This is a genomic window from Holophagales bacterium (assembly GCA_016699405.1).
Taxonomy (GTDB): domain Bacteria; phylum Acidobacteriota; class Thermoanaerobaculia; order Multivoradales; family JAGPDF01; genus JAAYLR01.
This window is the reverse complement of record CP064972.1, coordinates 2,892,293-2,949,963: the sequence shown is the minus strand read 5'-3', so window position 1 is coordinate 2,949,963 and position 57,671 is coordinate 2,892,293. Positions and strand designations below refer to the sequence as shown.

Genomic DNA, 57,671 nt, shown 5'->3' with positions numbered 1-57,671 from the left:
GATCGCCGGCGACGCGCGAGGCGAGGTGCACGAGGATGAACTGGGCGAGCTCCCGCAGATCGTCGAGCGAGCGCACCAGGTCGCCGAGCGCCTCGCGCGGCTCGATGCCGACCCGGTAGAAGAGCATCTCGGCGCGCTTGAGCGGTGCCAGGCTCATGAAGTCGAAGAACACCGGTCCGGGCGCCGGCGGCAGGTGCTCCTTGCGCCACGCCCAGAAGGCGGCGAAGTACTCGTGTAGCCTCCGGTTCATCGGCCCGAGCTGCGCGAAGAGCGCCAGGAACGCCGGCAGGAAGCGCGGCTCCGGGTGCAGGTCGTTGACGAACGGGAAGACGTAGAAGGCGAAGTAGATCGTCAGCTCCCAAACGTAGCGCAGCGAGTACGTCTCGGGATCCGCCAGCACGGCGTAGGAGACCGCGTAGCTCGGCACGTAGGCGTCGTAGATGGCGCGCATCGCCCGCTCGTAGAGCGGCACGCGGCGCTCGAGCTCCGCCGCGTCGTCGAGCTCGATCGCCGCTCGCACGAGGGTGTTGTAGATCGAGATGAGATCGCCGCCCGGGCTGTAGAGCGGGTCGGAAAAACGCCCCGCCTCACCGACCACGGCCCAGCGCCGGGCCGAGAGGGTCTGCGCGCTGGTATGGCCGAAGTCGCGGTAGCCCCAGAAGTCGAGCACCTCGCGCTGCGGCAGATCGCGGGCGAAGAGCGGCAACTCGCGACAGATCCAGGCGACGAGCTTCTCCGCCGTCGAGACCGTCGTCGAGTCGAAGAGTGCGCGATCGTAGACCAGCCCGATCGAGGTCTTCCCCTGCAGAGGAATCACCCACACCCACCAACCCTCGCCCATGAAGTGATTCGTGGCGAGGAAGAACGGCAGGTGGCCGAGCGCGCGTCGCTCCGGAGCCAGGCGGATCTCCCGCGCGCTGCGCCCGGTGAGCTTCTCGATGTCGAGCAGGCCGTCGACCCAGAGGAACGACGAGCCGTGGCGGATCTCGCCGCGCTCGGCGAGCCCCAGCTTGGTGGCCAGCAGACGACCCCGACCCGAGGCGTCCACCACCCAGCGTGCGGCGGCCTCGCGCGGCTCGCCGTCGACCCGAAAGCGCAGGCGGTGCGGCTCGTCGTCCGCCGCCAGCTCGACCTGCACGTCGCTTGCCGGGTGGATCACCTGGCAGCGCGGGTCCTCGCGGTTGCGCCGCAGCAGCTCGGCCTCGATCTTGTTGCGGTCGAGCTGATAGCTCGCCACGTTCGAGAGCGGTCGCAGGTACGACTGGCTGAACTGCTCGAACGCATCGGCCGGGGTCCCCGCGCTCTTCCAGAGGAAACGCAGGTTGTACTTCATGTAGTGCTCGCGCAGCAGGTACTCCTCGAGCTCCAGCACCTTCGAGAAGTAGTAACCGCTCACCTGCACCGTCGCTTCGCCCACCTTCTGCCGGCGCGGCGGGAGCTCGGCGGCGCGGTCGAGCACGAGCACCGTACGGTCGGTCTGCAACAGCAATTGGCGGGCGAGCGAGAGACCGGCCAGGCCACCCCCCACGATCGCCACGTCGACATCGATTCGGCTCATCGTCGTTCCCTCTGGGGAGGTTCACGACGAATCGGTCCGCCGGAGGCCACCGACGGACCGGTGGAGCGTGCCGTGCTAGCTCACGCAGAGCGCCCGGCCGGTCGCCGCGCCAGCCTGCCGCAGCGCCGCGTCGCGCGTTCGAGGGCGTGCGCCGGCCTCCCAATGCTCACCCTCCTGCAGGGCGACGACCTCGACCGTGCTCCCGCTGGCGCGGAGCCGCCGCTCGAACGACGCCACGCTCTGTGCGTTGCGCAACAGCCAGGAGCGCGGCCGGAGACCCTGGTGGATCGGGATGACCGTCGCCGGGCGCAGGTCGCCGACCGCCGCGACCGCCCCTCGCTCCCCCATCGTCATCGGCAGGCGATAGGTCGTGACGGGCATCAACGCGACGTCGAGGCGAAATCGTCGGCCGATCTCCGCCATCCAAGGTCGCCGGTAGGTGTCGCCGGCGAAGTAGGCGCAGACGCCGTCCAGCTCGAGGACGAAGCCGCAGGTCCGCGCGAGATGGAGCGCCGGAACGGCGGTGATCGTCGCCTCGCCGACCTCCAGCCGATCCCACGCATGCATCGGCTGGAAGCGCCGCACCCCTCGCAGTCGCATCGCCCAGCCGGTGCCCGCCGGTCCGAGGACCGGCACGGAACGGTCGAGGGAGAGCAGAAACCGGCGGTCGGTGTGGTCCCAGTGGCCGTGCGAGAGCAGCACCCCGTCGACCCGCGGCACCTCCTCCCGCGTCAAGGCGGGCGGCCTCGGCCGGGCGTACGCGAGATTGCCGAAGGTGCCGAACCAGGGGTCGGTGAGCAGCCGCGTCGTCCCGCCCTCGAGGATCAGCGTGCTGTGCCCGACCATCGTCACCCGCACGGTCCGGCCTCCCTGCCGTCGAGCTGGCGACCACGCGCCCGCATCGCCAGGAGTTGGCAGCCGATGGCGGCGCCCAGCGCCAGGCCGGCCGTTCCATCGAGGGCGTCACCCCACGCTCCCCCGACCCAGCGCCGGAGAACGAAGTTGGCGAAGAAGAAGCCGAGCAGGCAGCACCACCCGATCCTGGCGATGGAGGTCGTGCGCTCGCTGCGAAGTTGGCGCTTCATCGAGATCTCCTTTCCGAGCTCATTCCGTCGCGAAATACCGGATCATCAGTGCGAGCTTGACCACGACCACGGTGACGGCGACCGCGAGAAGATCCCAGCTCCACAAGTGATCGACGTAGTAGCGGTAAGCGAAAAGGCCGATGGCGACGAGCCCACCGGCCACCCCGGCGACGCTGGTCGAGCGCCGCCGGTGGGCGAAGAACCGCTCGTCGATCTGCCAGCCCAGAATCGGAATCCTCATCGGTCGGTCTCCAGCGTGAAGATGTCGTCGGTGGAACAGGCGAAGAGCCGGGCGAACAGCAGGGCCAGCTGCAGGCTCGGCACATAGCGACCGCACTCGATCGAGTTGATGCTCTGCCGCGAGACGCCGACGGCCTCGGCGAGCTGCTGCTGGGTCCAGCCCTGCGCCAGGCGGAGCTCGCGAACCCGGTTGTGGATGGTCGTCGCCATGTCAAGTTCACTTTCCACGGAGATTCTCGACGCGACCCGACGAAATGTCAAGCGTGCTTTACTTGGCCGGTCGAACGACGAGCGCTCTCCCGAACCGCGGGAGGGCCGCGCCGGCAGCAAACGAGACGCTAGTCGAGCGGCGCGGCGAGTGTAGGTCGCGACGGCAAGGCCCGGACCACCACCGTGTCGACGGCATGGTCGTGGCCGAGACGCCCGTTCGGGTCGCGCCAGAGGTCGAGGAGACCGAGCCCGAGGGTACCGAAGACGCCGAAGTAGGCGCCGAAGCGCTCGATGCTCTCGACCAGCGTGAGGCGCCGACCGTCGAGCCGCACGACGCGCAGCCCGAACAGCCGCTTGCCGATCGTCGTCCCCCAACGCCAGGTGGCGAAGGCGAAGTAGATCGCCGGCACGAGGAACAGCGCCGCCGTGCGGATCCCGTCGGGGATCAGCCGTTCGAGCGCGAGGCGAACGGTGTTCGTCGCGAGGTTCTTGGGCTGGCCGCCGCCCACATCGAGCGAGACGAGCAGGTCGATCGTCGCGAGGCGATCGGCCGCCGCGTCGAGGTTGCCGTCCTCCACGTCGGCCTTCACCGCCGCGGACAGCCCGTCGGCGTCGATGCGGACGAGCACCGGCGCGAGGTCTCGCATCAGCGCGTGCTGTGCCTGCGGCTCCCGCGGCATGGCGAAGACCGCTGTCTTGACCGCCGCATAGCCGGTCGCATCGGTCAGCCGCAGCGCGAGAGCGGCGAAGGTGAGCGCCGCGGCCAGGGTGGGCAGCAGCAGGAGCGCATAGTCGAGGGCGAACGCCGCCAGCCGCCGCCGCGGCGAGGGCAGCGGCTGTCCGGAGAGCGCCGGGTCGAGGGTGAGCGCCTGGGGGTCGAAGCGACGATCGGGCATGGTGGCCTCGAGCCTACCTGGCGGCCGCTCCGGGTGCCGGCGGACGGTGGAAGAGCCGCGCCGCCGGGAGCGGGGCGAGCGGCTCTCCCGGGGCATCGGCGAGCAACTCGAGGCCGGCGACGAAGTCGCGCTGGAAGTAGCGCACCTCGATCCGGTGCAGGCCCTTCGCCAGCGCCACCTCGGCGTTGCGCCGCATGTAGTCGATGGTGTCGTGGCGGATCCGCGAAACGCCGTCGACGACGAGCTCGCTGCCGTCCTCCGAGCGCAACGAGAAGGTGGTCACGGCATCGGCCGGTACCGCCAGGAAGCCCTCGCAGACCAGCCCGAAGCGGTCCTTCGGGCGGTCGGCGGGCAGGGTGACCGTCGGCAGCGTCAGCGTTCGCACCGGCTGCAACGCCGTGAAGTCCGGGAGCTTCCGCCACTCGCCCTCGTAGAGCCGGCAGAAGAGGCCCGGAGAGAGATCGTTCGCCGGAGCTGCAGTAGCCGGCGCGGGCATCACCTTGGCATAGGACGCCGACGCGACGAAGCGGTCGTCGAGGCCAAGGGCGAAGGCGCGCGCCTTGACCGTTGCCGTCCGGTCGAGGACGAGCGGCTCCCGGTAGAGGGTCGAGGCCACGGTCGGAGCGCTTCCGTCGAGCGTGTAGCGGACGGTGGCACCCGGCGTCGGCGAGGTGATCGTCACCGTCATCCGGTCCACGAAGGTGCGCTTCGGCGCGCTGAGGTGAACGACGGTCGCGCGGTTCGGATCGGTGAGCTCTCGAGCCGCGCGCGCTTCGTCCGGTCCGTTCGCGGCGAGCGTCGCCGCGACGATCCGCACCTGCGAATCGTCGGGCAGCGTGATCGACCGTGCTCCCGCCGGCAGGTCGAGCTGCAGCCGGAAGAGGTGGGTGAAGACGTACGGCTCGTTGGCGCCGAACGGATCGTGGCGATGCGTGCCCACCCAGCCGAGCGGTACCTGCTTGGCATAGGCCGGAGCGATCCGGTCCGGGTCCTCTTGAAGCTCGCCGCCGACCATGCGGCTGTTCCACTGCCCCACCGGCTCGGCCCAGTCGGGAACGAGCAGCCTCGTCCGCACGCCGTCGATGCCGAAGTCGGCCTGCCGGTCACCCCCGACCGCCGCGGCGAGCAGATAGAGCCGGTCGTAACCACCCGCAGGGAGCTCCAGCCGCTGGCCGCGCGGCACCAGGACGTTCGCCTCTCCGGCACCGTGGGGCCCGATCCGGAACGGGATCCCCGCGGTGGAGACGGTCGGCGGCAGGAGCTCTGCGGCGAGGCTGTGCCCCTCGCCGTCGAAATCGCCGTCGCCCCGCCGCCCGTCGCGGCTCATGCCGTCGCGGTCGAACGGCAGGTCGAGGGGGAGCGTCGCGGCGACGGCGAGCTTTGCCGGCGGCTCGCCGAGACGCAGCGCCAGGCTGCGCGGGCGAAACGGCGCGAAGGCGAGCTCGACGACCCCGTCCCGCAGCACAGGCGGCTGTGGAGCCGCCGACATGCTGCTGGGAAGGGCGCCACCGACGGCCGCGCGGCCGCTCGGGCTCGTCGCGTCCGCCGGCTCCTCCGCCCCGTTGATCTCGCGAACCGAGACGACCGGCCGGGCGAACCGCAGCCGCACGCCCTCCTGCGGCCGCCCGGTGAGCTCCTGCAACCGCACCACGACCTCGTCGCTCTCCTCCGCCAGCTTGAGAGCGCGCACAGCCACCCGCGGCGCCGCGCCCTCCGCCGCGGGATCGCCCTCGATGCGCAGCAGCGAGAACGAGCGGCCGAGCGGTCCGGGGTGGGACGGCACCTGCCAGGCGGTCAAGGGCTGATTCAGCCGGTCGGCGCTCGTCGCGACGTCACCCGTCCGCCAATCCCCGGGGTGACCGGCGAGCGCCATCGTCACGCGGTGGTGCCCGAGGTCGTTCGAGCCCTGCTCGGCGAGCCAGCTCCAACTCGGCACGACGCGCGGCGTGTGGACGAGACTCAGCCGCAGCGTGCGATCGTCCGGCTTGTCCCAGCCGTGACGGCTGTCGTTGAGCACCGCGACGCCGAAGCTTCCCTCCGCCTCGGTGAGGTCGGCCCACTGCTGCGCCGGGACCTCGTAGAGGTTCGGTCGATTCGTCGTGCGTTCGACCACGCCGAGGCCGAGGTCGTAGGTCGCCGCACGATTCGTCGGGGCGAGCGGAAACGCCGCCTTGAGGAGGGTGCCCGGGGTTCGCCAGTCGATGTCGGTGAGCAACTCGACGCGATCGCCGGCGCCACCCGCGGCAAGGCGGATCGTCTGGGTGAAGATCGAGCCCGCCGCCCGCCGGGTGACCTCGACCGCCACCCGGGCCGGCCCGCGCTCGACGACGCGGACGGCCGCGGGTCCGCCGACCACCTCCCGCGGCGGCGCCGCGAGGGCCGAATACTCGACCTCCCAGGCCGACCACTTGCGTGGCTCGTCCTCGATTAGCTGCAATCGCGCGGGACCGGAAAGCAACTCGCGGCCCTGGAGCTTGTCGAAGACCGAGGCGACATCGCCCGCCGCATCGAGCCGGACGCGATAGCGCTCGTTCTCGAGCCCGCTCGTCGTCGCCGTGAGCGCACCCGGCCGCGGCGCGCTCGCCGCTGGCCGCACCGTGTACACCGAGAAGCTCACCGGAGCGACGCGTGCGACGAAGGCCACGGTCGCCGTGACCCCGTCTTGCGCCACGACCTGGGCCGGCACCTCGCCGCCGTCCGGTCCGCTCACTCGCACGGCGCGAGGTGCCCGGACCGGAAAGCGCACGGTCACCTCGACGACGTCCTCTCGCGACGTCGACAACGCGTTGTAGACGACGAGCGCCACGCCTTCGCCCCGCGTGTCGAGCCCGCGTGCCACGCGCCCCACGGCGCTTCCCAGGAGGTCGGCGAAGCGGTTCTGGGCGATCGCTTCGTCGTTCCACGAGAAGACGTAGGCCTCCGGGATGCTGGTCCCCGTGAGGTCGTCGTGGAACTGGTGCCAGAGAAAGCGCGTCCAGGCCTCGCGCAGCTCTTCGCGCGGGTAGGCGGCGGCACCCAGCCAGGTGGCGACGACGGAGGCGCGCTCGGCCGCGTCGGCGAGCCGCTGGTTCGTCCGGTTGTAGCGCTTCATCGCCGCCTGGGAGGTGTAGCAACCGGCGCCGTGCGAGGTGAGCAGGAATTCGCCGCGATAGCGCGGCAGACGGGAGACCGCGTCGTCGCCTCGTGCCAGCAGGTCCCGGGCGAGCTGGTCGGGGGCGACGCTGTGTACGGCGAGCGGTCCCGGTCCCTCGAGGCTCTTCTGCAACCAGGCGACCGAGGGATCGAGCGGCGCGATCCCCACGTCGCCGGTGCCGAAGTAGCGCATGGCGACCGGCAGCCCGGACGCCGCCGCCTGGCGGTCGATGATCGCGTAGACGTCCGGGTCGAGGGTCAGGTTCCCCTTGAGCTCCGAGGCGTAGTCGCCCGGGTTGATCGCCGCGATCAGCCGCGAGCCGTCGACCCCTTCCCAGAGCCCGAGGTCGAAGGGGATGCGGATCGACGAGCCCCAGGTCAGCTTCTGCGTCGAGAAGGCGGTGAGGCCGCAGTGCGCGGCCACCGACGGCAGCGCGAAGCCGAAACCGAAGCAATCGGGCAGGAAGACGTCGCGCGAGGTGACGCCGAGCTCGCGACGGAAGAAGCCGTTGCCGTAGAGCGCCTGACGGATCAGCGACTCGGGCGAGGGAACGTGGGTGTCGACCGCGTCGAGCCAGCTCCCCGCCACCTTCCAGCGCCCGGCGCGCACGTACGCCTTGAGCTTCTCGTACTCGGCCGGGTAGTACTCGCGCGCCAGCTGGTAGCGGAACGCCCCTTCGAAGCTGAAAACGTAGCCCGGGTACTTCTCGAAGAGCGCGAAGTTGTCGCGCAGCGTCGCCGGGAGGAAGTCCTCGATCGTCTCCTGAATCGTCCAGCGCCACTGCGTGTCGAGGTGCGAGGTGGCGACGACGTAGAGCTCGCGCCCGGCCGTCGGGTCAGGAGCTGTCGGGGCCGGCGCCGGGGCGCCGGCTCCCGGCGACTCCGCGAGCACGGGCAGCGCCGAGAGGGTGAGCACGAGCGCGGAGAGAGTCGTTGCGAGACGCATCACGGACCTCCTGCCGTCCTGCGGTTCGATTCGTTCGACGGTCGCCCGGCGCCGTCACGCGGCACCTCCGGGCTCCCGAGCAGCTCCACCACGTCGGCGCCGTCGCGCGCGCCGAACAGGCGGGCACGCAATTCCTCGTCCATCAGCCGGCGGGCGAGCGCCGCGATCGTGCGCAGGTGCTCGCCCCCTCCTCCCGCCGGCACGACGACGAGGATCGCCAGGCGCACCGGCGCCTCGTCGATGGCGCCCCAGTCGACCGGCTCGACGAAGCGGGCCACGGCGATCGCCGGAGAGCGCACCGCCGGCGACTGGCAGTGCGGAATCGCCAGACCGTCGCCGATCCCCGTGCCGCCGTTCTCCTCGCGCACCCAGACCGCCGCCTCCACCGCATCGGCGTCGTCGAGTCGGCCGGCGAACCGCAGCAGGTCGACGAGCTCGCGGATCGCCGTCTCCTTGGTGCGGCTCCCGGCGTCGAGCCGGACGCACTCGACGCCGAGCAGCCTGGCGTCGCGGTGCGCGTCGCCGAACTGCCGCAACAGCGCGGCCACCTCCTCCGGACCCGCCTGCTGCGTCGCCTCGTCGAGCAGCGCACGACACTCCGCCTCCCGGCACTCCCGCAGCGCCGCCTTCGCCGCCGCCACCTTCGTCGGGGCGACGCTGACCTCGTCGAAGCCACAGCCGACGAGCAGCGGCAGCGCAGCGAGCTCGCCGCCCAGCTCGCCACAGACGCCGACGCGGCGGCCATGGCCCCGCGCCTCCCGCGCGATCTGCCGCAACAGCCGGAGAAACGCCGGATGGTAGGGGTCGTAAAGGTGGGCGACGCGCACGCTGTCGCGGTCCACGGCGAGGAAGTACTGGAGCAGGTCGTTGGTGCCGACGCTGAAGAAGTCGACCTCGGGCGCGAGCCGATCGAGCGCGAAGGCGAGCGACGGGATCTCCACCATCACCCCGATCTCGATCGTCCGGTCGAACGCCACCCCGTCGCGCTCGAGCTCGGTCATGCACCGGGCGACGAACGAACGGAAGCTGCGGACCTCGGCGACGCAGCACGCCATCGGCAGCAGGAGCCGCACCGGGCCCGACGCCGACGCCCGGAGCGCCGCCCGCACCTGACAGGCGATCAGGTCCTGGTGCTCGGCGTAGATCCGCACCGCCCGGTAGCCGAGAAACGGGTTGGCCTCGGCGGGCAGCGCGAGGTACGGCAGCGGCTTGTCGCCGCCGACGTCGAGCGTCCGCACGACGACCGGCTGGCCCGCGGCGAGGCGCACCGCCTCGGCGTAGACGCGTGCCTGTTCCTCTTCGCCCGGCGGCTCGCTCCGGCTCATGAAGAGCATCTCGGTGCGAAAGACGCCGACGCCCTCGGCGCCGTTGGCGAAGGCCAGCCGGACCTCGTCGAGCGACGCGACGTTCGCCTCGACGGCGAAGGGCCGCCCCTCCGCCGTACAACCCGCGGCGGCGCGGAAACGCGCCACCCGCTCCCGCCTCTCGTCGAGCTGGCGCGCCTCTCCGGCGTAGAAGTCGACCACCGCCGGCGGCGGCGCGACGATCACCAGGCCGCGCTCGCCGTCGACGATCAGCTCGCCGCCCGTGGCGACCTCGCGGCGCACCCCGTCCACACCGGCCACCGCCGGAATGCCGAGGGCGCGAGCGAGGATCGCCGTGTGCGAGGTCGCTCCGCCGCGTTCGAGCACGAGCCCTCGCACCTGCGCTGGCCCGAGGGCGAGCAAGACGTCCGGCGAAAGCTCGTCGGCAACGACGACCGCGGCCTCGCGCAGCGCGGCGACCGGGGCCGTCGACCCCGCCGCAGCTTCCGCCCCGGTCGCCCCTTCGTCGCGCAGCGCCCGGAGGATCCGTGCGGCGACATCGCGAACATCGAGCACGCGCGCCGCCAGATAGGCACTCCCCGAGTCGCCGAGCAGCGCGGCGAAGCGCTCGGCCGCGGCGCGCACCGCCGCCGCCGCGTCGACACCGCGGGTGCGGATCTCCCCGTCGGCCTGTCGGGCGAGCTCGGGGTCTTCGACCAGGGCGAGGTGAGCGCCGAGGATCGCCCGCTCCGTCGAGTCCACGGCACGCGCGTGTCGCTCGCGCAGCGCCGCCGCGGCGCGACCGAGCGCCGCCTCCAGCCGCGCGATCTCGCGCTCCGGAGCACCCGGCGAGGGTGCGCGGTCCTCCCCGCCGGGCGGCTCGTCGACGCTCCGGACCGGGCCGCGCCCGACGCCACCGCTCACCGCGAGGCCGGCGAGGACTCGGGCTCCCGATCGGGACACGACCCGCGGCAAGGCGCGGGGTGCGGCGGCGATCGGCGGCGCCGGGAGCGCCTCCTCGTCGCACCGCGGAAGTGTCTCGGCAAGGAATCGACCGAGCGCCGCGGCCGCCTCGTCCTCGTCGGCGCCTTCGACGCGCAGCAGACAGGGATCGCCGGCGCGGGTGAGCGTCCCCACCAGCGCCAGGACGCTCCGGGCGTCGGCGACGGCGCTGCGGCGCCGGTTGGTCAGCGTGACGGTGGAGGCGAAGCGCTCCGTCGCCTCGCACAGCCGGGCCGCTGGACGGACGTGCAGTCCGTTGGGGAGCGGAAAGTCGAACTCGATCTCGCGGGCCACCGGCCGACCGCCGTCACGGGATCGCGGGGACCGACCCGACCGCCGCGGAGACCAGTCGCTCGGCGTCCTTGATCGCCTCCTGGACGGAGGCCTCGACGACCCGCAGGTGCTCGAACCGCTCGCGGCCACGCACCGGAATCCCCGCCGCCAGCAACACGACGACGGCCCGCTCGAGGTCGTCGGCGGTCAGCGCGTTCTCGATCCCCATCGCGCCCTGGGTCTCCACCCGAATGGTGTGGCCGAGCTTCTTCGCCGCCTTCTCCAGCCGCTCGGCGGCCATGTAGGTGTGGGCGATGCCGGTGGGACAGGCGGTAATCGCCACGAGGTGCATCGACGCCTCCTAGGTCGCGGATCGGGGGGACCGCGCCGCGAACCGTTTCCAACCGTTGAGAGTCAGCGCCACGAGGAGCGAGCCGACGGCGATCGCCAACAGGAAGGCGCCGCGGTGATCCACCACCGGGAGGACGATCGGTCCGCCGTGCGGCGCGTGGTCGCCGACCCCGCCGAGCATCGCGACGACCGCGGCGGCCGCCGAACCGGTCATGATCGCCGGGATGACCCGCACCGGGTCGGCGGCCGCGAACGGAATGGCCCCTTCGGTGATGCCGACCATCCCCATGGCGAGCGCCGCGTAACCGGCCTCCCGCTCCTCGTCGCTCCACAGGCGCCGCCCGAAAAGGGTCGCCAGCCCCAGGCCGATCGGCGGCACGCAGATCGCGGCGGCGCAGGCGCCCATCACCAGGAAGTTCCCTTCCTTGATCATCGCGGCGCCGAAGAAGAAGGCCACCTTGTTGACCGGCCCCCCCATGTCGAAGGCGATCATCGCCCCGAGGACGAGCGCCAGCACGACGCTCGACCCGGTGCTCATCACCCGGAGCCAGGCCGAGAGCAGGACCATCGTCTCGCGGATCGGACCGCCGAGCACGCGGAACATCAGCAGGCCGACGGCGAGCGACGAAACCACCGGGATGACCAGGATCGGCATCACCGGCCGCAGATAGACCGGCACCCGCAGCTTCTTGATCCAGTAGACGAGAGCGCCCGCCAGCAGGCCCGCCACCAGGCCGCCGAGAAAGCCGGCGCCGACCTGATTGGCGATGAAACCGCCGACGAATCCCGGCGTCAGACCGGGGCGGTCGGCGATCCCGAAGGCGATGTAGCCGGCGAGCACCGGCACCAGCAGCGAGAAGGCCGCGCTGCCGATGTCGAGCACCAGCTTCAGCCCCGGCGACGACGAGAAGTCCGGCCCTGCGGGCCCCATCGGGGCGAGGGCGATCGCCGCAGCGATCAGAATGCCGCCGCAGGCGACGAACGGGATGGCGTAGGAAACGCCGGAGAGCAGGTACTGCCGGGTTCTGGCGAGCGGAGACGACATCGTCTTGGTCGGGTGCCCCTCGGGTCGAGCGGACGGCGGATGCGTCCGCTCGAACTGTAGCACCGGGCCGGTCTCGACCGCGCTAGACCCGGCGCTGCCGAGCTCGTCAGCGACGGGGATCACGGCCTCGGCCGGGTCAATCGCCCGGAGACGGCAGGGTGAAGTAGAAGCTCGCTCCACCGCGCGGCATCGACTCGGCCCAGGCCCGACCGCCGTGCCGGTCGACGATCCGCTGGACCGTCGCCAGCCCGATTCCCGTGCCCGGGAACTCGTCGACGCCGTGGAGCCTCTGGAACGGCTTGAAGAGCTTGGTCGAATAGGCTGGATCGAAGCCGACGCCGTTGTCCCGGATGAAGAAGACCCATTCGCCGTCCCGCCGTCCGGAACCGACCTCGACGGTCGCGTCGACACGCCTGGCGGTGAACTTCAGCGCGTTGCTGATGAGGTTCTGGAGGACGACGCGCAAGAGCTGCGGGTCGGCAATCGCGCTCATGCCGTCGGCGATCCGCAGCTCGACCGTCCGCCCGCCTTCGAGGGCCCGTAGCTCCGCGGCGACGCTGCGGGCGAGCGCGCTCACGTCGACACGACCGCACGCCAGCTCGCGCCGCCCGAGACGGGAGAGATTCAACAGGGCGTCGATCAGCTCCGCCATGCGCTGCGCCGCCGCGCGGATCCGGTCGAGGTAGTGGCGGCCTTTGTCGCCGAGCTCGCTGGCGTACTCTTCGAGCAGCGTCGCGCTGAAGCCATCGAGGGCGCGCAGCGGCGCTCGCAGGTCGTGCGACACGCTGTAGGAGAAACTCTCCATCTCGCGCGTCGCCGCCTCGAGCTCGGCAGTGCGCACTCGCACCCGGTCCTCGAGATGCTCCCGGTGCGCCTCGAGCTCGAGCTCGGTGGCGATCCGCTCCGAGGCGTCGATGCAGAGGCCCGACATCCGCTTGGGCACACCCGCCTCGTCGTAAGCGGCTCGTCCGCGCGCTTCGATCCATCGCAGGCCGCCCGACGGGAGCACGATGCGGTAGAGGTTGACCAGCGGCGTCCGTTCGCGGACACTCGCGACGATCCGCTCTTCGGCGCTTGCGGCATCGTCCGGGTGAAGCACCCGGCGCCAGGTCTCGAAGCTCGCCGATTGGCTCGCGGGGTCGAGCCCGAAGAGGCGATAGAGCTCGGGCGACCAGGCGAGCTCGCCCGATCCCATGTCCCAGTCCCAGGTCCCCGAGCCGGAGGCCTCCTGCGCCAAGATCAGTCGATCCTCGAGCGCTTTCATCGCTCGGCGCGCCAGCACCTGGTCGGTCGTCTCGACGGCGGTGTTGAGCAGTCCCCAGTCGTCGCTGCCGGGGATCCTCGTGCGCGTGATCGACCACGAGAAGTAGGCGCGCTCGAGCGGCCCGTCCTCGGCGCGGCGGATCCTGGCTGGCGCGTCGAAGGCGTGGTGGCTCTTCCCCGTGGCGCGCACGGCGTCGAGGATCGGCCCGACGAAATCGTAGATCTCCGGCCAGATCTCCTGGACGGTGCGCCCGAGGACCTGCTTGCCGGGCACCATCTCGAGGTAGGCACGGTTCACCCATTCGACGCGGTGCTCGGGGCCGCGGAAGAAGAGCACGCCGACCGGCAGCGCCCCGACGACTGTCTCGAGGAGCCGGCGCTCGGCGGCGAGCAGCTCCGCCGTGGCGGCCCGCTCCTCTGCCGCTCGCGACTCCTCGGTGATGTCGAGCAGCGACGTCAGGAGGTACGTGCGGCCGCGGACCGGAACGGCGCGGATGGAGACCAGACAGCGACGAATCTCCCCGGACTTCAGGCGGACGCGGCAAGGACGGCCCTGGACGTAACCGTTCCGCTCGATCTCCTCGAGGAGCCGCGTCCGTTCCCCTGGGTCGACGAAGAAGCCGAGTTGCTCGGAGGTACGACCGATGACCTCGTCCCGACCGAACCCCGAGCCGCGTTCGAAGACCTCGTTGACGTCGAGATGGACGCCGTCGGCGGCCGAGCTCATCACCATCGCCACCGGGCTGCCGCGGAACGCCGCGGAGAAGCGCTCCTCGGACTCCGCCAAGTCCTCGGTGGCGCGGCGCCGCTCGGTGACGTCCTCGACGACGCCGGTCCAGAGCACCTCGCCGCTGTCGAGACGGCGCGGCAACGACTCGAGGCGGAGCCAGCGGGTCTCGCCACGGATGGTGGCACGCCCCTCCCAGTGCAACGGCCGGAGCGCGGCGGCGGCCTCGAGATTCTGCTCGACGAAGCTCGCCAACTCGTCGGGAGCCAGAACGGAGAGGACGGTGAGCGGATTGGCCGCGAGCTCCTCGCGCACCACGCCGACGATCTGGGCACACCGCTCGGAGACGTAATCGACCGAGAACGGGATCTCCGCCAGGGTCCGCCAACCCGAGGCGGCCGTCGGCCCGACGGCGGCCACCCGCAACCGATAGACACCACCCGGCAGCGCATCGACCAGGTCCTGGTAGAGCGCGTGATCGTCCACCGCCGCGCGGTCCGGACCGGGCGGGGATGGGGATGGCGTGGCGTGGCTGCGGCGGGCGTCCGACATCCTCGACTCTCGGCTCTGCGGGTCTCGCAAACGCGCTACTCCGACCTATTGTCCCATTGCTCTCGTGCGACGGGCCGAGGGGCGGAACGGTGGACACGGGCGGGCTCGCGCCGGTGCCTCTCCACCCCTTTTCTCCCCGGCCGGGATCGAAGTGCGGATCAGCTGGAGCGCCACGTCTCCCCGACCGCCAGCACCGGCCCCCGCGCGGGATCGACCCCCTCGCGGTCGAGCAGCTCGCGCCAGACGCGGGGCGCCAGGTCGACCGGCTCGTCGGTGAGGTCGAAACAGCCCCAGTGCATCGGCAGGGCGACGCGCGCTCCGAGATCGCGGAAGGCGAGCAGCGCGTCGGCGGGGTTCATGTGGACCGCCCCCATGAACCAGCGCGGCTCGTAGGCACCGATCGGCAACAGGGCGAGGTCCAGCCCGGGGAAGCGGCGGCCGATCTCGGCGAAGCCGTGGAAGTAGCCGGTGTCGCCGGCGAAATAGACGCGGGACACCCCGTTCTCGGCGACCCAACCGCACCACAGGGCCGTGTTCTCGCCGGCCCCGAGGCGCCGAGACCAGTGCTGCGCCGGGACGCAAGTGAAGGTCCAGTCGCCGTGCCGGGCGCTCTCCCACCAGTCGAGCTCGTGGACGACGTCGAACCCACGCTGGCGCACGAACGCACCGAGCCCGAGCGGCACCATCCAGGCGACCCCTTTCGGCATTCGCGCCAGCGTCCACTCGTCGAGATGGTCGTAGTGGTTGTGCGAGAGCAGCGCCACCGCGCCGGCCGGCACCGCGTCGACCGGCAAACCCGGCGGCGAGAGCCGCGGCGGCAGCAATGCCCGCGGCCCGAAGTGCGGGTCGGTGAGGATCACCTGCTCCCCGGCGTGCAGTGCGAAGGTGGCGTGTCCCACCCAGGTCGCCTCGAGCCCGTCGACTCGCCGCCCGAGCGAGCTCCCGTCGTTGGCGAGCCAGGGGATCTCCGGCTGGCGTCGCTTCGCGGCGGCGTGCCGATTCGTCGCCAACTTCCAGCGCAGGAGATCCGGGATCCCCCGCCGCACCTGTCCCCACGGCTGGAAGAAGCGGCCGGCGGCAAAGTGCGGGGCGTGGAGCGTCGATGGATCCGGGACCAGCAGCTCGAAGTTGTCCGGCGTCGGCACGAGGCGGATTATCGCCCGACCCATCTGCTCTTGCATCGCCCCTCATGGTCCGGCCCCGCCATCCAGATCCCTCCCTGCGGTCGGGAGGACGAGAGCGCACAAGCGACAGCGCAAGATCCTGCGACACCCATCCGCCCTGTCGTCCCGAGCGAGAGCGAGAGACCCGGGCGGAAGGACGGCACGGCAGGCCGCGGCTCACATCCGTGCGCCACCCCCTGGTCCCTTCCTGCGGTCGAATCACAGCGGGCGAGCAGGCCGGCGGCCGCACAAGGGAATTCGGAGACTAGCGCGCGACGACAGGGTCGCCGTAGACCGGCACGAGGAACGAGTAGCTTTCGGTCGAGCGTACCTTGTTCTGGAAGGCCGCGACCTCGAGGATCCAGTAGCGCCGCGCCCCGTCGCCCTGGACGAGGCGCGTCGACGGCGCATCGACCGGAAGGTCGATGGCCAGGGAGAAGCGACGTCGATCGGCGGCAAGGTCGACGGGATCGACGACGGCCTCGACGACGGCGACCGCCTCGACGCGAGCAAATCCGGTCTCTCGTCGGGGCGGCCCTTGCTCGAGACAGGCGAGGGTGAGTCGCACACTCCGAGCCCGGCCGAAGCGCCCGCGATGCTCGATCGTCGCCCGCAAGGTCCCGCCGGGACGCACCGGATAGCTGTCGAAGCGCACCTGCGGCGTGCCGAAGGACACCTGTCGGACGATCTCCCAGAGCCCAGCGCCGAGGATAAAGACGATGAACAGGGTGAACAGGGGAATCAGAAGATAGGCGAGCCAGACATCGCCGCTCAGGGACTGGCGGTCGAACCAGACGAGGTTCATCACCACGGCGAACGCGGCGAGCGCCAGGAGGCCGACGCAGCCTTTGCCCCAGCCACGCTGCTCCGCCTTCCACGGCGGGAGAGCGCGCATCGTCGGCCGCCAACGGTAGCCTTCACCCCACGGCTCGACGCCGCCGTGGAAGCGACGCAGTGTCCATCGATCGGGTGCGCGCAGACCCTCCATCGCGAAGCGGAGGCCGAAGAGGAAGAAGACCGCGGCGAACGCCGTGGCACCCCACTTCCGCGCCCCGGGGAACGGCTCGGCAGGATGGGTCGGCGAGACGACGAAGAAGAGGTACCAGACGCCGACAGCGACCGCCATGAAGAGCAGCCCCATCCACGGCTTCGCCGTCGCCGGTGGCGCCGGCACGCCAAGCGGCGGCAGGTCGAGCCGTCGCCCCGCGGACGGCCCGCGCCTCGACTCCTGGTCTTTTGTTCCGGACATGCGACGCCACCCCCTCGGGAAGCGCGGCCGATCCTATGCCAGCCGATCCACCACCCGGACCGTCCCTTGGACCGTCATTCGCCCCCGTGCCGTTCCATTCGCGCCCTCCCGGTCCGGTGATAGCGTCCCCTGCCAGTCGACCGTGACCACCTCCGAGCCCCCCCCCACCGGAGAGCGCAGCGGCGCCGCGCTCTCCGACGTGACCGCGCTGCTGCGCGCCGTCGAGAGCGGCGAGCCGCAGGCGGCCGACCGCCTCTACTCGATCGTCTACGGCGAGCTGCGGCGGATCGCCAGCGGCTACTTGCGACGGCGGCCGCCGTCCCAGACCCTCGAGACCACCGAGCTCGTCCACGAGGCCTATCTGAAGCTCGCTCGCGGCGCTGCGTGGTCGGTGCGCGACCGCTATCACTTCTTCGCGCTCGTGGCCCAGGTGATGCGCCGGATCCTCGTCGACCAGGCCCGCGGACGCGGGCGAGAGAAGCGCGGCGGCGGAGCACTGCACGTCACGCTCGAAGGGCTCGATCCGGCGATTCCGGAACCGGCGACCGATCTCCTGGCCCTGGAGCACGCCCTCGAGAAGCTCGAACAGGTCGACCCTGACCTCGCACGGCTCGTCGAGTGGCGCTTCTTCGCCGGACGCGAGATCGCCGAGATCGCCGAGCTGCGCGGCGTCTCCGACCGGACGATCAAGCGCCACTGGCAGTCGGCCCGCGCCTTCCTCTTCCGCGAGCTCGCCGGAGGGAGCGCCCCGCGGTGAGCGAGGAGAGTCGCCTCGCCCGCTGGCCGGCCGTCCGCCGGCAGTTCGAGGCGTTGCTCGACCTCCCGGCGGCGGAACGCGAGGCACGCCTCGCCGAGATCGCCGCGACCGATCCGTCGCTCGCCGCAGAGCTCGTCGAGCTCCTGGCGCTCGAAGCCGACGCCGACGGAACGCCCCTCGATCACGCCATCGCCGCCGAAGCCGCCCGCGTCGTGGCGGGCGAGGAGCCGACCTCCCCGTTCTCGCCGCTCGCCGGCGTGGCGATCGGCGCCTGGCGTCTGACCGAGCCTCTCGGTCGCGGCGGCATGGCGGAGGTCTGGGCCGCCGAGAGGATCGACCGCGAGTTCGAGCTACGGGTCGCGGTCAAGCTGCTCAAGCGCGGCATGGACTCTGCCGAGGTCGTGGCCCGCTTCGCGCGCGAGCGACGGATCCTCGCCCGGCTCGACCACCCGGCGATCGCCCGCATTCTCGACGGCGGCCTCGCCCCCGACGGCCGCCCCTATCTGGTGCTCGAGCGCGTCGACGGGGGGACGATCACCGAGTGGTGCAACGCCCGCGAGCTCGACCTGCGGCAGCGGATCACCCTTTTCCTCGAAGCCCTCGAAGCGGTCGCCGCGGCGCATCGACAGCTGGTGGTCCACCGCGACCTCAAGCCGTCGAACATCCTCGTCACCGCCGAGGGGCGCGTCCGCCTCCTCGACTTCGGGATCGCCAAGCTCCTCGCCGACGACGACCCCGAGATGGACGCGACGCGCACCGAGCTGCGCCTGCTCACCCCGGCCTACGCCGCACCGGAGCAGATCCTCGGCGAGCCCATCTCCACGGCGACCGACGTCTACGCGCTCGGCGTGCTTGCCCATGAGCTGTTCACCGGCCGGCTGCCCTACCGGCGGCAGGGGCGCCGACTCGCCGAGCTCGCCACCTCCGCCGCCAACGAAACCCTCCCGCGCCCCTCGACCGCCGTGCTCGCCGCAGCCTCCGCCGGGGAGCCCGCCCTCGGGCTGCCGGAGCCGCGACGGCTCGCACGCGCGCTGCGCGGCGACCTCGACGCGATCCTCGCGACCGCCCTGCGGCGCGAGCCGTCGCGCCGCTATGCGTCGGTCGCGGCTTTCGCCGAGGACCTGCGACGCCATCTGTCCGGCCTGCCGGTGAGCGCGCGCCCCGATTCGCTGCTCTACCGCGCCGGTCGTTTCGTCCAGCGGCATCGCGTGGCGGTCGCGGCTGTCGCCGTCGCCGCGATCGGACTTCTCGTCGCCTCCGCTGTCGCGATCCGCGAGGCGCACCGCGCCACGCTCGAGGCCGAGCGCTCGCGCCTCGCCGCCGAGCACGCCTCGCGGGAGGCGCGCCGCGCCGAGCGGGTGCAGGAGTTCCTCGTCGGCCTCTTCGAGAAGGCCGACCCGCGACAGGGCGGCGGCGCCACGGTCAGCGCCGGCGATCTGCTCGCCCGCGGCGCCGCGAAGATCGAGGATGAGCTCGCCAGCGAGCCGGCGCTGCAAGCCGACCTGCTCGACGCCGTGGCGCGCAGCCAGGCCAATCTCGGGCTGCTCGAGGAGGCGGAGAAACAGGCCCGCAAGGCCCTCGCCCTCCGTGGAGGTCACGACGACGGAGCAAGCCTCGCGGTGCTCGGCGCCGTGCTGCGCGATCGGGGGCAGCTCGACGAGTCCGCTGCGACCCTGCGACAGGCCGTCACCGCTCTCGACGCCGCCGGCACCGAGCACGCCCTCGCCGCAGCGCGCGCCCGCAGCGAGCTCTCCTACACCCGCTACCTGCAGGGGAGCGTCCAGGAGGCGGCCGATCTGCTGGCCGAGGTCTACCCGATCTTCGTCAGCGCCCTCGGCGAGGACGACCCGGAGACCGCCGAGCAGTTGATGAATCGCGGCATCGTCCTCGGCGACCTCAACCGACTCGACGAAGCCTTCGCGCTCGAGTCGCGCGCGCAGGAGGTCCTGGCCCGCCGCCTCGGCGCCGATCATCCCGCGGTGGCCAACGGCAAGCTCTCGCTCGCCTCGCTTTGCGAGGAGACCGGACGGCAGGAGCAGGCCGAGCGCCTCTACCGCGAATCGCTCGCCACGCGGCTGCGCGTCCTCGGGGCAGACCACCCGGAGACCGGGCAGTCGCACTCGAATCTCGCCCGCTTTCTGATCAACCGGCATCGCCCGGTCGAAGGCGAGCCGCACGCGCGAGAGGCCATCCGCATCTTTCGCGCCATCGACCCACAACACTTCGAGGTGGCCAAGTCGATCCACGAACTGGCGAGCGCGGCCCTCCAGCGCGGCCATCTCGTCGAGGCCGAGCGCGACTACCGCGAGGCGATGCGCCGATTCCTCGGCGCCCTCGGACCGGGACACCCGTTCCCCTGGATCGCCCAGGTCGGTCTCGGCGACACGCTCGCGGCCCAGGGGCGTCGTGACGAGGCGCGACGCGCCTTGGAAGAAGCCGCACGGAAGATCGAGGCGGCGAGCGGCCCGGAGGGCTGGTACCTGATGCGCGCCTGGGGCGCGCTCGCCAATCTCGAACGCAGCGTGGGGCACGTGGCGCGCGCCGTCGAGTTGCGACGGCGAGCGCTGGCGCTGGCGCGCAAGGCGCTCGGCGAGCAGGCGCCGGCGACGGCACTCCTGCTCTACGAGCTCGCTCTCGACCTGGAGGCGACCGGAGACGTCGAAGCGCGCACCGAGGCGGCGCAGTCGGCGACCACCGCCCTGGCGATCCTGCGCGCCAAGGACCCGCAGCACTGGCGTCTCGCCGACGTCACCGCCGCCGCCACGCGGCTGGCGACGCCCGCGCCCGCGGGGGTCGGCGGCCGCTGAGCCGTCGGCGCCTTCAATCCCACGCGCCGAGATCCCCCGACTCGAACCCGTCGACGAACGGCAGCAGCGACGCCGGCGTGCTGCTGGTGAAGCGCATCAGGTAGGCGTTGCGGTGCCCTGGCGTCTCCTCGCCCCATCCCGCGACGACAACCTTGCCGCCGACCACCACGACGCTGCGGGCGCCATCGTCCCCATTGCCGAAGTCGAGCGGATCGAAGACCGCGCTGCCGCTCACCCCGAAGTCGGGATCGTCGGCCCCGGAGGCGAGCAGACGGCGGATGCGACTCTCGTCGCGGAACAGGAGATCGACCCCCTGCCCCACGACGACCATCTTGCCGTCCGCCAAGAGCCGGGCGCCCCACGCTTGCCCCTGGCCCGGCAACTGCCGCTTGCCGTCGCCGGCAAAGGAGCTGTCGAGCGCGCCGGCGGAGGTGAGCACGACGAGCGTCGGGCGCGGGATCCCGCTCCCGTCCGGCGCCTTCCCGACCAGCGCGACCCGCGAATCGGTGCCGGTGGCCAGACCCAGCGGCAGGTCGTCGGAGTTGGCCCCGTCGGCGTCGATGGGGATTCGCACGTAGCCGTCGCTCGAAAAGGCCGGGTCGAGCGCGCCGTCGGTGGCGATCACCCGCGCGGCCGCGAAGTCGTGTCCGCTCGATCCGCTGCGCAGCGCTTCGAGGCCGATCACCAGGCGGGCGGCGCCGTCGAGCTCGAGCCCGATCGGCCGCGTGACGTCGGGCAGGAAGGAGTGGTTGATCCATCCGAGGCCGTTGCCCCAACCGCTCCACAGGTCCCCCACCTCGTCGAGCTTCAACAGGACGGCGCCGCGGGGCGCGGTCAGGGTGCCGCCGTTCTCCGCCAACACGAAGTAGGCGTAGCTCGGAAAGAGCGTGCCGTAACGCCGCTCGAGAATCGCGACGCCGCGCTCCTCGGACCACGAGGAGGAGGAGAAGACGGCGACGCCGTTGGTGCCGAAGCTGTCGTCGCGGTCGCAGGTCGGATACGAGTAGCGGAACACCACGATGCGGTCGTTGTCGGGATCCGAGCCGACGAGCAGCAGGCGGCCGAGACGATCGAACCGCGCATCGGCGACGAAGAAGGAGGGGATGTCGGTGCCGGTGACGAAACAATCGGCGCCGGCCGCGTGGTCGGCGATCCGCTTCCAGAAGTCGTTGCCCCCGACGTCTCCCGGGAAGAAGGCGTGCGCCACGAAGACCAGGGCTCCGTCCGGTGCGGCGAGCACGCGCACCGGATCGGACACGTTGTCCGGGTGGTGGTGATAGAGGCCGGCCGACTGGAAGGTCGTGTCGAGCTCCCCCTCCTGGGCGAGGAGCGGGACCGCGACGCCGGCGAGGAGGGTGATCAACGCCAGCAGGCATCGCCGTGGCGCCCGCGCGGCCCACCCGCCGCACGACGGGATCGGGACAGCGAGAGCGATTCGAGAGGGTCGCGGCATGGGAGTCTCCAAGTTGCTCTACCCTCCACACCCGCTGTTTCCGGCCCGAGGGGACAGGCGCCCTCGTTCTTCCGTCCCTGCGGCCCGCGGAACCAGCGCCGTCCTGCGCGGACCCGGATCCGCTATCCTCCGGGGCGATGCACTTGCCCCACGACGCCAGCCCCCATGCCGCCTTCCACGACCTCGAAGACGTCGCCGCCTGCGAGCTCTTCGGCTCGCCCACGGCGGAGCCGCCGTCGCTGCTGATCGAGATCCCCCACGGCGCCACCGAGAGGGAACAGTTCGACCCGTTGCGAGCGCAGCTGCGCGGGGCGCTTCCGGACGATCTCGCCGCTTTCTTCCACGTCAATACCGACGTCGGAGCGCCCGAGCTGGGGGCGGCGATCGCCCGGGAGCTCGCCGCCGCAGGGCGATCGACGCTCGTCGTGCGCTGCCTCCTGCCACGGACCTTCGTCGACACGAATCGCAGCCTCGCCCCGGGCACGCCGCCGGGGATGAGCGCCGGGATCCCGAGCTACGTCACCGACGCGGCCGATCGCGCCCTCCTCGGCGAGCTCCACGCCACCTACGTCGCGGCGGTGGAGCGCGCCTATGCGGCGATCTGCGGGACGGGGGGAATGGCGCTCGCCCTCCACACCTACGCGCCGCGCTCGGTCGACGCGGAGATCGATGCCGACATCGCGGCGAGCCTGCGTCGCGCCTACGTGCCGGCGGTCTTCCGTGCCTGGCCACTGCGACCCGAGGTCGACCTGATCACCGCCACCCCCGAGGGCGAGGAGTTGGCGCCACCCGGCCTCCCCGAAGCCGTCGCCACCGCGCTCGAGGCGGTCTGGATCGAGAGTGGGCGCAACGCCACCTACACCCTTCACCCGGCGACGCAGGGTCTCCTCTTCTCGCGCCGGTATCCGCAGCGCGTTCTCTGTCTCGAGGTGCGTCGCGATCTGCTCGGCACCCCCTGGCGGCCGTTCGCGCCGACGCGGATCGGACCGCGCAAGGCGCTGCGTCTGGCGCGTCCGATCGCCAGCGCCCTCTCGGCGTTCCTGCCGGCGCGGTAGGCTCGCGCCGTGAGTCACGAAGAGACCCTCTTCCCCGACCTCCGCGCCTTCCTCGCGCAGCTTCGTCGCGACGAGGATCTCGTCGAGATCGACGCTCCGGTCGACGCGCGATGGGAGGCGGCCGAGATCCACCGCCGCGTCATCGCCGCCGGCGGACCGGCGCTGCTCTTCCGCAACGTGCGCGGCGCCGAGATCCCCCTGGTCACCAACCTGTTCGGCACCGCGCGCCGCGCCGAGCTGGCGTTCGGCCGCCGGCCGCTGGAGCTCGTCCGCCGGCTGGTCGAGGTGGCGCAGACGATCCTGCCACCGACGCCCGCCAAGCTCTGGGAGGCGCGCGACGTCCTCTCCCAGGCGATGCGGATCGGCTTCCGACGGCGAACGGCGGGACCAGTCACCGACATCGTCACCGACGACGTCCGGCTCGATCGCCTGCCGGTGCTCACCACCTGGCCCGAAGACGGCGGCCCGTTCATCACGCTGCCGCTCGTCTACACCGAGCACCCCGATCCGCGCCACGCCGGTTCGCCCATCGGCCGCAGCAACCTCGGCATGTACCGCGCCCAGGTCTTCGACGCCCGGACGACCGGCCTGCACTGCCAGATCGGCAAGGGCGGAGGATTCCACTACGCGGCCGCCGAGGCGCGCGACGAAGCGTTGCCGGTGACGCTCTCGCTCGGCGGACCGCCGGCGCTGATCCTCGCCGCCATCGCCCCCCTGCCGGAGAACGTGCCGGAGTTGCTGCTCGCCTCGCTGCTCGCCGGCCGGCGCCTGCCGCTCTGCGACGGCCCCGGAGCGCACGCGCTGGTGGCCGATGCCGAGATCGCGCTGGTCGGCAGGGCGCCAGCGCGGGTGCGGCGCAGCGAGGGGCCGTTCGGTGACCACTACGGCTACTACTCGCTCGCCCACGACTACCCGGTGTTCGAGGTCGAGCACCTCTGCCGGCGACGCGATGCGATCTTCCCCGCCACCGTGGTCGGCAAGCCGCGCCAGGAGGACTTCTTCATCGGCGACCTCCTGCAGGAGCTGCTCTCGCCGCTCTTCCCGCTGGTCATGCCGGCGGTCGAGTCGCTCTGGTCGTATGGCGAGACGGGCTACCACTCGCTCGCCGCCGCCGTCGTCAAGGAGCGCTACGGGCGCGAGGCGCTCGCCTCGGCCTTCCGCATCCTCGGCGAAGGGCAGCTGGCGCTCACCAAGTTCCTGCTGGTGGTCGACCGTGCGGTCGACCTCAAAGACTTTCGCGCCACGCTCGTCCACCTGCTTGAGCGCACGCGACCGGAGTGCGACCTCTACGTCTTCGCCAACACGTCGATGGACACGCTCGACTACGCTGGCCCGCGCGTCAACGAGGGCTCGAAAGGGATCTGGCTCGGCCTCGGCGAACCGGTGCGCGAGCTCCCCCGCGAGCTCGCGCTGGTCGCCACGCCGCCGGCCGACGTCACCGACGTGCGCGTCTTCTGCCCGGGCTGTCTCGTGGTCGGCACGCGACCGTTCGCCGAGGATCGCGACGCCGCCGCGCGCGTCGCCGCCCACCCGGCCTTCGCCGGCTGGCCGCTCGTCGTCGTCTCCGACGAGCCGCGGCGCGCCGTCGCCTCGCCGATGAACTTCCTTTGGACGACCTTCACCCGATTCGAGCCCGCCGCCGACCTGCACGCGGCGGCGACCTCCGTCGCCCGGCATCACCTCGCCTACACCCCGCCGATCGTCATCGATGCGCGAATGAAGCCCTGGTACCCCAAGGAGCTCTCGTGCGACCCGCAGACAGCGGCATCGGTCTCGCGCCGATGGAAGGAGTACTTCCCGGCGGGCAAGGTCGAGATGGGGGACTCCGAGCGCGGACACCTGACCGGAAGCTGACAGGGAGAGTCCGATGGCCCATTCCCGCCCTCTCGACGCCGTCGAGCTGCGCCTGCTCGGTGCGCTCATGGAGAAGGAGCGCACGACTCCCGAGCAGTATCCGCTCACCGTCAGCGCGCTCCTCACCGCCTGCAATCAGAAGACGAGCCGGGAGCCGGTCATGGAGCTCTCGGAGACGGTCCTGGTCGAGGCCCTCGACCGGTTGCGCGCCGAAGTGCTGGTCTGGCGGATCGACAGCGCCCGCGCCGAGCGCTGGCGTCACTGCCTCGACCGGCGCTGGCAGCTCGACACGTCGGGGAAGCTCGCGGTGATGGCGCTCCTGCTCTTGCGCGGTGCCCAGACGGCCGCCGAGCTGCGGACCCGCAGCGAGCGGCTGCACCGCTTCGCCTCGCTCGACGAGGTCGAAGCAGTGCTCGCCCGCCTGGCAAGCGAGCCCGATGCGCTGGTGCGCGAGCTGCCGCGGCGTCCCGGCCAGCGCGAGACCCGGTGGATCCATCTGGCCGGCACGGCCGAGGTGCAGCGCGAGTTGGAGGGTGGCGGAGAGCCACGTCCCGTGGCCGCGGGGCTCGAGCCGCCGGAAGTTGGCCCAGGTACCGGCCCGACGCCGCTCAGCGAGCGGGTCACCCGCCTCGAAGCGCAAGTCGCCGAGCTCGTCGCGAGCCTCGCCGAGCTGCGCACCCGCCTCGGCGAGTAGCCGAACCCCTGCCGAGCGGGCCGCTCCGCCGGCGACTCGAACCTTCCGCCGTCCCGCGCGTACCAAGCTCCAAGGTCCGGTGCGCGCACGGCGCACCGGCCAGGACTTGATCCGTGCGCCCAAGCGCCTCGACGGCGTGAGCCGCCCGGACCTGACTTCAGGAGTCTCGCGATGTCCATGTCGAAGCGGACCGGATCGGTGTCCCTCGGGTTCGTGCTGGCCGTCGTCGCGCTGGCCGGCGCCTCGAGCGTGACGGCGGCGCGAGCCGACAACGCGCTCTGGCTGCGCACCGCGGCCATCTCCCCTGACGGCAAGCACATTGCCTTCAGCTACCGCGGCGACCTGTGGAGCGTCGCCTCCACCGGCGGCGCCGCGACACCGCTGACCGTTCACGCCGCCTACGACACCGCGCCGGTGTGGTCTCCCGACGGGAGCCAGATCGCCTTCGCATCGGATCGCTACGGCAATTTCGATCTGTTCGTCATGCCGGCTGCCGGAGGCGAGGCGCGCCGCCTCACGTTCCATTCCGCCGACGACATCCCGACCAGCTTCACTCCCGACGGAACGGCCGTGCTCTTCTCTTCGGCGCGCCTCGACAGCGTGACCAACGTCCAGTTCCCGACCGGCGCCCAGCCCGAGCTCTATCGCGTCGCCCTGGCCGGGGGCATGCCTGTTCAGGTGCTGTCGACCCCGGCGCTCTATGCGAGCTGGGATCGCGCCGGCTCACGACTCGCCTACTCCGACCAGAAGGGCTACGAGATGGAGTGGCGCAAGCACGACAACTCCTCGTTCGCCCGAGACCTCTGGATCTACGACCAGGCGAGCGGGCAGCATCGCCGGCTCACCGCGCTCGGCGTCGACGACCGCCAGCCGGTGTGGGCACCGGGCGACCAGGCGCTCTATTACCTCTCGGAGCGCAGCGGCAGCTTCAACGTCTGGAAGCTCGACCTGTCCGACCCGACCCATCCGATCCAGGTCACCACACACCAGGTCCACCCCGTCCGCTTCCTCAGCATCTCCGACGCCGGCGATCTCTGTTACACCTTCGACGGCGAGATCTGGATCCGCCCGGCTGGCGCCGCCGCAAGTCACCAACTCGCGGTGACCGCTGCCGCCGATCGCCACGACCTCGACCTGGCTCCGGTCGACGTCGCCTCCGAGGTGAGCGAGTTCGAGCTCTCCCCGGACGGCAAGGAGTTGGCGTTCGTCGCCCGCGGCGAGGTCTTCGTCGCCTCGGTCGAGCACGGGACGACGCGCCGCATCACCGACACGCCAGGACAGGAGCGCTCGGTGAGCTTCTCGCCCGACGGCAAGAGCCTCCTCTACGCCGGTGAGCGCGACGGAAGCTGGAACCTCTACCGGACCGATCGTCTCGACCCGGAAGAGCCGGCGTTCTTCAACGCCACGGCGCTCCGGGAGAGTGCGGTCCTGGCGACGCCAGCCGAAGAGTTCCAGCCGGCCTTCTCTCCCGACGGCAAGGAGGTCGCGTACCTCGAGGAGCGCACGACCCTCAAGGTGCTCACGCTCGCCACCGGAAAGACCCGCACGGTCCTGCCGGGGGAGATGAACTATTCGTATGCCGACGGCGACCAGTGGTACGAGTGGTCGCCCGACGGAAAGAGCTTCGCCGTGCAGTTCCTGAGTCCGACGCGCTGGTCGAGCGAGGTGGGAATCGTCGCCGCGACCGGCGGCGCCCCGGTCTTCAACCTGACGAAGAGCGGCTACGAAGACGAACGTCCGCACTGGACCCGCAAGGGGGAGGTGCTGATCTGGGTCACCGATCGCCACGGAGCGCGGCTCCAGGCCGGATGGCCAGCCGAGCAGGACGTCTACGCCGCCTTCCTGACGCGCCAGGCGTGGGATCGATTCCGGCTCGACGAAGCCGCCTTCGCTCAGCTCGCCGAGAAGGAAAAGGACGCCGACAAGAAGAAGGACGAGGCGAAGGACAAGGCCAAGGACAAGGCCAAGGAGGGTGCGAAGTCCGACGACAAGTCGCGGGTCGAACCGGCCGAGCCGGTGACCCTCGAGCTCGACGCGATCGAAGACCGCACGATCCGTCTCTCGCTCCACTCGGCCGATCTTGCCGGCGCCGACCTCACTCCCGACGGCGAGACGCTGGTCTATCTCGCCCGTTTCGAGAAGGGCTACGACCTGTGGAAGTACGAGCCGCGCACCAAGGAGGTCAAGCTCCTCGCCAAGCTCGACGCCGAGCGCAACGCAGCCCTCCGCCTCGACCCCGAAGGGAAGAAGGCGATCGTGCTCGCCGACGACCATCTGCTGACCGTCGAGCTCGAGTCCGGCAAGACGACCCCGGTGAGGATCGCCGCGCGTCTCGAGCTCCGGCCGGCCGAGGAGCGTGCCGCACTCTTCGAACACGCCTGGCGCCAGACGCAGAAGAAGTTCTACGTCGAGAACCTCCACGGCGTCGACTGGCAGGCGATGAAGCGTGCCTATGCCCGTTTCCTGCCGCACGTCGACAACAACCGCGACTTCGCCGACCTGATCTCCGAGCTGCAGGGAGAGCTCAACGCGTCGCATACCGGCGGGCGCTATCGCCCGAATCGCAACGACGGCGACGCGACGGCGGCGCTCGGGTTCTTCCCCGATCCGACGTGGAGCGGCGAGGGCGTGCGCGTCCTCGAGGTGCTGGAGGGCGGACCGCTGCAGAAAGCCGGAGGGAAGGTGGCCGCCGGCGTGGTGATCGCGGCCATCGACAGCCAGGCGATCGCTGCGGGAGCCAACTGGTACCCCCTGCTCAATCGCAAGGCCGGGATCCCCGTGCGTCTCGCGCTCCTCGACCCCTCAAGCGGCAAGCGCTGGGAGGAGACGGTCAAACCGATCACTTGGGGCGAGCAGGGGCCGCTGCTCTACGAGCGCTGGGTGCGCTCGCGACGCGCCGAGGTCGAGCGCCTCTCCGGCGGCAGGCTCGGCTACGCCCACATCCGCGGCATGAACGACGGCGCCTATCGCGAGATCTTCGAAGAGATCTTCGGCCGCGCGGTGGACAAGGAGGCGATCATCCTCGACACGCGCTTCAACGGCGGCGGCAATCTCGTCGAGCCGCTCACCGTCTTCCTGTCCGGGAAGGTCTACTACCGGGCGGTGCCGCGCGGGCGCCAGGTCGGCGTCGAGCCGTCGATGCGCTGGACCAAGCCGTCGATCGTGGTGATGAACGAAGGCAACTACTCCGACGCCCACTGCTTCCCCACCGCCTACAAGGCCCTCGGTCTCGGCGAAACGGTCGGCATGCAGGTGCCAGGGACCTGCACGTCGGTCTGGTGGGAGCGGCTGCAGGACCGTTCGCTCACCTTCGGCATCCCCGAGGTCGGCTACCTCGACCCGGCGGGAGACCTGACCGAGAACAAGCACCTCGATCCCGACTACGTCGTCGACAACGACCCGGCGGTCGAGGCCGCGGGTCGCGACCAGCAACTCGAGAAGGCCGTCGAGGTCCTTCTCGCCAAGCTGCCGAAGAGGTGAGCTGAGGCGCGGAAACGACGGGCGGTGGCCGCGACGTCCACTGCCCGTCGTCCCGGGCGCCGGGGAAACTCCGCCGCCGTGGGCTCGGCCGAAACCGAACCGCTACCGCACCACCCTCCCACCCAGGCCCCACGCGCTCGCTCGGGGTGACGAGGGGCGAGCGCTTTCCCCCTCGTCGTCCCGACCCTCGGGAGATTGGAATGAGAAGGCCAACCCCCCTGTCGCAGTACCTTTGCGGTCTGCAGGTTGACGGGCTGGGGCCCAGAAAGGAGGTTGGCCGTGAAGAAGAATAGCAAGCGCGAGGGAGGGTGGACGGCGGGCCTGGACGTGGGCGACCGCTGGACGCAGGTGGTGGTGCTCGACCGGGTGAGTGGGGAGCAGGCAGGGCAGGAGCGGATCGGGAGCTCGGAGGCCGCGTTGCGAGCCTGGTCGGCGCGCTGGGGCCCGATGCAGGTGGTGCTGGAGACGGGAGCGCAGTCGCCGTGGATGAGCCGGCTGCTGTCGAGTCTGGGACACGAGGTGATCGTGGCGGATTCGCGTCAGCTGCCGCTGATCGGCAAGAGCCGGAAGAAGACGGACGTGCTGGACGCCGAGACACTGGCGCGCTTGGCGCGTGTCGAGCCGAAGCTGCTGCATCCGGTGCGGCATCGAAGCGAAGCCGCTCAGCGAGAGCCTCGAGGTGATGCGGGCGCGGGATGTCCTGGTGCGGATGCGCACGATGGCGGTCAATCACGTGCGCGGCGCGGTCAAGGCGATTGGAGGACGTCTGCCCAAGTGTTCGACGGAGGCCTTCCCTACACGTGCCGTGTCGGCCTTGCCGGAGAGCCTGCGGCCCTCGCTGCTGAGGATTCTCGAAACGGTGATGGAGCTGACGGAGCGGATCAAGGGCTTCGACCGTGAGGTCGAGGAGCTCGGCCGTCGTCATCCCGAGACCGAGCGCTTGCGTCAGGTCCCGGGCGTGGGCGTCGTCACGGCGGTCAGCTACGTGCTGACGATCGAAACCCCCGAGCGCTTCCGCCGCAGTCGAGAGGTCGGGGCCTACCTGGGACTGGTCCCCGGCGTCCGGGACTCGGGCGAGAGCCAGCCCCAGCTGCGGATCACCAAGCAAGGTGACCCCTTCCTGCGCAAGCTGCTCGTCCAAGCGGCCCAGTACATCCTGGGTCCCCTCGCACCCGACAGCGATCTGCGGCGATTTGGCGAAGCGCTGTCGAAACGCGGCGGCAAAGCGGCGAAGAAACGGGCGATCGTCGCCATCGCCCGCAAGCTCGCCGTCCTCCTGCATCGGCTCTGGGTGAGCGGCGAACCCTACGAGGCTCTGCGCACCGCCGCCGGGACTGCATGAAACGGCAACGACATCTCGGGTAGGAGAGGAGTCGACGACTTTGGGCCAGGGTCCGACCCGGGTCCGGGTGACTGCGACAGGTCCCTAGGCCTCGCAGGCCGCGAGTGAGATGGCAGCACCCGGCTCCGATCGGACACCAAAAGGCACCGAGCCCCACGCGGGCTCCTCGAGAGTGCGGATGGAAGCGTGGCACCGGACCCTCGCCCAAGACCTCGAGCGCGGCCGACAAGTCGGCCGATTGACACCACATGGCCTTCTCATGGAAGGGACCTGGGCGGGGGGGCTCCGCCGAGCGCTGGCGACGGCTACCGGAACCAGGCCAGGTAGCGGCCGAGGAGGCCCTTCGCCCGGGGCGTGAGCCGCCGCCGGTTCCAGGCGTCGCCCGCCTTGCGGAGCACCTCGGCGCGCGTCGGATAGGGATGGATGACGCCGGCGAGCGCCCCGAGAGTCAGACCGCCCGCCATCGCCACCGACACCTCCGAGATCAGCTCGCCGGCGTGCGCGCCGGCGATCGTCGCCCCGAGGATCCGCCCGCTCCTGCTCTCGACGAGCATTCGCGCGAAACCCGAGCTCTCGCCGCCGAGCCGCGCGCGGTCGACCTCGGCGAATGGGACGCTGACCTCCTCGACGGCGAGACCCCGCTGCCGCGCCTCGTCCACGCGGAGACCGACGTGCGCGATCTCCGGCTCGGTGAAGGTGCACCACGGCAGCACGAGGCGACTCGCCCGCCGCTTGAACGGGAAGAGGGCGTTCTGGATCGCGATGCGCGCCGTGGCGTCGGCCAGATGGGTGAACTGGTGAGCCATCGCGACGTCTCCCGCCGCGAAGACCCGGCGATTCGTCGTGCGCAGTCGATCGTCGACCACCACGCCGCGTTCGCCGTATGCGACACCGGCCGCTTCCAGTCCGAGACCTTCGACATTCGGCCGGCGACCCGCAGCGACGAGGATCTCGTCGACCTCGACCGCCGTCGATCCGGTCGGGCTTGCGACCCACAGCCGCTTCGCTCCGTCTGCCGACTCGACACGCTCGACGCTCGCGCCGAGTCGGACGTCGATCCCATCGGCCCGGAGGGCCGCGAGCAGCAGCTCGGCCGCCTCGCGCTCCTCGCGCGGCAGGAGCTGCCCGTCCCGCTGCAGCAGCGTCACCCGCGAGCCGAGCCGCGCGAACGCCTGCGCGAGCTCGCAGCCGATCGGACCGCCCCCGACGACTGCAAGTCGCGGCGGGAGCTCCGTCAGATCGAAGATCGACTCGTTCGTGCGGAATCCCGCCTCGGCGAGACCGGGAACGGCGGGAACGTGCGGCCGCCCGCCGGTGGCGATCACCGCGCGGGAGAACCGGAGCCTCGCTTCGCCGACCGCGATCTCGCGCGGCCCGACGAACCGTCCGCCGCCGAGAAAGACATCGACGCCCAGCTGGCGAAAGCGCGCCGCGCTGTCGTGCGGCGCTATCGCCGCGCGCAGCGCCCGCATCCGCTCCATGACGGACGGGAAGTCCACGGCCACCGCGCCACCGAGCCGCACTCCGAGCTCCGGGGCACGGCGCACGGCGGCTGCCGCATGCGCGCTCGCCAGCAGCGCCTTCGACGGCACGCAGCCGACGTTGAGGCAGTCGCCGCCGAGCAGCGATCGCTCGACGAGCGCGACGCTCGCCCCGAGCCCGGCAGCACCCGCGGCGGTGACCAACCCCGCCGTCCCGCCACCGAGGACGACGAGGTGGTAGCGCCGCTTCGGCAGCGGATTCACCCAATCCGGCGGACGCACCGCGGCGAGGAGCTCCCGGTCGTGCACCGATGGGGTGAGCGGCGGCCGGCTCATCCCTTCTCCTTCCGGCCTTGCGCTGCCGCCGCCTCGCGTTCGGCGAGCGTGCGTCGGGCGCGCCGAACCAACCACGCGAGCCCCGCGCCCGTCACCCCCAGCACCCCGACGAGGGACCAGGGCACCTGCCCGTCGGCGAGCGAGCGCACGACGGTATCCCCACCGACGACGTAGAGGATGGTTCCCGGGATCATGCCGAGCCACGACCAGAGGACGTAGGTCGCGAGCGGCACCCGCGTCAGGCCGAAGCCGTAGTTGAGCACGGTGAACGGAAAGAGCGGCACCAGACGGGTGATCGCCACGACGATGGCGCCGTGCCGCTCCGTCATCGCGTCGAGCCGGGCGAAGCGCTCGTTGCCGGCGAGCCAGCGGGAGACCACGCCGCGGGCGGCCCAGCGGGCGAGCAGGAAGGCAAGCGTCGCTCCGAGCGTCGAGCCGGCGCTGACCACGACCACGCCGACGACCGAGCCGAAGAGCGCCCCGGCTGCCACCGTCAGCACCGAAGCCGGCACGGCGAGCGCCGTGGCGATGCCATAGACCAGAGCGTAGACCACCGGCCCCCAGGAGCCGAGGCTGTCGATCCACAGGCGCAGCTCGCCGATTCGGCCACCGAGCCCGAGCCGCCGCACCGCGATCAGCGCGGCAGCGACGGCGAGGACGAGCAGCGCCGGACGGATCCAGGTCTTCGCGAATCGGGCGGTTCCGGATTCGGTCACGGTCTCTCGGTCTCTCCTGCCGGTTCGGCGTCAAGGCTCGCACACCTCCCGGCGACGCGGGAGCCCCAGGCCTCCGATGCTCGATCGGCCGGCAGGTTTCCAGACCCCCACGACCGGCGATCCGCGCCCCGAACGGCGCCCGCACCGACGGCGATCGCTCCGCGGTCCGCTGCGATACGCTCCCCCTGCAGCGCGCCGCCCGGGTCGGGCGGCGCCGGATCCCCCAACTCCGCCGAGGTGAATCGATGCACGCGCCACACCCCCGCTACCGTCTCGGGATCGTCCTGGCCGCTCTCTGGCTCGCACCCCTCGCTCTTGCCCGAACGGCTCACGCCGAGAACGTCTTCGACCTGGCGCTCGGCGATCCGGCGCGCAAGGAGAAGTCCGCCCCCGTCCTCCTCGACGGCGTGACGGACACCGCGAAGGGAGAGGTCGTCACGCCAGCCGAGCTCGCGGCGCGACTCGACGGGGTCTCGCTCCTCTTCGTCGGCGAGAGCCACACCGATGTCGAGTTCCACCGCGTCCAACTGCGGGTGATCGAAGAGCTCGCCAAGCGTGGCCGCCAGGTGCTCGTCGGCCTCGAAATGTACCCGGTCGGCGAGCAGGCGGGGCTCGACCGCTGGGGCTCCGACCGCACGCTCTCCGAAGCCGACTTCCTGGCCCAGTCGCGCTGGTACCACAACTGGGGCTATCACTGGGAGTACTACCGCGCGATCTTCCTCTTCGCCCGCGAGCACGGCATCCGCCTCTTCGGGCTCAACGTGCCGCGCAAGGTCGTGCAGACCGCCCGCACCCAGGGCCTCGAGGCGCTCTCCCCCGAGCAGCGGCAACTGCTGCCCGCACGGATCAACACCGACAGCGCCGAGCACCGCCAGCTCTTCCGCGCCTTTCTCGGCGGCGAGGGGATGCACGGCGGTCTGCCGGATGCGATGTTCGAGGGGATGTACCGGGCCCAGTGCACCTGGGACGCGGCCATGGCCCATCACGCGCTGCAGGCGCTGTCGCAGGCCAAGGGCGAGCGGCCGATCATGGTCGTCCTCGTCGGCTCCGGGCACGTCGCCTACGGGCTCGGAGCGGAGCGGCAGGCGAAGCTCACCTTCGGCGGCCGGATCGCTTCGCTCATTCCGGTGCCGGTGGAAGACCCCGATTCGCGTCAGCCGGTCGGTGCGGTTCGCGCCTCCTACGCCGATTTCGTCTGGGGCGTCGTTTCGACGGCCGACCCGATCTTCCCGGTGCTCGGGCTCTCGAGCCCGGAGCGCGATCCGGGGCAACCGATGACGGTGATCCAGGTCACCGAGGGCTCGGTCGCCGAGGCTGCGGGCTTCGCGACCGGCGACACGGTGCTTTCGATGGACGGCACACCGATCGACCAGAAGGAGACCTTCAACCGCCTGATGTCGGAGAAGCGTTGGGGTGACACGGCGCGCTTCGAGGTCAAGCGCGGCGAAGAGGCCAAGGCGCTGGTCGCCACCTTCCGCCGCAAGGCGCCGAAGCCGTGCGCGATCGCACCCGAGCCCGCCGCGGCGGCAGCCACGGCGACGCCTTCGGCCCCACCGGCGGCGACGGCCGCCCCCGCGGGGAAGCCGTGAGGACGCCTCGTTTCGCCCGGCTGGGGCAGGCCGCCGCGCTCGCCGCCACGCTCTCCGCCGCCGTCGCCGGGACCTTTCCCGCCGCCGCGGCGAGCCAGACGCCTTCGCCGCCGCCGGCTCGCCTCCGCCACGCGCTCGAAGTGACGCTCGATCCCGCCGCGCGGCGCCTTGCGGTGGTCGACGTTCTCGCCGTGCCTCGCGGCGGGCCGATCGAGTTCCTGCTCAACGCCAGGCTCGAGATCACCGCTTCCACTCCGGCCGTCGAGGCCGTTCCCCTGGGCGATGTCGCACCGTTCACGGGCATCAACGCGTCGCCCGCCGACCTCGCCAAGAGCGGCGGCCTCAAGCGCTATCGGGCGACGCTGCCGCAGGGCGGCGGCACGTTGCGCCTCGCCTACAGCGGTCCGTTCGACTTCGGCCTCGGCGCGCAGGAGGAGGAGTACCAGCGCGGCTTCCGCGAGACCGCCGGCATCGTCTCGCCCGAAGGGGTCTACCTCGCCGGCAACGGCTTCTGGGTTCCGCAACTCGACCGCGAGCTCGTCGAATTCACGCTCACGGCGAAGGTGCCCGAAGGCTGGCACCTGGTGAGCCAGGGCAGCGGCGTCTCACGCGACGCGGACGGGGTCGCCCGTTGGGACTCGACCGGGGCGATGGACGAGGTCTACCTCGTCGGCGGGCCACTGGTCCGCTACCGCCAGGCCGCCGGTGCGATCGAGGCGGAGGTCTACCTGCGACAGAAGGACGACGCGCTCGCCGGCAAGTACCTGGCGGCGACCGCCCAGTATCTCGAGATGTACCGGCAGCTGATCGGCCCCTATCCGTACGGCAAGTTCGCACTCGTCGAGAACTTCTGGGAGACCGGCTACGGCATGCCGTCCTTCACCCTGCTCGGCCCGCAGGTGATCCGACTGCCGTTCATCCTGACCTCGTCGTATCCGCACGAGATCCTCCACAACTGGTGGGGCAACTCCGTCTTCGTGGATTACGAGCGCGGCAACTGGTGTGAAGGGTTGACCGCCTATCTCGCCGATCATCTGATCCAGGAGCAGCGCGGTCAGGGCGAGGCCTATCGCCGCGACACGCTGCAGAAGTACCGCAGCTACGTGCGCGACGGCCGGGACTTCCCGCTCACCGAGTTCCGCGCCCGCCACAGCGCGGCGACCGAGGCGGTCGGCTACGGCAGGTCGCTGATGGGCTTCCACATGCTGCGCCGTCAGCTCGGCGACGAGCGCTTCCGCGAGTGGGCAGCGCGTTTCTACCGCGAGGAGAAGGGCAAGCAGGCCTCGTTCGCCGACGTGCGCCGGACGATGGAGGCGGTGGCCGGCATCGATCTCGCGCGCTTCTTCCACGATTGGACCGAGCGGGCCGGCGCGCCGGAGCTCGCGGTCGAGATCGCCGCAGCCGGTCCTCTCGCCACGCTGACCGCCGCAGAGGATGCCTACGAGGTGCGCGGCACGTTGCGCCAGCGCCAGGGCGGCGAGCCGTTCGCGCTCGACGTGCCGATCGCCGTGGTCACCGCCAAGGGCACCGAGCTCGTTTCGGTGCCGCTCGCGTCGGAGTCGACCCCCTTCACGATCCATCCCGCCGCGAGACCTCTCGCCCTGGTGGTCGATCCGGCGTTCGATCTCTTCCGTCGCCTCGACCCGCGCGAGATCCCACCGTCGATCGGCCAGATCTTCGGCGAACCGAAGCTGCTCGCGGTGCTGCCGTCGCAGGCCGAGCCCGGCGAGGTCGAGGCCTACCGCACTCTCGTCGAAGGCTGGAAGAGCGACAGCCACGTGGTCGAAGTGACGGTCGACAACCAGGTGAAGGAGCTCCCGGCGGATCGGGCCGTCTGGCTGCTCGGGCGACGGAATCTCCTGGTCGAGAAGGTCCTGCGCGGCAATGGCGGCCTCGATTTCGACGCCGACTCGGTCACCTTCGAGGGCGAACGGGTCGCGTTCGCCGGCCACACCACCGTCGCCGTGGCTCGTCATCCGCTGAGCGCCGAGCGAGCGCTCGGCTGGATCGCCGCCGATCCCCTCGCGGCACTGCCGGGCCTCGGCCGCAAGCTCCCCCACTACGGCAAGTACAGCTACCTCGGCTTCGAAGGCGCCGAGCCCAGCAACGTCGTCAAGGGACAGTGGAGCGCCTCCGATTCCCCGTTGCGCGTCGATCTGCGCCTCCTGCGCGAGCGCTCGAGGCCCCTGCCCGCGCTGACGCTGCCGGCGCGCCCCGCGCTCGCCGAGCTTCCTGCCGTCTTTTCGGAGGAGAAGCTCGCCGCCCACGTGGCCTTCCTCGCCGCGCCGGAGCGTGAAGGACGCGGCATCGGTACGCGCGGCCTCGACGCCGCTGCCGACTACATCGCCGCCCAGATGCAGGCGATCGGCCTGCGTCCCGGCGGTGACGACGGGTCCTGGTTCCAGTCGTTCCCCACCGACAAGACGCCCGACGGCAAGCCGGCGACGCTGCGCAACGTGATCGGCGTGCTCCCCGGAGCGAAGAGCGAGCTCGCGGGAGAATCGGCGATCGTCTCGGCGCACTACGACCATCTCGGCCGCGGCTGGCCGGATGCGCATGCCGAGTTCCGCGGCCAGATTCACCCTGGCGCGGACGACAATGCCAGCGGCGTCGCCGTCCTGCTCGAGCTGGCGCGGGCCGCCGCCGGCAGCAAGCCGTCGCGAACGCTGGTCTTCGTCGCCTGGAGCGGTGAGGAAGCCGGGCTCGCCGGCGCACGCTTCTACGTCGACCATCCCCTGTTTCCGCTCGGCAAGACGATCGGCGTGGTCAATCTCGACACGGTCGGACGGCTCGGCACGCAGCCGGTCACGCTGCTCGGCACCGGCTCGGCGACCGAGTGGCCGCACATCTTCCGCGGCGCGAGCTTCGTCACCGGCGTCGCCAGCCGCTCGCTCCCCGCACAGGCGGAAGGCTCCGATCAGCAGGCGTTCCTCGAGAAGGGCGTGCCGGCGATCCAGGTCTTCACGCAGGCGCACGCCGACTACCACCGCCCGAGCGATACTGCCGACAAGGTCGACGTCCCCGGCCTGGTCAAGGTGGCGACGCTCGTCAAGGAGTGCGTCGACTACCTCGCCGAGCGACCGCAAGCGCTGACGGTGACCCTCGCGAGCCCGGGGGCTGGAACCGCGCCGAGCGCGCCCGCGAGCGCAGCGCCACCGGGCGCTGGCGGAGGACGCAGAGTCACCGTCGGCACGGTACCCGACTTCTCCTTCGCCGGTCCCGGCGTCAAGGTCGACGAAGTCGTCGCCGGCTCGCCGGCCGAGAAGGCGGGCCTGCGGAAGGGCGACATCCTGCATTCGCTCGCCGGCAAGCCGATCGAAAGCTTGCGGGGCTATTCGCAGATCCTCGGCACGCTCGCCCCCGGCGACGAGGTCGACCTCGAGATCGAGCGCGACGGCGCGCGGCGGACGGTGAAGGTGACGGTCGTCGCGCGATAGCATCTGCCAGGCGAGGTGCGGGCGGCGCTCGCCGGAGCCGCCTCTCGCCTGGCGCGAACTCGCAAGGGGTCGCTGGCGGTGGCCCTCGGTGGGAGGATCCTGAGCTAGAGTCCGACACCAATCCGGCGCGCGTCGGAATACGGAGGCGCGACGGGACCCTCGGAGGACTCACCCCTTGATCCGTCTCCTACCGGGACCGCTCCCGGGAACCCGGCGTTCCACGACGCTGGCCGCGACGCTGGTGCTGAGCCTGCTGGCGGCTCCCGGCGCGATCCAGGCAGCCGATCCTGCTCCACCGAGCGCGGTGCGGCTGACCTTGCGACAAGCGCTCGAGCTCGGCCTCGAACGAAACGTACGCGTTCTCCTCGGCGACGCCCAGGCGGCCGCGGCGCGCGGCGCCGAGCTCCAGGCGGCAGCGCGGCTCCGGCCGCAGTTTCGCCTCGAGGCCGGCGGCAGTCGCCAGGTGATCGACCTCGAGGCCTACGGCTTCCCGACCGCTCCGGGAGAGTCGCCGCTCGTCGGCCCCTACTCCGTGCTCGACCTGCGCGGCGCCGGCGAGATGGTGCTGTTCGATGCCGCGGCCCGCGAAACGGTGCGCGCCGCCGGCGCGCGCGCCGACGCGGCGCGTTGGTCGGCCGCCGACGCCCGCGATCTCGTGGTGCTCGCCTGCGGCAACCTCTATCTGCGCGCCCTTGCCGAACGCGGGCGGATCGAAGCCGCCGCGGCGGAGCTGGAAACGGCCGAGGCCGTCGATCGTCTCGCCCACGACCGGCGCGACGCGGGCTCGGCGGCGGCGCTCGACCTGCTGCGGGCCGGCGTCGAGCTCGAAGCGGCGCGGGCCCGCGAGACCGCTGCTCGCGCCGGCTTCGAGAAGGCAAAGCTCCTCCTTGCCCACACCATCGGACTCCCACCCGGGTCGCCACTCGAGCTGGCCGACGAGTTGCGCTTCGTCGACTTTTCGGGCGTCGCGCTGCCCGGGCTGCTCGCGACCGCTCGCCGATCGCGAGCCGACCTCCAGGCCGCGGAGGCCCGAGTCACCGCGGCGACGCACGCGGTGACTGCGGCTCGCGAGTCGCGCTGGCCGACCCTCGTCGCGCGAGGCGACTGGGGTCGCATCGGGCCACGAGTCGACTCCGTCGAGACCACCTGGACGATCGGCGCCCAGATCCGCCTGCCGCTGCTCGAAGGCGGGGCGACCGAAGGCCGGCGCATCGCCGCAGCCGCCGAGCTCGCGGCACGCCAAGCCGAGCTCGACGACCTCGGGCGTCAGGTCGACGTCGAGGTGCGTTCGGCGCTGCTCGACCTCGACACGGCGAGTCGCCTTGCCGCAAGTGCCACGGCGGCGCGCGATCTCGCCGGGCGTCAGCTCGAGGTCGCCCGCGACCGCTTCGCTGCCGGCCTGGGCGACTCGCTCGATGTCGTCTCGGCGCAGCAGGCCGTCGCCGCCGCCGACGAAGCCCGGCTCGGCAGCCTCTATCAGCACAACGCGGCGAAGGCCGTCCTGGCGCGGGCACTGGGCCTGGCCGACGAGGACTTCATCGCCATCTTCGAGGGCCGCACCGATGACCTCTCCTTCCTCCGATCCGAACCGCTCCGCTGACGGAGTCGCCGTGCTGCCCGCCGACGAGACGGCCGGGCGACGCTGGCTCACCGCGATCCTGATCGGTGCTGCGGTGGTGATCGCCGCCGGCCTCGCCTTCGCCTGGCGGTTTCACGGCCGCGAGTCGACCGACGACGCACGCATCGAAGGCCATGTCCGCCCGGTCGCCGCACGCGTCGGCGGCCCGGTCCTCGAGGTCCGGGTGCATGACAACCAGGAGGTTGCCGCCGGTGAGGTCCTCGCGGTGATCGACCCACGCGACTACGAGCTCGCGGTGCGACGTGCAGAGGCGATGCTGGCCGAGTCCGAGGCCGCAGCACGAGTCGCCGGGACGGGGGCCGAGGTCGCCAGCACCGGCATCGCCAGCCGCCTGGCCGGCGCCCGGAGCCGCGTCGCCGCCGCCGAGGCCCGGCGCGTCGCCGCCCAGGCTCGTGAGGTCGAAGCGACGGCCGCGGCCGAGCGGGCCGCCAACGACCGACGCCGTCTCGAACCACTGCTCGCCAAGGACGAGGTCTCGCGCCAGGAGTTCGACGCCGCCGACGCCGCCGCGCGCAGCACCGCCGCCGCGCTCGATGTCGCGCGGGCGATGATCACCGAAGCGGAGCGCGGCCTCGAGGCGGCACGGGCCGAGCTCGACGACGCTCTCACGGCGCCTGCCCGCAATGCCGTCGAGAAGGCCAAGGCCGAGACCGCCACGGCGCGCGCCGACCAGGCACGCATCGCCCTCGACCAGGCGCGCAGCGCCCTCGCCGACACGACGGTCCGCGCCGCCGAGGCCGGCGTCGTCAGCCGCCGCTCGGTCGAAGTCGGCCAGGTCGTCGCCCCGGGGCAGCCGCTCCTCGCGCTTGTCTCGCTCGACGACGTCTGGGTGGTCGCCAACTTCAAGGAGAGTCAACTCGCCGGCATGAAGTCCGGCCAGCCGGTGGACATCCGCGTCGACGCCTTCGATGGTCGGCGCTTCCGCGGCCACGTCGACAGTCTCGCCGCCGCGACCGAATCGCGCTTCAGCCTGCTGCCGGCCGACAATGCGAGCGGCAACTTCGTCAAGGTCGTGCAACGGGTCCCCGTCAAGATCGTCCTCGAACCGGGCGAGAACCAGGAGCACCTGCTGCGACCGGGGCTTTCGGTCGTGCCTGCGGTCGACGTGCGAGCCGACCCGCGATGAGCGACCTCCCCGCCGGGAGTGCGGAAGGCGGCGCGGCTCCGCCACCGATCCGTCTTCCCGCGCACCCTTGGATCGTCGCCATCTCGGTCCTGGCGGCGACCTTCATGGAAGTGCTCGACACCACGGTGGTCAACGTGTCGTTGCCGCACATTGCCGGCAACCTCTCGGCCTCGAACGAAGAGGCGACCTGGACGCTCACCTCCTATCTCGTCGCCAATGCGATCGTGCTGCCGATGACCGGCTGGCTCGCCTCGCGCGTCGGCCGGCGGCGGTTGCTGCTCGGCTCGATCATCGGGTTCACCGCGACGTCGCTGGTCTGCGGACTGTCGACGAGTCTCGCCCAGCTCGTCGTCGCCCGCATCCTCCAGGGCCTGACCGGCGGCACGCTGCAGCCGATCTCGCAGTCGGTGATGCTCGAGTCGTTCCCGCCGGAAAAGCGCGGCCGCGCCATGGGATTCTGGGCGCTCGGAATCGTCGTCGCGCCGATGCTCGGCCCGATCCTCGGCGGGTGGCTCACCGATCGCTGGAGCTGGCACTGGGTCTTCTTCATCAACGTCCCGATCGGGCTCGCCGCCTGGGCGATGATCCGCGCCAATGTCCAGGATCCCCCCTACCTCGTGCGCCACACCGCACCGGTGGACGGTTGGGGGCTCGGCCTTCTCGTGGTGGGCATCGGCTCGCTGCAGTTCGTCCTCGACAAGGGCCAGCAGGAGGACTGGTTCGAGTCCCGACTGATCCTCACCCTGGCGGTGCTCGCGGCAGCGGCACTCGTCGCCCTGGTCGTTCGTGAGCTGCGCTCCGCCAACCCGATCCTCGACCTGCGCGTCTTCCGTCTCCGGACCTTCAGCGTCGGCGTCTTCCTGATGACCTGCCTCGGCATGGTGCTCTACGGCAGCATCATGCTCCTGCCGCTCATGCTGCAGACGCTGCTCGGCTACTCCTCCTACGACGCCGGCGTGGCGGTGGCTCCCCGCGGACTCGGGTCGTTCCTCGCCATGCCGGTGATCGGCCTGCTCGTCGGTCGCTTCGACGCGCGCAAGATGCTGGTCGGAGGACTGGTCACGGGGGCCTTCACCCTCTTCTGGCTGGCGCGAATGAACCTCTCGGCCGGCTACTGGGACTGGTTCTGGCCCCAGTTCATCATGGGGATCTCGCTCGGTCTGCTGTTCGTGCCGCTCACCACACTGACCATGCACAGCATTCCGCTGCGTCAGATGGGGCACGCGACCTCGCTCTTCAACCTGATGCGGAACATCGGCGGTTCGGCCGGCATCGCCCTGTCGGCAACCCTCGTCTCTCGCCAGCAACAGGGCCTGATCGGGCACCTCGGCGGCAACGTCACCGCCTACGACCCGGCCTCGCGCAGCTTCCTCGAGGGCGCTACGGCACTCTTCCGCGGCCAAGGGATCGATGCGCAGACGGCAGCGCGTGCCGCCGAGCTCGCGGCGTTCGGCCGCGTCGCCCGTCAGGCATCGCTCCTCGCCTTCCTCGAGACCTTCCGCGTCCTCGGGGCGATCTTCCTGCTCGTCGTGCCGCTCGTCGCCCTGATGCGTCGCGCCCGCCCCGGCGCCGCCGGCCCCTCGGCCCCCCACTGAGCGCGACTCGCGGGACGCCGGCGGTCGAGCGGGCCGCAGGGTCCCCCCCTGCCGGCCGTTCGTCCGTCCGCCCTGCCGAGCCGTGAGACGAAACCGGCCGGCCCCCGGGTGGAGCCGGCCGGAAAGAGCCGAAGACTGCGATCGTCTCAGGGGTAGACGGCGCTCCAAGGACTCAGGTCGCCGGTCTCGAAGGTGCCCGAGAAGAGCCCGGCGAGGCAGGCCTGGACCTTCACGTCGTCGAGGTACCAACCCTCGCGGCTGACCGACGTGTCGCTCGCCAGGCGGAAGCGGAAGCGCACCGTCTGACCGGCGTAGGCCTGGATGTCGACGACCGACCGGAGCCAGTCCTGCGGATCGCCGCACCAGGCGGGAGCGGGAGAGAGCGGATTGCCGCTGGCAAGCGCTCCGTCATAGGGGTCGGTCAACATCGCGGCGGAGAGGAGCTTCGTCCAGGTCCCGCCGTTGTCGGTCGAGATCTCGACCAGGCCTCCGTCGTAGCAGCCGCCGGACGAGCGGTGCTCCATCGTCTGGTGATTCCAGAACTGGAGCGTCAGACCTGTCTGGTTCGGCAGAGCGATCGACGGTGAGGAAAGCTGCTGATCGCTCGACGTTGCCGGATCGACCGCCTTGTAGGAGGTCGGGCTCGAGTGGAATCGCGCCCCCGACGTCGCCCAGGTGTTGCCGGTGCCGGCGCTCGACCAGCCGGTGACCGTGCCGTCGAAGCTCTCGAGGAACACCTGCTGCGGAGTCGAGCCGATGCCGCAGTCGCCAGGGGCCGCCAGCGTCGAGAAGGCAAAAGCGGACGAGTAGAGGCTCACGCCGCAGGCGTTGGTTGCCTGGACGCGCCAGTAGTAGGTCGTGCTGGTGTTGAGCGCCACGTTCGACGTCCACGCCGGGCTCGCGAGACCGCTCGCCGAGGCGACGACGGTGCCGAAGGCCGCATCGGTCGCCACCTGGATGGAGTAGGTCGAGGACGTGGCCGGCGCGCTCCAGCTGAAGGCGGGCGTCGCCGAGACGTTGGTGGCGAAGTTGACCGGCGCGGTCAGCGTCGGTGCGCCGGGCGCCGCGGGCTGGACCGTCAGTCCGAGCGGGATCTGATGGACGTTCGGACCGGTCGCCGTGCCGATCAGGTTGAAGCTCGAGGTGCCCGCCGCGGCGCCGCTGATCGTCAGGGTGCTGGTGCCGGCCGGCGTCACCGGGTTCACCGAGAAGCCGGCGCTGCCGGGATTGCCCGAGGTGCTCAACGTCACCTGGCTGTTGTAGCCTGAGACGCTGCCGACGGTCAGGGCGTAGGTGGCGTTCGCTCCGACGCAGATCTCCCGGCTCGTGGGCACCGAGGAGAGGGTGAAATCCGGCGTACCACAGGCCGAGAACTTGACCGAGCCGACGCGCGTCGACCACGTCGAGGCGGCGTTGTACTCGCCGGTGAACCAGAAGGTGCAGTCGTCGCTCGGGTCGACCGACATCGCCGAATAGTCGCCGTAGCGGTTGCTGCCGTTCGCCACCGAGCCGGCGACGAGCACCGTTTCGGCGACCGTCATCGTGCCGGCTGGATCGGTCGAATAGCGCCCCGTGTAGCGCAGGCTCGGAGCCACCGAACCGTTGGAGGCGTTGTAGCCGAGCAGAATGTTGCCGGCGCTGTCCATCGCGATTCCCGCCATCCAGCGATTGACCGCATCGGGCGAGTAGGTCCCCTCCTGGGCGAGGGACCAGCCGCTGCCGGTATTGCGCAGCTCGAACCAGCGCACGCCGCCCTGATCGGAGCCGACGTCGGTCACCAAGTTGCCGACCAGCACCTGCTGGCCGTCGAGCACGCGGTAGCCGAGCCGGTTCATCACCACCTCGCGCAGCGGGTCGAGCGACGAGCCGCTCCCCTGGGTCACGCCGGGCATGCTCATGCAGGAGAAGGAGGTGAGACCGCAGAGGGTCGAGTCGAACTCGGCCGTGCTGATGGCCGGCAGCGCGGTGAGCGTCGAGCTCGCCGGCGTCGTCCAGTCGACGTGGAAGGCCCAGAGCTCGAGCTGGTCCGCGCTCGGGATCCCGGACGGCCCGTGCACTTCGGTGTCGCGGTGACGCATCAGGATGCCGGGCGTGCCCGCCGGCGGATCGGTGACACCGTCGAGGTCGGCGGGCGTCAGCGTCTGGAAGTTGAAGCCCGAGAGGCTCGAGACGGTGAAGCTCTGCGCCACCCGCGCCGTGCCACAGGTCATCATGTTGGCGCGGTCGAGCGCGTAGATCGTCGGGCTCGACTCGTTGGTGGTGACGTAGTAGGCGTCCGGCCAGACGCCGTACTTCGGGTAGTCGGGGAAGCTCGGCGTCGTGAAGTCGTACCGGCAGTAGGTCCCGGTCGGGTTGTTCGTCGTCGAGATGTAGACGCAGAGGTGGTTGCCGCTCGAGGCGAACTCGGTGAGCACCCAGCGGTCGGCGCCGCGGTCGAAGAGGACGATCGGGTCGCCGAGCCCGGTTGAGCACGACCCGCCTGCCGCGAGCCCGTCCATCGCGAACGGCCCGGCAACCAGCGCGCCGGTCGTCTTGTCGTAGACGGTCACCATGGCGCCGCCGCTGCCGTTGATCGACTGCACGTAGTAGTTGCCGCCCACATCGCCGACCGTGTCGGGAGGGTTGACGCCGGTGTAGCCCTGACCGGCGAAGTTGAGCAGCGGGTCGACGCTGGCCGGCGCATCGGTGAAGGCGGCCTGGATCTCGAGCAACGGATCCGACCCGGTCGGCTCCTCCGGAACGAATGCACCGTCGCGCGGATAGCGGCGGCGCGGGATGTCCTTGATCGGATCCCCCGGCTTCCAGGCGCGCACCACCGGCAGATCCCGCGCCGCGACTTCGCCAAAGTCGGGGACGAGTTCCTCACCGACCACCGTCGCACCACGCTGGACCACCGGTGCGACTTCCTCGGCCACCGCCAACGTAGCCCCGAACGCCAATCCGACTCCCAACAACACCGTTCCGATCTTCAAGAGAGATCCTCCTTCGTGCGATGAAGAGAACACCCGCTCCGATTCGCTCACGGCGCGGCGGACGGCGCCACCGCCAGCCGCTCGAGAAGCCGCAGGTCGCCGGTACGGCTCAGTAGCTTGATTTCAGGACCCCCGTTGCCGAGCCTGGCGTGGGCTCGTTTGGTCAGCGGCCCCACCCGTTCCACCACCAGGGTGAAGTCGGTGGTCAGGCTGCCCTGGGTCTCCATGCGGGCTTCGGCGCTCGCCCGCGGAGGAAGCTCGACCTCGATGTCGCCGGTGCTCGTTTCGAGCCGTGAAGGCCCGTCGGGTGCGACAGGATGAAACGCCAGTCGCACCGCTCCGCGATCGGACCGCACCGCCACGGCTCCACTGCCGCGCAGCCGGATCTCGCCGGTCGACGTTTCGGCCGCAAGGGCCGCCGCGAAGCCGCGCGCCTCGACGAGCCCGCTTCCGGTGCGCAGCGAGAGCGGCGTGTCCGCTGGCACCAGGATCGCGAGATCGGCGCGGCGCGACGGCCCCTCGGGCGACTTCGAGGGACCGGGCTCGACGACGCGAACCCGCCAGCCCTTGGCTTCCGCCACGAGCTCGATCCGCAGAGCGTCGTCAGCCTCGGCGCGTTGGAGGACGGCGTGTACCGAGAGCTCGCCCCGCCCTCCCGTCCGCACGCGAAGATCGCCGTAGAGGTTCTCGACGGACACGGAAGCACTCGCCGCGAGCTTCTGATCCAGATCGGTCCGCTCGATCCGCCATGGGTCAGCCGCCGCCGTCGGCTCCACCCCTTCCAGCAGGCCCGCACCACCCGCCCAGATCATCAGGAACGCCGAGACCAGGGGAGAAAGTACCCGGACCACGGCCACGCCTCTCGGCCGAACGCATCCCACGATGGACAACCCGATGGCCTCCCACGCACGCATCGCAGGGCTCCCAGCGGAGGACCAAGTGCTCCGTCCACGACAATGCGCGGCGAAGAGAAGACCAGGGTGGACGCGCGTATCGAGCCTCAACTCGCGGCCATCAGCCGCTGCCGGGTGTAGGCGATCAGACCGCCGGCGTCGATGATCGCCTGGCGAGCCGCCGGCAGCGGAATCACCGCGAACTCCTTGCCGGAGGCGTGGTTGAGCACCTTGTCGGAGTGAACCTCGAGCTCGTCGCCCTCCTCCGCCTCGAGGTCCGGCGCCGTGACGATCGAGAGGCCGAGGTTGATCGCATTCTGCAGGAAGATCCGGGCGAAGCCGCGCGCCACGATCACCAGGTCGTAGCCCTTGAGGCAGGAGGCGGCCTGTTCGCGCGACGAGCCGCAGCCGAAGTTCTTGCCGCCGACGATCACGCTTCCCGGCGGTGCCAGCTTCGCCTTGAGGAGGCCGTTGAGCTCGGCCAGGTCGGCGAAGGCGAACTGCGGCGTCTCGGTGGGCAGCACCGTGGCCATGTAGCGGCCCGGATAGATCACGTCGGTCGAGATGTCGTCGCCGAGCTTCGCGATGACTTTGGCCATGGTCAGGCTCCCTTCCGCGGGTCGGTGATGACGCCGGCTACCGCCGAGGCGGCAGCCACCTCGGGCGAGCAGAGGTAGACCTCGGACTTCGGGTTCCCCATGCGGCCCTTGAAATTCCGGTTGGTGGTGGACAGCGCGACCTCGTTGTCGCCGAGCGCTCCTTCGTGCACGCCGAGGCAGGGGCCGCAGCCGGAGTTCATCACCACGGCGCCGGCCTTCATCAGGGTCGACACGTAGCCGAGGTCGATCGCCTGCTGGTAGATGCGCGACGACGCCGGGAAGACCAGCATGCGCGTGCCGCGCGCCACCTTCTTGCCGGCGACGATCCGCGCCGCTGCCGCGAGGTCTTCGAGCCGTCCGTTGGTGCAGGAGCCGATGACCACCTGGTGCACCTTGACGCCGACCACCGCGTCGACCGGCTTGACGTTGTCGACCGTGTGCGGACAGGCGATCTGCGGCGCGAGGGTCGACGCGTCGACGACGAGCGTCCGCTCGTACACCGCGTCGGCGTCGGGTTGCACGAGCTCGAGCGGTCCGGTGACCCCGGCGACCTCGCGCAGGTAGCGCACCGTCTCCTCGTCCCCCGGCACGATGCCGGCGGTCGCGCCGGCCTCGACGGTCATGTTGCAGAGCGTCAGGCGACCGGAGGTCGACATCTTGCGGATCGTCTCGCCGTGCAGCTCGATGACCCGGTAGTTGGCACCTTCGGCGCCGAGCGTGCCGACGAGGTGGAGGATGAGGTCCTTGGGGCCGACCTCGGGCGCCAGCTCGCCGTTCACCACGACCTTGATGGTCGGCGGCACTTCGATGTTCAACGCCACGCCGAGCGTCCAGACGCTCGCCATCTCGGTGGCGCCGATGCCGAAGGCGAAGGCGCCGAGGGCGCCGTGGCTGGTGGTGTGCGAATCGGTGCCGACCACCACCGCACCCGGGAGGACGTAGCCGTTCTCCGGCAGGATCTGATGGCAGATGCCACCCTCGTCGCCGCGCACGTCGTGGAACTTGGTGATGCCGTGGGCGCCGACGAATTCGCGCACCTTCTTCTGGTTGCTCGCCGTCTTCGGCGACTCGGCCGGCACGCGGTGGTCGAAAATGATCGCGATGCGCGACGGATCCCAGATCTTCGGCTCGCGGCCGGTGCCCTGAAACACTTCGAGGAACTGGTTGAGCACCAGCGCCGCGTTCTCGTGCGACATCGCGAGGTCGACCCTGGGCTCCAGGACCTCCCCCGCGCGCGCGGCAGCACGGCCCGAAGCGCGGGCCAGGATCTTCTCGACGACGGTCATCCCCATGGTGGCTCCTTGTTCCCTCCATTGTCGTCCTCAGCGAAGCGAAGGACCTGGGAGGGGGCTTTCGTGAAATCGTCCCGCCCACCGAGGTCCTTCGCTTCGCTCAGGATGACGAGAGGCAGGCGACACGAACAGCTGGATCCTTACACGACTCCCTTCGCCTTCAGCTCCGCCGCGGCAGCCGCGTCGATCCCGAGCTCGCCGAGCACCTCTTCCGTGTGCTCGCCGAGCGCCGGCGGCGGCGCCGTGATCGCCCCCGGCGTGGCCGAGAGCTTGGCGGTCAAGTTGAACAGACGCACGTCGCCGATCTCGTCGTCGACGTGGACGGTGGCGAGCGTCTGGCGGTGTTCGACCTGTGGCTGGGCCAGTGCCTTGCCGAGCGGCAGGATGTCGCCCGAGGGCACGTCGCGCGCGTTGAGCGCTTCGACCCAGCGGGCGGTCGGCTGCTCGGCCAGCTTCGCCTCCAACAGCGGGGTGAGCGCACGCCGGTTCTTCTTGCGTTCGTCGCGCTCGGCAAAGCGGGGATCGGTCTTCAGGTCCGCGACGCCGAGCACCTCGGTGACCGCTTCCCACTGCTCCTGCTTGTTGGCGGCGATGTTGATGAACCCGTCACCGGTACGGAACACGCCCGAGGGCGCCGCGGTGAAATTGTCGTTGCCCATCGGCACCGGATCCTGGCCGCCGATCAGCAGGTTCGCCGCCACCCAGCCCATCAGCGGCATGATCGAGTCGAGCAGCGCGACGTCGATCGCCTGCCCCTGCCCGGTCCGCTCGCGATGGAAGAGCGCCGCCATCACGGCGAAGGCGGCGTTCAGCCCGCCCACCGTGTCGCAGACCGGGAATCCGGTGCGCAGCGGATGGAGCCGCTCGTCGCCGTTGACGTCCATCTCGCCCGAAAGGCCCTGGATGATCTGGTCGTAGGCCGGCTTGTCGGCATCCGGCCCGTCCTTCCCGAAGCCGGAGATGCCGCAGTAGACGAGCCGCGGGTTGATCGCCGCGAGCGCCTCGTAGCCGAGCCCGAGCCGCGGCATCACGTCGGGACGGAAGTTCTCCACCACCACGTCGGCCGTCGCCACGAGACGCCGGAAGATCTCCTTGCCCTCCGGCGCCTTGAGGTTCAGCGTCAGCGACTTCTTGTTGGCGTTCTGCGCCAGGAAGCTCGTGCCCATCAGGCGCTTGTTGTACTTCGGCACGTTGCCGAGGACGCGGGCGAGGTCGCCCGCCTTGGGATTCTCGATCTTGATCACCTCGGCGCCCAGCAGCGCCAGGTGGAGCGTGCAGAACGGCCCCGAGAGGACGTTGGTGAGGTCGAGCACGCGAATGCCGGTGAGCGCACCCATGTCAGGACCTCGCCATCGCGGCCGGCTCGGGGATCGCTCCCGCGCGATAGACCTTCCCCGGCATCTCGCGACCGAAGCACGCCGCCACCTCGCGCGCCATCGCGATCAGCGCCGCGAGGTCGATGTCACGGCGGAGCCCGCCACGCTGCAGGGCGTGGACGAGATCCTCGGTGCAGGTGTTGCCGCCGGCCACCGCGGTGAACGGACAGCCGCCGAGCCCGGCGACCGAGGCCTCGAACGAGGTCACCCCGGCGGCGAGCGCCGCGTAGCAGTTGGCGATCGCCAGGCCGTAGGTGTCGTGGAAGTGGCAGGCGCACTCGACGTCCGGGGCGAGGGACCGCAGCTCGCCGAACATCGCCGTCACGTCTCCCGGCGTCGCATGTCCCGCGGTGTCGGCGAGGCTCAGGTTGCGCAGGCCGGCGTCGACGAACGAGCGCGCGATCCCGATCACGCGCTCGCGCGGCACCGGCCCCTCGTAGCCGCAGCCGAAGGCCGACTGCACGGAGACCTGCACCTTGCGGCCGGCGGCCTCGGCGGACCTGGCGATGGCGAGGATCCGCCGCGTCGCCTCGTCGATCGACATGCCGGTGTTCTTCCGGCTGTGCGTCTCGCTCGCCGAGACCCCCATGCAGAAGAGCTCGACGCCGACGGCGAGCCCGCGTTCGAGCCCTTTCTCGTTCAGCACCAGCCCCGAGAGCACCGGCCCACCTGCTGTTGCCGCGCGCCGGGCGGTGAGCTCGGCGAAGAGCCGGTCGGTGTCGGCCATCTGCGGGACCTTCTCCGGATGGACGAACGAGCCGATCTGGATGAGATCGACGCCGGAGCCGAGCAGGCGGTCGATCCAGGCGAGCTTCTGCTCGCTCGGCACGACCTGCTTTTCCATCTGCAGGCCGTCGCGCAGGCCGACCTCGTGGAGGAGGATCTTCGCCGCGCCCGTCATCGCAGGGCTCACTTGCCCGCGGCGATCTTGGCTGCGACCGCCTCGCCCATCTCGAGCGTCCTGGCACCGCCGCCCATGTCGTAGGTGCGCACCTTGCCGTCGGCGATGACCGCCGCCACGGCCGATTCGAGGCGCATCCCGAGCTCCTTCTCGCCCAGCCAGTCGAGCATCATCTTGGCGGCGAGAATGGTGGCGATCGGATTGACCTTGTACTGGCCGGCGTACTTCGGCGCCGAGCCGTGCGTCGGCTCGAAGACGGCGAGCTGGTCGCCGATGTTGCCCGAGCAGCCGAAGCCGAGACCGCCCACCATCTGCGCGCAGAGGTCGGAGATGATGTCGCCGTAGAGATTCGGCGCCACCAGCACGTCGTAGTTGAACGGGTTCTTCAGCAGCCACATGCAGATGGCGTCGATGTTGGCGTCGTCGCAGGCGATGTCGGGGAACTGCGCCGCCACCTTCTTCGCCTCTTCGAAGAAGAGCCCGTCGGCGGCACGCACCACGTTCGCCTTGTGGACGATCGTCACCTTCTTGCGGCCGTGCGCCCGGGCGAACTCGAAGGCGGCGCGGACGATGCGCTCGGAGCCCTTGCGCGTGTTCACCTTGCAGGAGATCGCGTACTCCTCCGGCGCAAGGCCGGCGAACGGCTTGAAGGCCGGGGCCAGCGCGGAGAGCGTCGTCGCCAGCTCCACCGGCACCGGCGAGAACTCGACCCCGGAGTAGAGGTCCTCGGTGTTCTCGCGGAACACCACGAGGTCGATCCCCTCGCGGTGGTTCAGCGGATTGCCGGGGTAGGCCTTGCAGGGACGCAGGCAGTTGTAGAGGTCGAAGCTCTGCCGCATGCGGACGATCGGCGAACGGTACTTGAGCCCCTTGCCGCGCAACTCCGGCGCCAGCTCGGCCTCGGCGTCCTTGACCGGCTTCGAGGTGATGGCGCCGAACATCGCCGCGTCGACGCGGCCGAGCAGCTCGACCGTGCGGGCCGGCAGGGCGTCGCCTTCCCGGCACCAGAACTCCCACCCGATGTCGCCGTGTTCGTATTCGGCGTCGAAGCCGAGGGCGTCGAGAACGATCTTGGTCGCTTCCAGGACTTCAATCCCGATCCCGTCTCCGGGAAGCCAGGCGATCTTGTATTTGGCCATGACGAGCTCCGATCTCTCCGGCGCACGAAGGGCGCCGAAACAGGTTGTTCCACCGGTGGCAAGCGTATGGTCGCCGCGGGGGGGCGTCGCCACCCGGCCGGGCGGGGTCCTCCGCCACGTGCGACGAAGCCGCCGGTCGCGCCAGCGGCGCGGATCCGGGCGGGCTATCCTTCGACCGGCGGCTCGGCCGCCCGGCATGGAGGCTCCGATGCAAGACAGCGATCTCGTCCTGCCTGCACCCCTCGCGTCGCGCGATGCGGGCGGGCGCGAGCTCCTCGAGTGGCTCGACGCGACGATCCACGAGGCCCGGGAGCTCGTCCGTCTCGAACAGGACCCGGGTGGCGCCGAATCGCGCGTCCCGGATCGGCTCGCCGCGGCCTTGCCCCTCGCCCTCGGCACCGATGGCATCGCCTCGGCCGAGGTGCTCCGGCGGCTGCGCGCCGTGCTGCAGGCGACCCCGTCGTCTTCGAGCTGGCGCTTCGTCAACCAGCTCTTCGGCGGGCGCGAGCCTGCCGCCATCGCTGCCGAGATCCTGGCCCTCGTCCCCAACATCTCGATGTACACCTTCAAGGCGGCCGGGGCGCAGATCCTCGTCGAGCGCGAAGTCCTGCAACGCATGGCCGAGAAGGTCGGGCTTCCCGGCGCCGAGGGCTGCTTCACCCCCGGCGGCTCGATCGCCAACCTCGTCGCCCTGCTGCTCGCCCGGAACGCCGCGGACCCCGCGAGTCGCGACGGCGGCGCGGGCGCTCTCCCGCTGACCGTCTACACCTCTGCCGAAGCGCACTATTCGGTCCCGAAGAATGCCGGGATCGTCGGCATCGGGCGACATCGCGTCCGGGCCGTCGCGGTCCGGGAGGACGGGACGCTCGACCCCGGGGCGCTCGCTGCCGCGATCGCTGCCGACCGCGACCGTGGATTCGTGCCGGCGCTGGTGAATGCCACCGCCGGCACGACGGTGCGCGGGGCCTTCGATCCGATCCGCCCGATCGCCGCGATCGCGCGCCAGCACGGCGCCTGGCTGCACGTCGACGGCGCCTTCGGCGGCAGCGTGGCGCTCTCCTCCACCCATCGCCACCTGCTCGACGGCAGCGAGCTCGCCGACTCGTTCACCTGGGACCCACACAAGATGATGGGCGTGCCGTTGCAGTGTTCGGCGCTCATCGTGGCGCGTCCGGGGGCACTCGCCGGAAGCCTCGACGAGACGGCCGACTACCTGTTTCAGGCGGACGAGGAGGCGCTCAATCCCGGCCACCGGTCGATCCAGTGCGGACGGCGCAACGACGCCCTCAAGCTCTGGGCCGCCTGGCTGCGGCTCGGCGACCGCGGATGGGACCAGCGCCTCGCCCGCCAGCTCGGGCTGGCCCGCCGCGCTGCCGAGCGGATCGCCGCCGATCCGGAGCTCGAGCTGGTCGAGGAGCCGCCGTCGATCAACGTCTGCTTCGTGGTCCGCGGCGCGCCGAGCGACGCGGTCTGCGATCGCCTCGACCGCGACGGACGTCTGAAGATCGGCCACGGTGTCGTGCGCGGAACGAGGGCGATCCGGCTGGTGTGCGTGAATCCCGACCTCGAGGACGCCGACCTCGCCGCGATCCTCGGCGAGATCAAGGCCGCCGGCCGCGAGCTGCGCCGCGGCTAGGCGCCCGCCCCACCGCGGTGGAACGGGCGCCCTTCCCGGGTCCGCCCTCAGGGCTTCGGCGCCGCCGGTGCCGGCTCGGGGTTGCTCCAGGCGTGCTCCGGCCGCGCCAGGATCGCGTCGATCACCGCTTGGACGGCGGCGGCCTCCGCCGTCTTCCCGTGCTCGGCCGCCTCGCGGGCGATCTCCCGCGCTTCCGGAATCAGCGACTGGTAGAAGCGATCGGCCACCTCGTACATCCCGTGCCAGTGCGTGTAGTCGGGCGCCATCATCGAGGCGCCGTGCCGTGCCCGCCGGCCTTCGTGGTGCCAGAGGAAGTACCAGTCCCATTCGATGCGTTCGTCGAATTGCTTCTTGGTGATCAGCCCCTGCTTGCCGAGCTCGTCCATGATCGCCTTGCCCGGCTTGGCGAACTTCTCGTTGTAGAGCACGACGAGGTCGTCGTACTGCCGGTAGAACGAGTCGACGTAGCTCGGGGCGTGACAGGTCGTGCAGACGAGCTTCATCCGATCGCGCTTGGCGCCGGCAGTGTCTCGGACGACGGCAGCCCGCTTGGCCGGATCGGTCTCGGTGACGACCCGGTGCGCCGCATCGGTGTCCATCGCCTGCGAGATCGGCGGTCGATTCGTCCAGGAGATCCGCTCTCCCGGGTCGTGCGTCACCGCGAGACCGCTGGCATTGGCCGACATGTGGCAGGTCGCGCAGGTCGGCGCGGCGGTGTAGTCCTTTCCGAGGACCCAGGTCTTGCCGTCGAGCTTGAGGCTGTCCTTGAGGTCACGAAAGGCCACACCGTGCTTCGATTCCTCGTAGATCTCCTTCTGCGGGTGATCCGGCCCGAGATGGCACTTGCCGCAGTTCTCCGGCTGACGGGCCCGGCGGGCCGAGAAGTCGTGGCGGCTGTGACAGGCCGCGCAGGAGCCGAGCGAGCCGTCCAGGTTGAGGCGACCGATCCCCGTGTTCGGCCAGCTGCCGGTGGAGAGCAGCGGCCGACCGTTCGCGTCGCGGGCGATCCGCGCGATGGCGGCGAGGTTCGTCGGTGCGCCGTCCTTCCCAGGCTTGAAGTCGTCGACGGTGAGCAGTCCGCCGTCCTTGGCCTGGATCGCCACCTTCGCCCCGTGACACTGTTGGCACCCGGACTGGGCCGAGGCGAGCCCGTTGACGGAGGGCGAGAGGTCGCGACCTGGCGTCGGCGAGTGCGGATTGAACGGGACGCGGGAACCCTCGACGATCTCGGCCAGGTAATTGTCGAGCGAGGCGAGAATGTTGCCGGCCTTGGCGTGGTGGCTTCCCTCGAACTCGACGTCCTCCTTGTCGTGGCAGCGCGCACAGTCGCGCGGCGTGACCACCACGGCGATCGTGGCGTCGTGGTGCTCGAAAGCATCGGGATCCCCCGGCGCAGCCTGATGGCAGTCGAAGCAGGCGACTCCTGCCTTGGCGTGAGCGCTGCCCTGCCAGTGCCCGACGATCCCCGGGCTGCCGTCCTCGTGGCAGGCGATGCAGTCACGGGAGCGCTCGACTCCCGCCGGGCTGGGAGCGGTCGCGGCCACCTGCGCGACGCCGACCAACAATCCGACGGCGACGACCCACGCCGTCCGTCCCTGCCAACTCGATGCAGTCATGGAAAGGCCCTCCTTGGTCATCTGCGGCTGGACATATAAGACCATGAGACCTTGTGGTCGTCAAATCTCTATTGCGGCCTCGAAGCGCTGCGACCCCCTCGGCATTCGGCGAGCTCTTGGCTCCTACGACAGCTGACGCGCACTTCGACCGTGTTCGCGATCGCCGTCGCGGACCCAACGTTTCTCCCCCAACTCGTCGAGGCCCACCGCCGGTGCCAACGCATCGCCGTGCGCCTCCGCGACGCCTCCGGCCAGCAGCGTCGACAGCAGATCGCTCCGGAAGACCGCGGCGGCGGCAAGCGGCACGCCGAGACCACCCGCCAGACCGGTCATGGCGCGGAGATAGGAAACCAGAGGCCGCCCCCCCTCGACCTCGAGGCGCCGCTCGGGGGCCAGGATCAGGCGGCTCGGCGACAGGTGCACGAGGGACTCGATGCAGACCGGCGCGCGCCCCAGCTCGCCGGCGGCGATGCGAAACCCTGCGCGGCGGAACTGGCCGGTCTGGACCTGGTAAGCCGGGTCTCCGACGAGCAGATCCGCCGGCAGGACGAGCTCGATGCCGCCGCGCCTGGCTGGCTCGCTCGCCACCAGGGCGAGCCGGATCTCCTCCATCTCGAGCGCCTGCCGCGGCAGGGCCACGGACACCAACGGAGCGGGCTCGCCGCTCCAGGTGGCGACGACATCTCGGGCGAGAGCGGCCGACTCCATCATCCAGGCCGCGAGCGGCGCCACGAGCCCGCGGCGCTCGGCGAGCGGCATGAACGTTTCGGCCGTCAGACAGCCGAGCTCGGGATGCCGCCAGACCGGCTGCAGCACGAGGCCGGTCAGATCGTGTCCCGCCAGAGTCAAGCGGGGCGCGAAGCGTGCTTCGAGCTCGTGCTCTTCGATCCCCCGGCGCAAGCGCGTCTCGAGGCTCAGGACCTCGAAGGTCCGCAGGTTGAGATCGGCACCGAAGAAACGGAAGCAGCCGCCACCCGATTGCTTGGCGAGGTACATCGCCGTGTCGGCGCGACGCAGGAGCTCCTCCAGGCCCCGCCCGTCATCCGGCAGGATGGCGATTCCGAGGCTGGCTCCGAGCTCGAAGGTGGCGCCCGAGGCGACGATCGGCACCGAAAGCGACTCGAGGCACTTGCCGGCGATCCTCCCGGCATCCTCCGGGTGGCGCAGCCCAGGGAGCACGAGGACGAACTCGTCTCCGCCGAAGCGCGAGACCGTGTCGCCGTCGCGCAGCGTGCCGGCCAGACGACGCGCCACCGCCTGGAGCACGTGATCGCCCACGGCGTGGCCACAGCGATCGTTGATCGCCTTGAAGCGATCCAGGTCGAGCAACACCAGGCCGACCTTGCGACCGGCGCGCTCGGAGAGGCGGGCCGCCTGCTTGACCCGGTCGGCGAGCAAGAGCCGGTTCGGGAGCTCGGTGAGCGGATCGTGGTGCGCGAGGAAGCGGATCCGTTCCTCGCTCTGCTTGCGCTCGCTGATGTCGGAGAAGATCCCGACGTAGTGGGTCAGCTCACCACCGGCGTCGCGGATGGCTCGGATCGACAGCCACTCGGGATAGACCTGCCCGCTCTTGCGCCGATTCCAGATCTCGCCGGCCCAGGCGCCGTCGGCTGCCAACGCCTGCCACATCGCCGCGTAGAACGCCTCGTCGTGCCGGCCCGAGGCGATGATTCGCGGATTCCCGCCGAGCACCTCGGCCGCCGTGTACCCGGTGATCTCCTCGAATCCCGCATTGACCGAGACGATCGAGCCGGCACGATCCGTGATCACGATCCCCTCCGCCGCGGTTTCGAAGACCGCGGCGCCGAGCCGCTGGCGGAGCTCGGCCTCGCGGCGCAGCGACACGTCGATGGCGACGCAGATGGCGGCGACGACCTCGCCGTTCGCCAGCACCGGCGCCACGAGGTTCTCGAAACAGACCTCCTCTCCCGAGGGCAGCACGACGATCGAGTCGAAGCGATCGGTCCGTCGCTCGACCCACACGCGGTCGAGCGCATCGCTCCAGCGGAGCTTGTGACCTTCGCTCAGGTAGTCGAGCAGGCAGGTGCCGATCACCTCCGAGCCGGGCTCGTCCGTCGGCGTCCGGTTCATCCACTCGATCGTGCCGTCGCGCTGGAGCACGACGATGATCGCCGGCGAGTGGGTGACGAGCGCACGCCAGCGAGCCTCCGAGGTGCGCAGCAGGGCCTCCGCCTGGGCTCGTTCGGTGATGTCGGTGATGAACCCTTCGAGCCAGGCCACCTCGCCGTTCGCCCCGGCGATTCCCCGGCCGCGCTCCCAGACCCGCCGCTCGCACCCGTCGCTCCGCCGGATGCGATAGGTCATCTCGAACGGTCTCCCGGCGGCCAACGCCTCATCCACGGCCGCCCGGACCTCGTCCCGGTCCGCGGGGTGGATCAGCTCCTCGTAGCTGAGCAGGCGGTTCTCGACCAACGACTCGGCCGGGTAGCCGGTGAGCGCAGCCACGCCCTCGCTCACCACCTCCATCGTCCAGCCCGCGTCGTTGCGGCAGCGATAGGCCATCCCGGGCAGGTTCGCGAGCAGCGTCGCGAGCTGCAGCTCGACGGCGGGACGACGGCTCCGGACCCCGCGTGCGGCGGACGGCTGGTGGCCTTCTGGACCCTGTTTCGGCGGCACTTCGGGCCCCCCGACTCGATGCCTCGTCCAAGCGGATTTTCCGGATCATGATAACTCCGCCGGGGTCACCGGGCCCTTCCCCCACCCGAATGGGTCTGTCGCTTCGCGTCGCTGCCGGATAGCGTTCGCTCCTTCGGGAGCTTCGCCATGACCTCCGACTCCAGCCGCCGACTCGCCGAATTCGACCGGCGCCATCCCCGCTACCGCGACACCTCTCCGCTCGACGAGCTGCGCCGGCGCGAGTACTCGCGCC

38 protein-coding genes and 1 pseudogene (2 of these 39 running past the window's edge) are annotated in these 57,671 nt (G+C 71.0%); 14 read left to right on the top strand and 25 right to left on the bottom strand.

Translation table 11 applies throughout. The features are described 5' to 3' along the window. The 13 genes from IPJ17_12120 to IPJ17_12060 form a co-directional block, all read right to left on the bottom strand. Window positions 1-1,558, bottom strand: partial view of a tryptophan 7-halogenase gene (locus IPJ17_12120; GenBank protein QQR72269.1) — the 5' portion only. It extends 221 nt beyond the left edge of the window; only the first 1,558 of its 1,779 coding nucleotides appear in the window; it begins with the start codon at window positions 1,556-1,558; its stop codon lies off the left edge, out of view. A 75-nt stretch (window positions 1,559-1,633) separates the two neighbouring features. After that, complete coding sequence (locus tag IPJ17_12115) at window positions 1,634-2,416, bottom strand: MBL fold metallo-hydrolase (protein ID QQR72268.1); 783 nt, start codon at window positions 2,414-2,416, stop codon at window positions 1,634-1,636. Continuing rightward, entirely contained in the window at window positions 2,407-2,643 is a 237-nt protein-coding gene (locus IPJ17_12110) for a hypothetical protein (GenBank protein QQR72267.1), read from the bottom strand. The genes IPJ17_12115 and IPJ17_12110 overlap by 10 nt, the downstream gene beginning before the upstream one ends. Window positions 2,644-2,662: 19 nt before the next feature. Next, window positions 2,663-2,884 (bottom strand): hypothetical protein, encoded by a 222-nt coding sequence (locus tag IPJ17_12105; protein ID QQR72266.1) that lies wholly within the window; start codon window positions 2,882-2,884, stop codon window positions 2,663-2,665. Next, complete coding sequence (locus IPJ17_12100) at window positions 2,881-3,081, bottom strand: helix-turn-helix transcriptional regulator (GenBank protein ID QQR76154.1); 201 nt, start codon at window positions 3,079-3,081, stop codon at window positions 2,881-2,883. Before IPJ17_12100 ends, IPJ17_12105 begins: the two co-directional genes overlap by 4 nt. Before the next feature lie 140 nt (window positions 3,082-3,221). Next, entirely contained in the window at window positions 3,222-3,989 is a 768-nt protein-coding gene (locus IPJ17_12095; protein QQR72265.1) for an RDD family protein, read from the bottom strand. A 13-nt stretch (window positions 3,990-4,002) separates the two neighbouring features. Next, window positions 4,003-8,067 (bottom strand): chitobiase/beta-hexosaminidase C-terminal domain-containing protein, encoded by a 4,065-nt coding sequence (locus IPJ17_12090; protein QQR72264.1) that lies wholly within the window; start codon window positions 8,065-8,067, stop codon window positions 4,003-4,005. After that, window positions 8,067-10,667, bottom strand: a complete 2,601-nt coding sequence (gene ptsP / locus IPJ17_12085; GenBank protein ID QQR72263.1) for a phosphoenolpyruvate--protein phosphotransferase — start codon at window positions 10,665-10,667, stop codon at window positions 8,067-8,069. Before ptsP ends, IPJ17_12090 begins: the two co-directional genes overlap by 1 nt. Window positions 10,668-10,680: 13 nt before the next feature. Then, window positions 10,681-10,998 (bottom strand): PTS fructose transporter subunit IIB, encoded by a 318-nt coding sequence (locus IPJ17_12080; GenBank protein QQR72262.1) that lies wholly within the window; start codon window positions 10,996-10,998, stop codon window positions 10,681-10,683. A 9-nt stretch (window positions 10,999-11,007) separates the two neighbouring features. Beyond that, complete coding sequence (locus tag IPJ17_12075; GenBank protein QQR76153.1) at window positions 11,008-12,042, bottom strand: PTS fructose-like transporter subunit EIIC; 1,035 nt, start codon at window positions 12,040-12,042, stop codon at window positions 11,008-11,010. Window positions 12,043-12,178: 136 nt separating this feature from the next. Continuing rightward, window positions 12,179-14,584: a PAS domain S-box protein gene (locus tag IPJ17_12070; GenBank protein ID QQR72261.1), complete on the bottom strand. Its 2,406-nt coding sequence runs from the start codon at window positions 14,582-14,584 to the stop codon at window positions 12,179-12,181. Window positions 14,585-14,742: 158 nt separating this feature from the next. Continuing rightward, entirely contained in the window at window positions 14,743-15,765 is a 1,023-nt protein-coding gene (locus IPJ17_12065; protein QQR72260.1) for an MBL fold metallo-hydrolase, read from the bottom strand. Window positions 15,766-16,012: 247 nt separating this feature from the next. Further along, window positions 16,013-16,996, bottom strand: coding sequence for a hypothetical protein (locus IPJ17_12060; protein QQR72259.1), 984 nt, complete (start codon window positions 16,994-16,996; stop codon window positions 16,013-16,015). Between IPJ17_12060 and IPJ17_12055 the strand changes: the two genes are divergently transcribed. After that, window positions 16,995-17,753 (top strand): sigma-70 family RNA polymerase sigma factor, encoded by a 759-nt coding sequence (locus IPJ17_12055; protein ID QQR72258.1) that lies wholly within the window; start codon window positions 16,995-16,997, stop codon window positions 17,751-17,753. The two genes, IPJ17_12060 and IPJ17_12055, sit on opposite strands and share 2 nt — an antisense overlap. After that, window positions 17,750-20,560, top strand: a complete 2,811-nt coding sequence (locus IPJ17_12050) for a tetratricopeptide repeat protein (GenBank protein QQR72257.1) — start codon at window positions 17,750-17,752, stop codon at window positions 20,558-20,560. Before IPJ17_12055 ends, IPJ17_12050 begins: the two co-directional genes overlap by 4 nt. Before the next feature lie 13 nt (window positions 20,561-20,573). On the opposite strand, the gene IPJ17_12045 is transcribed toward IPJ17_12050, so the two are convergent. Then, the gene (locus IPJ17_12045) at window positions 20,574-22,013 is read right to left on the bottom strand and encodes a hypothetical protein (protein ID QQR72256.1); all 1,440 of its coding nucleotides are present in this window, start codon (window positions 22,011-22,013) and stop codon (window positions 20,574-20,576) included. Window positions 22,014-22,156: 143 nt separating this feature from the next. Between IPJ17_12045 and IPJ17_12040 the strand changes: the two genes are divergently transcribed. The 5 genes and pseudogenes from IPJ17_12040 (at window position 22,157) to IPJ17_12020 (ending at window position 30,438) form a co-directional block, all read left to right on the top strand. Then, a complete protein-coding gene (locus IPJ17_12040) occupies window positions 22,157-23,068 on the top strand; it encodes a hypothetical protein (GenBank protein QQR72255.1) in 912 nt (303 codons plus the stop codon). A gap of 9 nt (window positions 23,069-23,077) precedes the next feature. After that, window positions 23,078-24,922, top strand: coding sequence for a UbiD family decarboxylase (locus tag IPJ17_12035; GenBank protein QQR72254.1), 1,845 nt, complete (start codon window positions 23,078-23,080; stop codon window positions 24,920-24,922). Between the two features lie 13 nt (window positions 24,923-24,935). After that, the gene (locus IPJ17_12030) at window positions 24,936-25,616 is read left to right on the top strand and encodes a YceH family protein (GenBank protein QQR72253.1); all 681 of its coding nucleotides are present in this window, start codon (window positions 24,936-24,938) and stop codon (window positions 25,614-25,616) included. 177 nt (window positions 25,617-25,793) lie between these two features. Next, window positions 25,794-29,096 (top strand): PD40 domain-containing protein, encoded by a 3,303-nt coding sequence (locus IPJ17_12025; GenBank protein ID QQR76152.1) that lies wholly within the window; start codon window positions 25,794-25,796, stop codon window positions 29,094-29,096. Between the two features lie 279 nt (window positions 29,097-29,375). Then, window positions 29,376-30,438 (top strand): annotated as a pseudogene (locus IPJ17_12020) (IS110 family transposase). A gap of 305 nt (window positions 30,439-30,743) precedes the next feature. On the opposite strand, the gene IPJ17_12015 reads toward IPJ17_12020, so the two are convergent. Together IPJ17_12015 and IPJ17_12010 are read right to left on the bottom strand one after the other, a co-directional pair. After that, window positions 30,744-32,255: a mercuric reductase gene (locus IPJ17_12015; protein ID QQR72252.1), complete on the bottom strand. Its 1,512-nt coding sequence runs from the start codon at window positions 32,253-32,255 to the stop codon at window positions 30,744-30,746. Further along, window positions 32,252-32,971 carry a TVP38/TMEM64 family protein gene (locus IPJ17_12010; GenBank protein QQR72251.1) on the bottom strand — a complete coding sequence of 240 codons (720 nt, stop codon included), beginning with the start codon at window positions 32,969-32,971 and terminating at the stop codon, window positions 32,252-32,254. Before IPJ17_12010 ends, IPJ17_12015 begins: the two co-directional genes overlap by 4 nt. Before the next feature lie 245 nt (window positions 32,972-33,216). Here IPJ17_12010 and IPJ17_12005 point away from each other — a divergent pair, with 245 nt between their 5' ends. The 5 genes from IPJ17_12005 (at window position 33,217) to IPJ17_11985 (ending at window position 42,357) form a co-directional block, all read left to right on the top strand. After that, window positions 33,217-34,560 (top strand): ChaN family lipoprotein, encoded by a 1,344-nt coding sequence (locus IPJ17_12005; protein ID QQR72250.1) that lies wholly within the window; start codon window positions 33,217-33,219, stop codon window positions 34,558-34,560. After that, on the top strand, window positions 34,557-37,997 hold the full coding sequence (locus IPJ17_12000) for a M20/M25/M40 family metallo-hydrolase (protein QQR72249.1): 3,441 nt from the start codon (window positions 34,557-34,559) through the stop codon (window positions 37,995-37,997). The genes IPJ17_12005 and IPJ17_12000 overlap by 4 nt, the downstream gene beginning before the upstream one ends. 175 nt (window positions 37,998-38,172) lie before the next feature. Further along, on the top strand, window positions 38,173-39,597 hold the full coding sequence (locus IPJ17_11995) for a TolC family protein (protein QQR72248.1): 1,425 nt from the start codon (window positions 38,173-38,175) through the stop codon (window positions 39,595-39,597). Beyond that, on the top strand, window positions 39,560-40,762 hold the full coding sequence (locus tag IPJ17_11990) for an HlyD family secretion protein (protein QQR72247.1): 1,203 nt from the start codon (window positions 39,560-39,562) through the stop codon (window positions 40,760-40,762). The genes IPJ17_11995 and IPJ17_11990 overlap by 38 nt, the downstream gene beginning before the upstream one ends. Then, window positions 40,759-42,357, top strand: a complete 1,599-nt coding sequence (locus tag IPJ17_11985) for a DHA2 family efflux MFS transporter permease subunit (protein QQR72246.1) — start codon at window positions 40,759-40,761, stop codon at window positions 42,355-42,357. Before IPJ17_11990 ends, IPJ17_11985 begins: the two co-directional genes overlap by 4 nt. A 146-nt stretch (window positions 42,358-42,503) precedes the next feature. Here IPJ17_11985 and IPJ17_11980 read toward each other — a convergent pair whose 3' ends face one another. The 7 genes from IPJ17_11980 to IPJ17_11950 all read right to left on the bottom strand — a co-directional run bounded on the left by IPJ17_11980 (window position 42,504) and on the right by IPJ17_11950 (window position 51,529). Beyond that, complete coding sequence (locus IPJ17_11980; protein ID QQR72245.1) at window positions 42,504-45,329, bottom strand: choice-of-anchor J domain-containing protein; 2,826 nt, start codon at window positions 45,327-45,329, stop codon at window positions 42,504-42,506. Between the two features lie 47 nt (window positions 45,330-45,376). Then, entirely contained in the window at window positions 45,377-46,180 is an 804-nt protein-coding gene (locus IPJ17_11975) for a hypothetical protein (GenBank protein ID QQR72244.1), read from the bottom strand. 149 nt (window positions 46,181-46,329) lie between these two features. Then, complete coding sequence (gene leuD, locus IPJ17_11970) at window positions 46,330-46,821, bottom strand: 3-isopropylmalate dehydratase small subunit (protein QQR72243.1); 492 nt, start codon at window positions 46,819-46,821, stop codon at window positions 46,330-46,332. Between the two features lie 2 nt (window positions 46,822-46,823). After that, entirely contained in the window at window positions 46,824-48,113 is a 1,290-nt protein-coding gene (locus IPJ17_11965; GenBank protein ID QQR72242.1) for a 3-isopropylmalate dehydratase large subunit, read from the bottom strand. A 140-nt stretch (window positions 48,114-48,253) separates the two neighbouring features. Then, the gene (locus tag IPJ17_11960) at window positions 48,254-49,450 is read right to left on the bottom strand and encodes a CoA transferase (protein ID QQR72241.1); all 1,197 of its coding nucleotides are present in this window, start codon (window positions 49,448-49,450) and stop codon (window positions 48,254-48,256) included. A 1-nt stretch (window position 49,451) separates the two neighbouring features. Beyond that, a complete protein-coding gene (locus IPJ17_11955; protein ID QQR72240.1) occupies window positions 49,452-50,402 on the bottom strand; it encodes a hydroxymethylglutaryl-CoA lyase in 951 nt (316 codons plus the stop codon). After that, window positions 50,399-51,529: an isocitrate/isopropylmalate dehydrogenase family protein gene (locus IPJ17_11950; protein QQR72239.1), complete on the bottom strand. Its 1,131-nt coding sequence runs from the start codon at window positions 51,527-51,529 to the stop codon at window positions 50,399-50,401. The genes IPJ17_11955 and IPJ17_11950 overlap by 4 nt, the downstream gene beginning before the upstream one ends. A gap of 208 nt (window positions 51,530-51,737) precedes the next feature. On the opposite strand from IPJ17_11950, the gene IPJ17_11945 reads away from it, so the two are divergent. Next, window positions 51,738-53,165 (top strand): aminotransferase class V-fold PLP-dependent enzyme, encoded by a 1,428-nt coding sequence (locus tag IPJ17_11945; GenBank protein QQR72238.1) that lies wholly within the window; start codon window positions 51,738-51,740, stop codon window positions 53,163-53,165. Window positions 53,166-53,212: 47 nt separating this feature from the next. Here the strand turns inward: IPJ17_11945 and IPJ17_11940 are convergent, their stop codons facing one another. Together IPJ17_11940 and IPJ17_11935 are read right to left on the bottom strand one after the other, a co-directional pair. Beyond that, window positions 53,213-54,781 (bottom strand): hydroxylamine oxidoreductase, encoded by a 1,569-nt coding sequence (locus IPJ17_11940; protein QQR72237.1) that lies wholly within the window; start codon window positions 54,779-54,781, stop codon window positions 53,213-53,215. Between the two features lie 123 nt (window positions 54,782-54,904). Next, on the bottom strand, window positions 54,905-57,418 hold the full coding sequence (locus tag IPJ17_11935; protein ID QQR72236.1) for a diguanylate cyclase: 2,514 nt from the start codon (window positions 57,416-57,418) through the stop codon (window positions 54,905-54,907). Between the two features lie 147 nt (window positions 57,419-57,565). On the opposite strand from IPJ17_11935, the gene IPJ17_11930 reads away from it, so the two are divergent. Next, on the top strand, window positions 57,566-57,671 hold the start of the coding sequence (locus IPJ17_11930) for an aminotransferase class V-fold PLP-dependent enzyme (protein QQR72235.1). It continues 1,355 nt past the right edge of the window; 106 of the gene's 1,461 nt are visible here — the first part of the coding sequence; the start codon lies at window positions 57,566-57,568; its stop codon lies off the right edge, out of view.

Coding starts and splice junctions, on each gene's coding strand:
- IPJ17_12025 (QQR76152.1), top strand. CDS start 25,794: ATGTCGAAGCGGACCGGATCGGTGTCCCTCGGGTTCGTGCTGGCCGTC.
- IPJ17_11950 (QQR72239.1), bottom strand. CDS start 51,529: ATGGCCAAATACAAGATCGCCTGGCTTCCCGGAGACGGGATCGGGATT.
- IPJ17_12105 (QQR72266.1), bottom strand. CDS start 2,884: ATGAGGATTCCGATTCTGGGCTGGCAGATCGACGAGCGGTTCTTCGCC.
- IPJ17_12045 (QQR72256.1), bottom strand. CDS start 22,013: ATGCCGCGACCCTCTCGAATCGCTCTCGCTGTCCCGATCCCGTCGTGC.
- IPJ17_12030 (QQR72253.1), top strand. CDS start 24,936: ATGGCCCATTCCCGCCCTCTCGACGCCGTCGAGCTGCGCCTGCTCGGT.
- IPJ17_12060 (QQR72259.1), bottom strand. CDS start 16,996: ATGTCCGGAACAAAAGACCAGGAGTCGAGGCGCGGGCCGTCCGCGGGG.
- leuD (QQR72243.1), bottom strand. CDS start 46,821: ATGGCCAAAGTCATCGCGAAGCTCGGCGACGACATCTCGACCGACGTG.
- IPJ17_12075 (QQR76153.1), bottom strand. CDS start 12,042: ATGTCGTCTCCGCTCGCCAGAACCCGGCAGTACCTGCTCTCCGGCGTT.
- IPJ17_12070 (QQR72261.1), bottom strand. CDS start 14,584: ATGTCGGACGCCCGCCGCAGCCACGCCACGCCATCCCCATCCCCGCCC.
- IPJ17_11960 (QQR72241.1), bottom strand. CDS start 49,450: ATGGGTGCGCTCACCGGCATTCGCGTGCTCGACCTCACCAACGTCCTC.
- IPJ17_11985 (QQR72246.1), top strand. CDS start 40,759: ATGAGCGACCTCCCCGCCGGGAGTGCGGAAGGCGGCGCGGCTCCGCCA.
- IPJ17_11990 (QQR72247.1), top strand. CDS start 39,560: ATGACCTCTCCTTCCTCCGATCCGAACCGCTCCGCTGACGGAGTCGCC.
- IPJ17_12090 (QQR72264.1), bottom strand. CDS start 8,067: ATGCGTCTCGCAACGACTCTCTCCGCGCTCGTGCTCACCCTCTCGGCG.
- IPJ17_12055 (QQR72258.1), top strand. CDS start 16,995: ATGCGACGCCACCCCCTCGGGAAGCGCGGCCGATCCTATGCCAGCCGA.
- IPJ17_11965 (QQR72242.1), bottom strand. CDS start 48,113: ATGGGGATGACCGTCGTCGAGAAGATCCTGGCCCGCGCTTCGGGCCGT.
- IPJ17_12065 (QQR72260.1), bottom strand. CDS start 15,765: ATGCAAGAGCAGATGGGTCGGGCGATAATCCGCCTCGTGCCGACGCCG.
- IPJ17_12095 (QQR72265.1), bottom strand. CDS start 3,989: ATGCCCGATCGTCGCTTCGACCCCCAGGCGCTCACCCTCGACCCGGCG.
- IPJ17_12005 (QQR72250.1), top strand. CDS start 33,217: ATGCACGCGCCACACCCCCGCTACCGTCTCGGGATCGTCCTGGCCGCT.
- IPJ17_11940 (QQR72237.1), bottom strand. CDS start 54,781: ATGACTGCATCGAGTTGGCAGGGACGGACGGCGTGGGTCGTCGCCGTC.
- IPJ17_11945 (QQR72238.1), top strand. CDS start 51,738: ATGCAAGACAGCGATCTCGTCCTGCCTGCACCCCTCGCGTCGCGCGAT.
- IPJ17_12110 (QQR72267.1), bottom strand. CDS start 2,643: ATGAAGCGCCAACTTCGCAGCGAGCGCACGACCTCCATCGCCAGGATC.
- IPJ17_12015 (QQR72252.1), bottom strand. CDS start 32,255: ATGAGCCGGCCGCCGCTCACCCCATCGGTGCACGACCGGGAGCTCCTC.
- IPJ17_12080 (QQR72262.1), bottom strand. CDS start 10,998: ATGCACCTCGTGGCGATTACCGCCTGTCCCACCGGCATCGCCCACACC.